The sequence below is a fragment of the Empedobacter sp. GD03739 genome, assembly GCF_029843245.1.
Lineage (GTDB): Bacteria > Bacteroidota > Bacteroidia > Flavobacteriales > Weeksellaceae > Empedobacter > Empedobacter falsenii_B.
In genome coordinates this window covers 1-57,671 of the sequence record NZ_JAOCHX010000005.1, presented here as the reverse complement: position 1 = coordinate 57,671, position 57,671 = coordinate 1, and the positions used below count along the sequence as shown (strand labels likewise).

Annotated in this window: 48 protein-coding genes (1 of these 48 running past the window's edge); 18 read left to right on the top strand and 30 right to left on the bottom strand. The window is 31.0% G+C overall.

Features of this window, described 5'->3' with window-relative positions:
- From N5E64_RS03015 to N5E64_RS03005, 3 genes are all read left to right on the top strand, one after another.
- Positions 1–3,384, top strand: the 3' portion of a protein-coding gene (locus tag N5E64_RS03015; RefSeq protein ID WP_280035643.1) for an AAA domain-containing protein. The gene continues 63 nt to the left of window position 1, outside the view; the window shows 3,384 of its 3,447 coding nt (coding positions 64–3,447); the start codon falls outside the window, past its left edge; the stop codon is at positions 3,382–3,384.
- 62 nt (positions 3,385–3,446) lie between these two features.
- A complete protein-coding gene (gene hemL, locus N5E64_RS03010; protein WP_115000606.1) occupies positions 3,447–4,730 on the top strand; it encodes a glutamate-1-semialdehyde 2,1-aminomutase in 1,284 nt (427 codons plus the stop codon).
- 240 nt (positions 4,731–4,970) lie between these two features.
- Positions 4,971–5,582: a hypothetical protein gene (locus N5E64_RS03005; protein WP_280035642.1), complete on the top strand. Its 612-nt coding sequence runs from the start codon at positions 4,971–4,973 to the stop codon at positions 5,580–5,582.
- Positions 5,583–5,613: 31 nt separating this feature from the next.
- Here N5E64_RS03005 and N5E64_RS03000 read toward each other — a convergent pair whose 3' ends face one another.
- Entirely contained in the window at positions 5,614–5,928 is a 315-nt protein-coding gene (locus N5E64_RS03000) for a DUF4286 family protein (RefSeq protein WP_125349519.1), read from the bottom strand.
- A gap of 111 nt (positions 5,929–6,039) precedes the next feature.
- Between N5E64_RS03000 and N5E64_RS02995 the strand changes: the two genes are divergently transcribed.
- Both N5E64_RS02995 and N5E64_RS02990 read left to right on the top strand, forming a co-directional pair.
- Positions 6,040–7,422: a dipeptidase gene (locus tag N5E64_RS02995; protein ID WP_038334410.1), complete on the top strand. Its 1,383-nt coding sequence runs from the start codon at positions 6,040–6,042 to the stop codon at positions 7,420–7,422.
- Positions 7,423–7,518: 96 nt separating this feature from the next.
- Positions 7,519–8,670, top strand: coding sequence for an FAD-dependent monooxygenase (locus N5E64_RS02990; protein WP_280035639.1), 1,152 nt, complete (start codon positions 7,519–7,521; stop codon positions 8,668–8,670).
- 1 nt (position 8,671) lies between these two features.
- Here N5E64_RS02990 and N5E64_RS02985 read toward each other — a convergent pair whose 3' ends face one another.
- From N5E64_RS02985 to N5E64_RS02965, 5 genes are all read right to left on the bottom strand, one after another.
- Positions 8,672–9,205, bottom strand: coding sequence for a dienelactone hydrolase family protein (locus N5E64_RS02985; RefSeq protein ID WP_260391972.1), 534 nt, complete (start codon positions 9,203–9,205; stop codon positions 8,672–8,674).
- 28 nt (positions 9,206–9,233) lie between these two features.
- Positions 9,234–9,761 (bottom strand): hypothetical protein, encoded by a 528-nt coding sequence (locus N5E64_RS02980; protein ID WP_125349515.1) that lies wholly within the window; start codon positions 9,759–9,761, stop codon positions 9,234–9,236.
- Positions 9,762–9,786: 25 nt separating this feature from the next.
- On the bottom strand, positions 9,787–11,439 hold the full coding sequence (locus tag N5E64_RS02975) for an alpha/beta hydrolase-fold protein (RefSeq protein ID WP_125349514.1): 1,653 nt from the start codon (positions 11,437–11,439) through the stop codon (positions 9,787–9,789).
- Positions 11,440–11,501: 62 nt separating this feature from the next.
- Entirely contained in the window at positions 11,502–12,305 is an 804-nt protein-coding gene (locus N5E64_RS02970; RefSeq protein ID WP_038334430.1) for an AraC family transcriptional regulator, read from the bottom strand.
- A gap of 16 nt (positions 12,306–12,321) precedes the next feature.
- A complete protein-coding gene (locus N5E64_RS02965) occupies positions 12,322–12,624 on the bottom strand; it encodes a hypothetical protein (protein WP_280035638.1) in 303 nt (100 codons plus the stop codon).
- A 169-nt stretch (positions 12,625–12,793) separates the two neighbouring features.
- Here N5E64_RS02965 and N5E64_RS02960 point away from each other — a divergent pair, with 169 nt between their 5' ends.
- The 3 genes from N5E64_RS02960 (at position 12,794) to N5E64_RS02950 (ending at position 15,100) form a co-directional block, all read left to right on the top strand.
- A complete protein-coding gene (locus N5E64_RS02960) occupies positions 12,794–13,633 on the top strand; it encodes an aldo/keto reductase (RefSeq protein WP_280035637.1) in 840 nt (279 codons plus the stop codon).
- 121 nt (positions 13,634–13,754) lie between these two features.
- A complete protein-coding gene (locus N5E64_RS02955; protein WP_280035636.1) occupies positions 13,755–14,849 on the top strand; it encodes a hypothetical protein in 1,095 nt (364 codons plus the stop codon).
- Positions 14,837–15,100 (top strand): hypothetical protein, encoded by a 264-nt coding sequence (locus tag N5E64_RS02950; protein WP_125349508.1) that lies wholly within the window; start codon positions 14,837–14,839, stop codon positions 15,098–15,100. Before N5E64_RS02955 ends, N5E64_RS02950 begins: the two co-directional genes overlap by 13 nt.
- Before the next feature lie 37 nt (positions 15,101–15,137).
- Here the strand turns inward: N5E64_RS02950 and N5E64_RS02945 are convergent, their stop codons facing one another.
- The 10 genes from N5E64_RS02945 to N5E64_RS02900 all read right to left on the bottom strand — a co-directional run bounded on the left by N5E64_RS02945 (position 15,138) and on the right by N5E64_RS02900 (position 29,680).
- The gene (locus tag N5E64_RS02945; RefSeq protein ID WP_280035634.1) at positions 15,138–15,899 is read right to left on the bottom strand and encodes a LytTR family DNA-binding domain-containing protein; all 762 of its coding nucleotides are present in this window, start codon (positions 15,897–15,899) and stop codon (positions 15,138–15,140) included.
- A gap of 56 nt (positions 15,900–15,955) precedes the next feature.
- On the bottom strand, positions 15,956–17,275 hold the full coding sequence (locus N5E64_RS02940) for a RagB/SusD family nutrient uptake outer membrane protein (protein WP_280035633.1): 1,320 nt from the start codon (positions 17,273–17,275) through the stop codon (positions 15,956–15,958).
- A 12-nt stretch (positions 17,276–17,287) separates the two neighbouring features.
- Complete coding sequence (locus tag N5E64_RS02935) at positions 17,288–20,629, bottom strand: SusC/RagA family TonB-linked outer membrane protein (RefSeq protein ID WP_280035632.1); 3,342 nt, start codon at positions 20,627–20,629, stop codon at positions 17,288–17,290.
- Between the two features lie 9 nt (positions 20,630–20,638).
- Positions 20,639–23,218: a zinc-dependent metalloprotease gene (locus tag N5E64_RS02930; protein WP_407933285.1), complete on the bottom strand. Its 2,580-nt coding sequence runs from the start codon at positions 23,216–23,218 to the stop codon at positions 20,639–20,641.
- Positions 23,219–23,297: 79 nt separating this feature from the next.
- Positions 23,298–24,767, bottom strand: coding sequence for a sensor histidine kinase (locus tag N5E64_RS02925; protein ID WP_280035630.1), 1,470 nt, complete (start codon positions 24,765–24,767; stop codon positions 23,298–23,300).
- A 325-nt stretch (positions 24,768–25,092) separates the two neighbouring features.
- Complete coding sequence (gene bioA / locus N5E64_RS02920; RefSeq protein WP_125349503.1) at positions 25,093–26,364, bottom strand: adenosylmethionine--8-amino-7-oxononanoate transaminase; 1,272 nt, start codon at positions 26,362–26,364, stop codon at positions 25,093–25,095.
- Positions 26,352–27,347, bottom strand: a complete 996-nt coding sequence (bioB, locus tag N5E64_RS02915) for a biotin synthase BioB (protein ID WP_125349502.1) — start codon at positions 27,345–27,347, stop codon at positions 26,352–26,354. Before bioB ends, bioA begins: the two co-directional genes overlap by 13 nt.
- A gap of 6 nt (positions 27,348–27,353) precedes the next feature.
- The gene (bioD, locus tag N5E64_RS02910; protein ID WP_125349501.1) at positions 27,354–27,977 is read right to left on the bottom strand and encodes a dethiobiotin synthase; all 624 of its coding nucleotides are present in this window, start codon (positions 27,975–27,977) and stop codon (positions 27,354–27,356) included.
- Entirely contained in the window at positions 27,970–29,079 is a 1,110-nt protein-coding gene (locus tag N5E64_RS02905; RefSeq protein ID WP_125349500.1) for a pyridoxal phosphate-dependent aminotransferase family protein, read from the bottom strand. Before N5E64_RS02905 ends, bioD begins: the two co-directional genes overlap by 8 nt.
- Positions 29,063–29,680: a hypothetical protein gene (locus N5E64_RS02900; RefSeq protein ID WP_125349499.1), complete on the bottom strand. Its 618-nt coding sequence runs from the start codon at positions 29,678–29,680 to the stop codon at positions 29,063–29,065. The genes N5E64_RS02905 and N5E64_RS02900 overlap by 17 nt, the downstream gene beginning before the upstream one ends.
- Before the next feature lie 254 nt (positions 29,681–29,934).
- On the opposite strand from N5E64_RS02900, the gene N5E64_RS02895 reads away from it, so the two are divergent.
- A complete protein-coding gene (locus N5E64_RS02895; RefSeq protein ID WP_280035628.1) occupies positions 29,935–31,374 on the top strand; it encodes an NAD(P)/FAD-dependent oxidoreductase in 1,440 nt (479 codons plus the stop codon).
- A 91-nt stretch (positions 31,375–31,465) separates the two neighbouring features.
- On the opposite strand, the gene N5E64_RS02890 is transcribed toward N5E64_RS02895, so the two are convergent.
- The 9 genes from N5E64_RS02890 to N5E64_RS02850 form a co-directional block, all read right to left on the bottom strand.
- On the bottom strand, positions 31,466–34,573 hold the full coding sequence (locus tag N5E64_RS02890; RefSeq protein ID WP_280035626.1) for a CusA/CzcA family heavy metal efflux RND transporter: 3,108 nt from the start codon (positions 34,571–34,573) through the stop codon (positions 31,466–31,468).
- A 3-nt stretch (positions 34,574–34,576) separates the two neighbouring features.
- Positions 34,577–35,671, bottom strand: coding sequence for an efflux RND transporter periplasmic adaptor subunit (locus tag N5E64_RS02885; protein WP_280035625.1), 1,095 nt, complete (start codon positions 35,669–35,671; stop codon positions 34,577–34,579).
- A gap of 1 nt (position 35,672) precedes the next feature.
- Positions 35,673–36,923 (bottom strand): TolC family protein, encoded by a 1,251-nt coding sequence (locus N5E64_RS02880; protein ID WP_280035624.1) that lies wholly within the window; start codon positions 36,921–36,923, stop codon positions 35,673–35,675.
- 72 nt (positions 36,924–36,995) lie between these two features.
- Entirely contained in the window at positions 36,996–38,333 is a 1,338-nt protein-coding gene (locus tag N5E64_RS02875) for a HAMP domain-containing sensor histidine kinase (protein WP_280035623.1), read from the bottom strand.
- A 3-nt stretch (positions 38,334–38,336) separates the two neighbouring features.
- Positions 38,337–39,014 carry a response regulator transcription factor gene (locus tag N5E64_RS02870; protein ID WP_038336633.1) on the bottom strand — a complete coding sequence of 226 codons (678 nt, stop codon included), beginning with the start codon at positions 39,012–39,014 and terminating at the stop codon, positions 38,337–38,339.
- 148 nt (positions 39,015–39,162) lie between these two features.
- Entirely contained in the window at positions 39,163–40,299 is a 1,137-nt protein-coding gene (locus N5E64_RS02865) for an efflux RND transporter periplasmic adaptor subunit (RefSeq protein ID WP_125349493.1), read from the bottom strand.
- Between the two features lies 1 nt (position 40,300).
- Entirely contained in the window at positions 40,301–44,629 is a 4,329-nt protein-coding gene (locus N5E64_RS02860) for a CusA/CzcA family heavy metal efflux RND transporter (RefSeq protein ID WP_280035620.1), read from the bottom strand.
- 98 nt (positions 44,630–44,727) lie between these two features.
- Complete coding sequence (locus tag N5E64_RS02855; protein WP_125349491.1) at positions 44,728–45,033, bottom strand: hypothetical protein; 306 nt, start codon at positions 45,031–45,033, stop codon at positions 44,728–44,730.
- 139 nt (positions 45,034–45,172) lie between these two features.
- Positions 45,173–45,565: a hypothetical protein gene (locus N5E64_RS02850; RefSeq protein WP_125349490.1), complete on the bottom strand. Its 393-nt coding sequence runs from the start codon at positions 45,563–45,565 to the stop codon at positions 45,173–45,175.
- Between the two features lie 89 nt (positions 45,566–45,654).
- Between N5E64_RS02850 and N5E64_RS02845 the strand changes: the two genes are divergently transcribed.
- The 4 genes from N5E64_RS02845 (at position 45,655) to N5E64_RS02830 (ending at position 48,740) form a co-directional block, all read left to right on the top strand.
- Entirely contained in the window at positions 45,655–46,188 is a 534-nt protein-coding gene (locus N5E64_RS02845; protein WP_125349489.1) for a methyltransferase, read from the top strand.
- The gene (locus tag N5E64_RS02840) at positions 46,148–47,035 is read left to right on the top strand and encodes a glycosyltransferase family 2 protein (RefSeq protein WP_280035618.1); all 888 of its coding nucleotides are present in this window, start codon (positions 46,148–46,150) and stop codon (positions 47,033–47,035) included. Before N5E64_RS02845 ends, N5E64_RS02840 begins: the two co-directional genes overlap by 41 nt.
- Before the next feature lie 7 nt (positions 47,036–47,042).
- The gene (locus N5E64_RS02835; RefSeq protein ID WP_280035617.1) at positions 47,043–47,807 is read left to right on the top strand and encodes a hypothetical protein; all 765 of its coding nucleotides are present in this window, start codon (positions 47,043–47,045) and stop codon (positions 47,805–47,807) included.
- A gap of 138 nt (positions 47,808–47,945) precedes the next feature.
- On the top strand, positions 47,946–48,740 hold the full coding sequence (locus tag N5E64_RS02830) for a hypothetical protein (protein WP_260392525.1): 795 nt from the start codon (positions 47,946–47,948) through the stop codon (positions 48,738–48,740).
- A gap of 51 nt (positions 48,741–48,791) precedes the next feature.
- On the opposite strand, the gene N5E64_RS02825 is transcribed toward N5E64_RS02830, so the two are convergent.
- From N5E64_RS02825 to N5E64_RS02815, 3 genes are read right to left on the bottom strand one after another with little or no spacing between them, the layout of a single operon-like run.
- Complete coding sequence (locus N5E64_RS02825) at positions 48,792–50,111, bottom strand: ABC transporter permease (protein WP_280035615.1); 1,320 nt, start codon at positions 50,109–50,111, stop codon at positions 48,792–48,794.
- A 12-nt stretch (positions 50,112–50,123) separates the two neighbouring features.
- Complete coding sequence (locus N5E64_RS02820; protein WP_280035614.1) at positions 50,124–51,056, bottom strand: ABC transporter ATP-binding protein; 933 nt, start codon at positions 51,054–51,056, stop codon at positions 50,124–50,126.
- 58 nt (positions 51,057–51,114) lie between these two features.
- Positions 51,115–51,447, bottom strand: a complete 333-nt coding sequence (locus N5E64_RS02815) for an MGMT family protein (protein ID WP_280035613.1) — start codon at positions 51,445–51,447, stop codon at positions 51,115–51,117.
- Between the two features lie 41 nt (positions 51,448–51,488).
- Here N5E64_RS02815 and N5E64_RS02810 point away from each other — a divergent pair, with 41 nt between their 5' ends.
- Positions 51,489–52,034: a hypothetical protein gene (locus tag N5E64_RS02810; RefSeq protein WP_115000395.1), complete on the top strand. Its 546-nt coding sequence runs from the start codon at positions 51,489–51,491 to the stop codon at positions 52,032–52,034.
- A 54-nt stretch (positions 52,035–52,088) separates the two neighbouring features.
- On the opposite strand, the gene N5E64_RS02805 is transcribed toward N5E64_RS02810, so the two are convergent.
- Positions 52,089–52,280 (bottom strand): cold-shock protein, encoded by a 192-nt coding sequence (locus N5E64_RS02805; RefSeq protein ID WP_038330556.1) that lies wholly within the window; start codon positions 52,278–52,280, stop codon positions 52,089–52,091.
- 126 nt (positions 52,281–52,406) lie between these two features.
- On the opposite strand from N5E64_RS02805, the gene hemW reads away from it, so the two are divergent.
- The 4 genes from hemW to N5E64_RS02785 all read left to right on the top strand — a co-directional run bounded on the left by hemW (position 52,407) and on the right by N5E64_RS02785 (position 56,313).
- Positions 52,407–53,534 carry a radical SAM family heme chaperone HemW gene (hemW, locus tag N5E64_RS02800; protein ID WP_280035611.1) on the top strand — a complete coding sequence of 376 codons (1,128 nt, stop codon included), beginning with the start codon at positions 52,407–52,409 and terminating at the stop codon, positions 53,532–53,534.
- Between the two features lie 17 nt (positions 53,535–53,551).
- Positions 53,552–54,361, top strand: coding sequence for a glutamate racemase (murI, locus tag N5E64_RS02795; RefSeq protein ID WP_125349482.1), 810 nt, complete (start codon positions 53,552–53,554; stop codon positions 54,359–54,361).
- Positions 54,362–54,424: 63 nt separating this feature from the next.
- Positions 54,425–55,657 (top strand): ornithine--oxo-acid transaminase, encoded by a 1,233-nt coding sequence (gene rocD, locus N5E64_RS02790; RefSeq protein ID WP_125349481.1) that lies wholly within the window; start codon positions 54,425–54,427, stop codon positions 55,655–55,657.
- A gap of 77 nt (positions 55,658–55,734) precedes the next feature.
- Entirely contained in the window at positions 55,735–56,313 is a 579-nt protein-coding gene (locus N5E64_RS02785) for a hypothetical protein (protein WP_280035608.1), read from the top strand.
- A gap of 497 nt (positions 56,314–56,810) precedes the next feature.
- Here N5E64_RS02785 and N5E64_RS02780 read toward each other — a convergent pair.
- A partial coding sequence (locus N5E64_RS02780) for a zinc ribbon domain-containing protein (RefSeq protein ID WP_407933284.1) occupies positions 56,811–57,671 on the bottom strand: 861 nt, incomplete at its 5' end.

Here is a 57,671-nt window from a genome sequence, read left to right as displayed (position 1 = left end):
AAACCAATCAATTCTAAATATTTAGATTTAAAACGTTTGGTTGAAAATATTGCATTTGAGTTAACAAAAAACGAAGCTTTACAGTTTTCTAACTTTTTCTCGAAGCTATCTTTTATTTGTAATCAATACCAAGTTTCTACTAAAATTCATTCGTTTCGTAAAACTGCTCAACGAATTCTGAGCGAGAAATACGAACCGACAGAACACGAATATTTTACACATTATAAATATATTGCAGATTTTATTTCTTCGATTTATGAAGTAATGATTCCAGCAGAAATTATCTACTATTTTCCTGAAAAAGAATTTTATACAAACAAAATTCTTACTCGAAATCGGGTTAAAAAATTGCGTGTTCAAGTGATTGAAATTAAACGAGATTGTTTGATTTGCGATCATGAAGATAATGAAACAGAAGAAAATATTACAGTTCAAATTGATGAGGATGGCGTAAATGAAAACTTTACTTCTATTGAGGATTTTTGGGTTGGTGCACAATTAAATTTAGTCAATTCGACGATTGATGAAGAAGGAATTTATCATCCACGTTTTATCATTCTCGAACCAGATTATTTGGTTGATATTTCGGCAATTGCTGAATGTTTTCAGGATTATGGAACTTCTGAATTGCATTATATTCAGAAAAAATTTGAAGAAGCGCCAAATAGTAAACACATTCGTTTAGGGAATTTTGCCAATTCAGTAGTCGATCATTTTTCAACGGAAAACATTGAAAACACAGATTTTAATGATATTTTCAAGAATGATTTCAAAAATTATCCATTAGAATATACGGCTTGCAACGATCTAGCGAATCCACAAGACTTGAAAGATTATTATCTGGAAGCTAAAGGTCATTTTGACCGTATTCAAAAAGTGTTGACGGAGGATTTTCCTCAATATGATATTTCGTTGGATCGTGCATTAATAGAGCCTTCATTTTTGTGCGAACAATATGGTATTCAGGGTCGTTTGGATTTATTAGACATTAATCCCGAAGGAAAAAATAAAATTATCGAGCTGAAATCTGGTGGTGCACCTTTTCCTGATGATGGAAAAAGTGTCAAGCCAAATCATGCGACGCAGCTCTTTTTATATTACCAAATTATTGGTGTTTTGTATGATTTAGAATTTAAAGATGTCACAAAAAACACCGAAGGTTATATCTTCTATTCGAAAGTATATCAAGGAAATTTACGTTTTGATGTGCCAACTTTAGCGCGAGTTCAACGTATTTTTGATTTACGAAATCGAATAATTATCAATGAAAATCGGTTAGCAAATCATACATTAACCGATATTGAATCAACTATTTATTCGATTAAACCTGCCAATTTTATCAAACGAAAAATTAATCCTCGTTTCAAAGAAATTTTAGAAGAACAGTTGGATAAATTTATCTATCCGATCAAAAATAGTTCACCGTTAGAAAAAGCTTATTTTTATTCGTTTACGAATTTCATTGCGAAAGAGCAATATATGGCGAAACTTGGTTTGGGACAATCAACTTCTAACAACGGTTTGGCGAGTTTGTGGCTGAATACTTTCGAAGAAAAAAATAATAATTTCGAGATTATTTATGATTTAGAAATTGTAGAAAATCATATTTCTGATCCAAAACGTGAAATCAAGTTAAAAAGAACTAATCCTGCGAATGATTTTATTTCGATTCGCGAAGGTGATATTTGCATTCTTTATCCAAGAAATAATTTCAAAGATTCGGTTTTAACAAATCAGGTTTTTAAATGTACCATCAAAAGTATTTCGAGAGAATTTATTGTATTGCGTTTTCGTTATCAGCAACCTAACACACGCTTTTTTGATTCGTTTGATTCATCAGGAAAATGGGCTTTGGAGCGCGATTTTATGGATTCTTCTTTTGTTTCGATGTACCGAAATCTGTATGGATTAATTCATTCTTCGAAAGCAAAGAAAGATTTGATTTTAACGCAATCTATTCCAAGAAATCAAATGGATTATGCGTATTTTAACTCAAATCTTTCGGATGAACAAAATCGAATTCTGAAAAAAGCACTTTCCGCAAAAGATTATTTCTTGTTGAATGGACCTCCAGGAACAGGAAAAACATCGATTATCATCAAAGAGTTGGTAAAAGAAATCTACGAGAAACAAGATTGTAATATTTTGCTTTTGGCGTATACAAATCGTGCGGTTGATGAATTATGTGAATCGATAAATTCGGCTATTTCTGATCAAATTGAACAAAAATTTATTCGAATTGGAAACGAATTATCTACTTCTCCTGAATTCCATTCAAATTTATTGAATAAAATTATCGAGCAAAAAGATGCTGATTTAGAGCAAAAAGGAGAAAAATTTTCGAGAAAAACGATTCAAGATATTATTCGTAAACAACGCATTTTTGTTTCGACGGTTGCTTCAATTTCGAGTAAAAATGATATTCTGAAATTAAAGAAATTTGATACAATTATTATTGATGAAGCTTCACAAATTTTAGAACCACAAATTGTTGGAATTCTACCAAAAGCAGAACGTTTTATCATGATTGGTGATCACAAACAGTTGCCTGCAATTGTTTTGCAAAATCCTGAATTAGCAAAAACGAACAACGAATTATTAGAAAATATTGGTTTAATCAATCGTAAAAACTCAATTTTCGAACGTTTGTACGAATTTTGTGAACGAAATAATTACGAAAATGCATTTGATCAATTAACTTATCAAGGAAGAATGCATGCAGAAATCGCGGATTTTCCGAACAATTATTTTTATGATGGAAAATTAAATGTTGCTTATGATATTCCTAATTTGAATGATGAGGTTAAGCAAAGTTTAAATCGTCAACGTGCAGATTTACATTTCGAAAACTACAATCAATCAAATGATTTACAGAATTTTATCACCAATCATCGTTTTGCGTTTATCAATGTGGACGAAAATCCTTATTTGCCTTCAACAAATGAGCAAGAAGCCGATTTCATTGTCAAATTTGTACAAGAAATTATTCATTTATACGAAATCAATAAAAAAGAATTTGATCCGAAGAAAACGATTGGAATTATTGCACCTTTCCGTAATCAAATTGCATTAATTAAACAGAAATTAGAATTAGCAAATATTCCAAATCATGAACAAATTACAGTTGATACTGTTGAGCGTTACCAAGGAAGTCAGCGCGATATTATTTTGTATAGTTTTGCGGTAACATATCATTCACAATTGAATGCGTTGGTGAATATGAATGACCAAGGAAATGTTGACCGAAAACTAAATGTGGCGTTAACACGTGCAAAAGAGCAATTATTTTTGATTGGAAATCAAACGATTTTGAAAGAAAATCAATTGATTAAAACATTAATTGAGTATTTAGAAAATAAATCTTCACATAAACTTATAATCTAATCAAAATCACTTCATAATTCATTTAAGATTCAGTAAATTTGTGCAACTATTTTTGTAAAATTATGTTGTATCAAAGAAGTAGCGCATTATTCAAAGACGCGCAAGAATATATTCCAGGAGGTGTAAATTCTCCTGTTCGTGCATTTAAATCTGTTGGAGGAACGCCAATTTTTATCAAAAAAGCCGAAGGTGCTTATATTTATGATGAAGATGGACGTGCTTACGTAGATTACATCAATTCTTGGGGACCAATGATTATTGGACACACAGATCCGCGTGTTTTGAATGCGACTGTTGAGCAGATGAAAAATGGTTTTTCTTTTGGTACACCAACTGAATTGGAAACTGAAATTGCGAAATTAATTACTTCTGTTGTACCAAACATCGATATGGTTCGTATGGTAAACTCTGGTACAGAAGCTTGTATGTCTGCAATTCGTTTAGCAAGAGGTTATACAAATCGTGATAAAATTGTAAAGTTTGAAGGTTGTTACCACGGACATTCAGATTCATTTTTGATTAAAGCTGGTTCTGGTGCTGCAACTTTCGGAAATCCAAATTCGCCAGGTGTAACGCAAGGAACTGCAAAAGATACATTGTTAGCCGAATACAATAATTTGGAAGATGTAAAAGCTTTATTCGAACAAAATAAAGACGAGATTGCTGCTATTATTGTTGAGCCAATTGCAGGAAACATGGGATGTATTGTTCCTGAAAAAGGTTTCTTAGAAGGATTAAGACAAATTTGTGATGAAAATGGAGCTTTATTAATTTTTGATGAAGTAATGACTGGTTTCCGTCAAGCGATGGGTGGTTCTCAAGAACGTTTAAACATCAATGCAGATATCGTAACATTTGGTAAAGTAATTGGTGGTGGTTTTCCAGTAGGAGCTTTTGCTGCTCGTCGCGAAATTATGAATCACCTTGCTCCTCTTGGTCCTGTTTATCAAGCGGGAACTTTATCTGGAAATCCAATTGCGATGCGTGCTGGTATCACAACTTTGAATATTATTAATAATGATAGAGCATTATTTAATCGTATTGATAATGCAACAGAAACTTTAGATAACGAGATTTCTAAAATATTTGCTGAGAAAGGAATTCCTGCACATATTAATCGTTTAGGTTCGATGATGTCTGTGTTCTTTACTGAACAAACAGAAATCAAAAACTTTACAGATGTAACGAAATGTAACCATGAAAGATTCAATAAATTTTTCCATCATTTGTTGACAAACGAAGTTTACATTGCACCTTCAGGATACGAAACTTGGTTTATTTCTGATGCGATTAAAGACGCTGAAATCAATAAAACGTTAGATGCTGTAAGAAGCTTCGAAGGTTAAACATAAACAAAAAATGCAGTAGAAAAACTACTGCATTTTTTTATTCTATTTTGGAACTACATTTTTGCGTCCATCAATTTTTCTGTTTTATCAGGTGATTTGCCCATTTTCATTTTAATAACAAACGCTTTGTTTGAATTATAATTTTTCGGAAGTAAAATATCGTAATAGGTATTTTTATCTAAATCGAAACCAATTCTGAAATAATTCAACTAAAGTCAAAAAAACATAAATCAAAAATTGATAACTAAACAAATCAATGAAATTATTATATTTACTAAAATTCATAATGATATGATTACAAATTACTTTAAACTACTACTTGCATCTAGTATAATTCTTATTAATTTTGGATGTAAAGATGATGATGGTTTTTCGGAAGAAGATGTAGTTGATACTTATAATATTGTATCCTATATAGCTAATATCCCAGTCGATTTAAACAATGATAAAAAAACATCAACTAATTTGATGGATGAAATTGAAATTCTTAATAAACAAGAGAACTTTTTAGAAGTTAGACCTAAAGTAAAAATAATATCCTTTAATTTTCCTCTAACTTTATTAAATTATGATTATCCAAGTATACCAGACGGTTATGCGAATTTTGTAAAATATGGTTTTGCAACATCTACAACATTATCGGATAAAGTAATGGTTATAAAAGATAGTAGTTATACAGAAAGCAACTATACTGGTAACAAGGAAAATAAAAAAAATGTTTCTATTGAAAATTTAAAAATTATAGACAACAACCATCTGTCTACAAATATTACAAAGTCCTATTATGATTTTAGCACCAAACAATGGATTGAATTGAATATTGAAGTTATTTTTCAAAAAAGAATATAAAAAAAGCTCGAGAAAATTCTCGAGCTTTTGTTTAATTATAATCCCCTATATGTTCCATTTCACTTTCGAAACTTAGTACTTTAGTCGCGTATTTTTGCAAACTTTTTTGTTTAATTTCTGATAAAAAATTATTCTTGAATTTATCTAAAGTCAATTCATCATTCACAAATAATTGCAAAGAATAAGAAACCGCCCCAGGTTCTATATGAGAAGTTATTTTTCCTAAACGAGCACCGATAAAACAATTTGATTTCAAATAATCATTAATATGCTCTTTATGAATCCACGCAAACCAATCATCATGCACTTCTTGTTCAACAATAAAAGTTGTATTATATAATATCATTCTCTAATTTTTTGCAAAGATACAAAGGTTTTCGCATTATATTTTTCTTGAAAAAGAAAGTCTAATCAAGATTTTATTTTTAAATTTACCTATTATTCATAACAAACAAAAATGAACAATACGCAACAATTTATACAAGAGAATAAACAACGTTTTCTTGATGAATTAATCGAATTACTTAAAATTCCTTCAGTTAGTGCTGATCCAGCCTACACACAAGACGTAAATGATGCTGCCGAAATGGTGGCAAAATATTTAAAAGAAGCAGGTGCTGATAATGTTGAAGTATGCGAAACAGAAGGTTTTCCTGTTGTTTACGGAGAAAAAATAGTTGACGCTTCAAAACCTACTGTTTTAGTTTACGGACATTACGATGTACAACCAGCTGATCCTTTAGAATTATGGGAATCTGGACCATACGAACCAGTAATCAAAAAGACAGAAATTCATCCTGATGGAGCAATTTTCGCTCGTGGTTCTGCTGATGATAAAGGTCAAATGTTTATGCACGTTAAAGCTTTTGAGGCGTTAAACAAATCAAACGAATTACCTTGTAACGTTAAATTTATGATCGAAGGTGAAGAAGAAGTTGGTTCTCCTTCATTAGTAAATTTCGTTAAAAACAATAAAGAGAAATTAAAAAATGATGTGATTTTGATTTCTGATACTTCTATGATTTCAAACGAACAACCTTCTATTTCAGTTGGTTTACGTGGTTTATCTTATGTAGAAGTTGAGGTAAAAGGAGCTAATCGCGATATGCACTCTGGTGTTTATGGTGGGGCTGTTCCTAATCCGATTAATGTTTTAGCAACAATGATTGGAAAATTAATCAATGAAAAAGGTCACATTACAATTCCAGGTTTTTACGAGCCAATTCTTGAATTAACTGAAGATGAAAGAGCTGATTTAGCAAAAATTCCATTTGATGTTGAAGAGTATAAAAAATCTATTGGTATCGCTGATATTCAAGGAGAAGAAGGTTTTTCTACAATCGAGAGAGCATCTATTCGTCCTACATTAGATGTAAACGGAATTTGGGGAGGATACATTGGCGAAGGTGCTAAAACAGTTATTCCTTCTCATGCATATGCTAAAATTTCAATGCGTTTAGTTCCAGGACAAGATCCAGAAGTTGTAACAAAACAATTTGCAGATTATTTCCCAACTTTAGCGCCTTCTTCTGTAGAAGTTAAAGTAAAACCACATCATGGAGGTAAACCTTATATTTTACCAACAAATCATCCTGGTTTTATCGCTGCTAAAAAAGCGTTAGCTGAAACTTTTGAGAAAGAAGCGTTAGCCGAAAGAGCTGGTGGATCTATTCCAATTGTTGCTTTATTCGAAGAAGAATTAGGAACAAAATCTGTTTTAATGGGATTCGGATTAAACTCTGACGTTATCCACTCTCCAAACGAACATTATGGTTTATTCAATTTCTACAAAGGAATCGAAACTATTCCATATTTCTACAAATATTTTAACGAACAATAATTTTCGACAAAATAACTTCTGAAAAGCGAATCAAATTGATTCGCTTTTCTTTTTGGTTTATAGTAGAATGATTAATTTTGAACTTTATTTTTATCAATGAGTAAAAAATTCTTAATTGCGGGTGCAGGAATTGCGGGTTTAACTTTAGCAAAAGCTTTGCAAGACTTAAATTATGATTACGAAATCTTCGAGGCTTCGTCAGAAGTTCGTGGATTTGGGGCTGGTTTTGGTTTGGCTTCTAATGCAATGAAAGCATTTGAAATTCTAGGTTTAGCAGAAGAAGTTGCTCCTTTGGGGCATATGTTAGAAGATTTTGAAATTCAAGATTGGAAAGAAAAAACGATTCTGAAAGCCGATACAGAACGATTAAGAAAAAATTACAACAACGAAAATTTTGCCATTCATCGTGCAGATTTACATCATTATCTAGTCTCGAAAATTGATTCGAATAAAATTAAAACGTCAAAAAAAATAAAATTATTTGAACAAAGTTTTGAGAAAGTTGTCCTTCATTTTGAAGATGGAACTTCTACAGAAGGTGATTATTTAATTGGTGCTGATGGGATAAATTCTACAATTCGTCAACAATTGTTAAAACAGTCGACACCTCGCTATGCGGGATATATTTGTTGGCGTGCCATTGTGGAAGATAAATCGTATAACTCAAAGAAAAGTATCGAAACATGGGGACCAAATGGTCGATTTGGTTTGACTCCTCTTATCAATCATCAAATATATTGGTACGCTTGTGTCAATACAAAACTAAATTCTGAAGTTTACAACTACGCTTTAAGTGATATTAAAAATCAGTTCAAAGATTATTCGGGACAAATCAGAAATACTTTACAAAAAACGAATCCAGAAAGTATAATTGCTACGCCAATTATGGATATAAAACCGATTAATAATTATGCATTTAATCGTGTTTTATTAATTGGAGATGCAGCACATGCAACCACACCAAACATGGGGCAAGGCGCATGCATGGCGGTTGAAGATGTTTGCGTTTTGTATGATGAATTAATCAAAAAAGATACTGATATTTTGTTAGCTTTTGAACATTATAATTTACGTCGTTTGAAACGAACACATTATATTATCGATACTTCTCGTTTGGCTGGAAAAGTTGCTCAAGTAGACAATAAATTTTTGATGAATATACGAAATTTTGCTTTCCGAAATTTACCACAATCTTTGATGCAAAGTCCTTTAGAAGACTTATTGGAAGAAGATTTTATGAAGATTTAGTTTATTCCATTATTAATTTATCTAATAAGTTTTTCATTATTTCTGTTCCGTTTTCTTGGTAAACAAAACCATGATTACCCTTTTCTAATGATTCTAAATGCCAATTTTTGTTATGTTTTTTTAAATAAATTGATTCCACTTCCTCAAATTTAAAAACGTTGTCATCTTTAGCATTCAACATATAAAAAGGTTTTTTGATTTTAGAAAAGTCAATCTCTTCAATTTTTAATTTTGGATCTGCAGAAAAAGCATAAAAACCTTTAAACAAATTCGAATGATTTGTTGCAAACCAAAAAGTTGCTGAACCGCCATTTGACATTCCTCCAAGATAAATTTCTTTCTTGTTTATAGAATATTTTTTTTCAACTTCTTTTACAATCGATAAGACATTTTCAAAAGCTTTTTTTCCAAATGGATACAGAATAATAGCATTGTATTCATCTGCCAAAGAAAATATAGATTCTTGCTCTATTTGATAATTATTATGAGTAAAATTTTCTGTACTCACCACTCCTCCATGCAAATAAACAATCATTCTTGAAGGCTTTTTAGACGAATAACTTTTAGGAATTAAAACCAAATAAGGAACTTTGATAGAATCTACATTGTTTGTATATAAAGCAAATCCTGCATTTGGCTGATCTGTTTTTATTTTTTACTCTATTGTTACTTATACTTTTTAACCAATCTACATTTAATTTTTCTTCACGAAGTTCTTTTTCTTTTAACTTCTCTTTCATCACAGAAACTAAATTATTCCATTTAGGATCAGAATAAATCTTAGAAAAATTTTCATCATTAGAAAGATAATCAACTTCTTCTTTGGTAGAACCTAAACCTTTTTGAACTCCCATTTCTAACCAATCTAATGCTTGATTTGGTTTATTACAATTTACTGACGAGATTGCTCCATAATAAAAATCATAAGGGTTTCGATTTTCATTATTCAGAATTTGTTCAAAAATTTTATGTGCTTCACAATATTTTTTATCTTTTAACAATTCTTGAAGTATAATTGTTTTTTCCTCATAAGATTGAGCATTAATAAAAGTAAACAAAAAGAATATAATTAGTAAGAATATTTTTTTCATAATCATGTTTTTTTAGTGATGTTAATTATAATTCAAAATCAATATAATTAATCCAAACTTGTACTTTATCCATATTTTTATTGAAATTTTCTTTCATAAAAGATGGATTGTAATCTACTTTTTGACTGTATATCAATTTATTATTAGCATAGACTTTTAATTTTTTGTTCAGATTAATCATTTCAGGAGAAATATATAATCGAAATGATTTTACAGAAGATGTTTCAATATCAAATCTATTTTTGGAATAATTTACTTTGATTAAACCTGATTCACGAGGAAAATTAAAAGCCATTTTATCCACATCTTTTATTTGTAGACTATCATTATCATCATATTCTAACCATTTAGTTATTTTGAAATTATAGTTTTTTTGCCACTCTTTTTTAGATGAAATTGTATCCAGTTTTGTGATTTCTATCCAATCAACTTTTCCGTATTTCACATCATCTGTTTCCCAAATTAATTTATTCGGAAATGGATTTCTTTTTCTATTCAACAAATCATCAAACAAAATTTTATACGCAGGCTCTGAACCATTAAATTCTGGAAACCAATGCGGATAACCATTGTATCGATAATCTTTATAATCAATATGTAATGATTGCATCAATGCAGTTAAATCATCATTAGCTTGTGGTGGAAAATAATAATCTAAATCAGTAGAGAAATTTATATAAGAACGATTCAATGCATTTTGAATAAATGTTCCTCCTGTTCTTACAATTGGCTGCGTATTAAAGCCATAAAAACCTGCAAAATAAGTTGGTTGTTTTACTAAATAATTAAACGAACCAGTTGCTCCATTAGAATGTCCCGTTAAAAACATTTTATTATCATCTACATTAATTGTTGATTTTATTTGTCGAACAATTTCTGGAACCATATAAAATCCTTTTTCTGTCATCCAATTATAACGTTTATCAGCTTTAGGAAAAACTAAAATAAAATCATTCTGATCCGCATATTTAGTATAAAATCTATTCCAACCTTTCAAATCTTCATCAGTAGAAAATTTTTCAAATTCACTGAAAAATACAGCTCCATGAAGGAAGATAAGCATAGGATATTTTCTTTCTGGGTTATAATTTTTAGGTAAATGAATAAAATAAGATGACTTTAAAGTATCATTAATTGGAAAGAAAATAGAATAATTTTGTTCTTTTTTCGGTAAATAAGATGAAGAATTTTTCAAACTTTTATAAAGTTTTTTCTTATCTTTAATCTCTAAATTTGTTGATTTCTTAATTCTAAAAAACTCATCATTTGTCAATTGAATACTGTCATAAAATCTTTTAGATTTTTTATTTGAGGTTACTTCTAAATTCTGCCAACGTTTATCATTTAATAGATTTTTGAATTTCACTTTCGAATCTTTATCTAAAATAAAATACCAACCTGGGTATAGTTTCGGATTTCTCTGAATTAACTTTTCTAAAAAATAAAATGTTTGATTTGCTTGACCAATTATGTTAGAAAGTTCAGCCGCATCATATAAATCAAAATTATTGATACTGTCTTTATGTAGATTGAATGCTTTTGTATAATAATCTAAAGCTAATTCCTTCTTGTCTTCTTCAACTAACTTTTCAGCTTTTGAAATTAAACTAGAATATGTTTCTTGACTAAAAATTTGTGTGGATAGAAATAAGATAAGTATAAAGATATAATTTTTCATGGGTTGAATTTTGTGTAAAAATACCATCAACACCCCTAATAAACTTGTAAAATTGGGACATTTTAATCTTTATAAAATCTCCAAAAAGTATCTTCCTCTCCTATTAATTCTCCATTTTTATAAAATTGATTGGGTGATTCAGAAACAAATTTTTTATACAACCGATTAAAATGAGATTGATCCGTAAAATTTAATTTATGCGCAATCGACGTAAATGTTTCATCAGGATTATGTAATAATTTCTCTTCAACTGTTTTTCTAAATAAAACGATTTCATGAAAGTTTTTAATAGAAACTCCAATATTTTCTTTGAAAACCCTATTGATATGTTTTCGACTAAAACCTAAATATTCAGCAAGTTGATTAACTGTAAAATTATCATAATGTTTGAAAATGTAATCTATTGAATTTTCTATAATTACATTTTCAATTCTATTCATTTTGTTCAATAAAATAGACTCAATTATCGAAACAAATTCCTCAGATTTTATATGATTAAACAAATGATTACACTCTTCTTCATCAAAAAAGTTTAAATCATCTATAATACTTGAAAAATCAATATTAATCAGAAATTGATTGATTCCAAAAGGTTTAAAAACAATTACAAAACGTTCAACAGAACCAATTTGTTGAATCTGTAAAACATCTGATCTTAATGGAGTAAAAATTTGAAGAGGAATTCCATTTTGTTTGTAAACAGAATTCCCCTTTATATATTGATGCGATTTATAAACTGAAATCGTATTGTTATAATGAGGAAAGCAATCGTATACAGTTAAATTATTATCATGTTTAATATCAACGTAATAATAATCAATATACTTTTTTAAAACTTCATTAGTAGATTTAAATGTTGTAAACATTACTCTAAATAATCATCTACTTCAACAGCACGTTATCTTCTAATTCTTGCTTCGAAATTTGAAAATGTTTATCAAATTCTTGTTCAAAAGATTCTAAATCCATTGTAATTTCCCAATCACCAAATTCATTTTCGAACAAATCTGTTAGATATTCTTTTAAATCATCTAATTTTTGTTGAATAAATTTATTTTGCTGAATTTCTTTCTCTTCTTTTTTATCTAATACAACTTGTTGATTGATTTTTTTCAGAATCAAAGCATTGATAAATTCTTCATGCGTATTCATAAAATCCTCAATCGTACCTGTAAATTGTGTCATTTTTTTATATTTTTTCCATTCACATTTCGAGAATAAATATAGAACTATTTTATTAAGAAACAATTAAATTTAAGATTTCTATAAATGAGTTTTAACATAAGAATTAACGTCTACTAATTATTGAAATTAGTTGTTTTAAGATAAATTTGAATATATAAATATTGAAAAAATGGAAAACTTTAAACTATCAAACGGAATCGAAATTCCTGCAATCGGATTTGGAACATGGTTATTAGAAGGTGAAAAAGTTACAGAACCTCTAAAAATAGCGCTAGAAAAAGGATATACTCATATTGACACAGCAGCAATCTACAAAAATGAAAAAGAAATTGGCGCTGTTCTCAAAGCTGAAAATGTAGATCGTAGCAAATTATTTATAACGTCTAAATGTTGGAATACTGAGCGTGGTTACGAAAAAGCAATGGCTGCATTTGAGCAAACTTTAACAGATTTACAGACTGATTATTTGGATTTATATTTGATTCATTGGCCTGCAAATGAAACGCAATTTCCTGATACTTGGGCAGAATTGAATGCTGGAACTTGGCGAGCTTTTGAGGAAATTTACAAATCTGGAAAAGCAAAGTCAATTGGTGTAAGTAATTTTAATATCAATCATTTGGAAGCTTTATTTGAAACGGCTGAAATCAAACCAATGGTTAATCAAATTGAGATTCATCCAGGGCATTCGCAACCAGAATTAGTCGATTTTTGTAAACAACACAATTTATTGGTTGAAGCATGGAGTCCACTTGGTTCGGGAAGAATTTTGGAGAACGAATTAATTGTTTCTTTGGCGGATAAATACAATGTTTCAGTTGGTCAAATTTGTATTAATTATTGTTTAGCGAAAGAAATTTTACCACTTCCTCGCTCCTCTTCAGAAAAAAATATTGAAGCGAATTTCACTTCAAATAATTTTAAATTGAGCACAGAAGATGTAAAAGCGATTGATGAAATGCCTGCTGATGGTTTTTCTGGATTGAATCCTTCAATGGTTGAATTTTAACAAGTTAAACGAATTCACTAAAATAAATTTTAAAAACCTCTGTTTTACAGAGGTTTTTTCGTTTTAAATCTTCAAAAAATCAATACTTTTACTTTTTAAATGATAAATAAAATTATTCGATATGAGCCAAAATCCTGAAAATCTATTCAAAACTTATTTTGATCAAACCCTTGAAAGATGTGGTTTTGATGAAGATTTGAAAGCTGGTATTTTATTTTTTTTAGGTGAAAGTATTATTGCTGCGAACACTAATCAATTGATGAATATGTTTGCGGAAGAAGAAAAGATTCAACAAGAATTTCGTCGTTTGTTTACGTTGTATGCTACGCCAAATGCTGACATCAATCCGTTTGAAGCTTTGGATACAGAACCAATAAAGCAAATTATTTATACATACAACGAAATATATGTCAATGTAATTAGAAATAAATCATTTGATTTTGATAAAGTTATCAATGATAATTTAAAGTCTGAGTTTAAGTTAGATTTTATTAAAGAATTTGAAAATAAACAATATAAATTAGTTACAAATCATAACTTAAATACTTCTTTTTTCAAACAGATTGGAGCGTATCTTAATCAGTTTGAATTGAGTTATGAGGATATTTATTTGGCTGGAATTAATTATTATCAAACGAATCAGAAAGTAGATTTTGAAGGAATAAATGTATTGAATCTAAACATTATTGATAGTTTTTCGCCTTTGTACACAACATTGTTTCATTATCCATTATTGTACACATATTATCCAGCGAATCTGAACGCAAATCATTTGTTTAGTTCGATTTTGCAATTCCTTTATTTACATACCAACACGGATATTGCGAAACATATTCACGCTTTTCACAACCATATTTTCTATGAAAATAATCCAAGAAGAGTTCGTAAAGGTTGGGAATTCGAAGAATTGGAACGTGGCGTTTTGATTTCGCAAACTTTTCATAATGCGTTAAATATTCGTAAGTCTCCTATTTTCGGAACTCGTCCTGATTTTTTAGCTTCGAATAATTATTTATTAAATGAATTGAAAGATCAAAATATTCCGTTGGAGAATTTTAAGGCCTTGATGACCAAAACAATTGAAGAATATTACGAAGCAGATATTGAAGAAGTAGTTGCTGGAAAGCTAAATCATGCTGAATTTTTACAACTTTTAGCAATTATTTTCTACGAAACTTCTGCTAATGCAATGATTATTAAATCATGGAAAAACTAACAATTAATCAAGAAAATCGAATCAAATTAGAAGAACATTTTGGCGAAATTTTGCCAAGATTACCTTTTGAAATGGTTTCATTTTACGAATCGAGTAATTCGTGGGAAGGACAAATTGAATATAATTTGAATTTGAACACGGGAGAATTGACGTACAATACCATCGAAAATGTAAAACATCAAATCGAAATTTTGCCTGAAATGATGCAACGCATCGAAAGTGAAATTATCTTGATGTTAGAAAATTTATAAACTAATATTTTAAAATCTCACAAATGTGAGATTTTTTTTATCTATTCATCCAATCCATCCAACTATTAATCTGTGTTTTACTGATAAAAATAGCGTGTTCAGCTTCTGATTTTGGTTGAAGATGAATTTCAATTTTTTGACTTGAATGTTTTATTATTTCAGTAATTGCATCAATGTGAACAATAAACTTTCGATTGATTTTGAAGAAAATAGTCTCATCCAATTTATTTATAATATCCTTTATTGTGTCATCATAAATATAGGTTTGCTCATCTTTCGTTTTTATAAAAAGATGTTTCCCCGAAGCAAAAAAATAAGCAATCTCGTGTTCTTCGACAGAACGTAATTTATTTCCGTTAGTTACCAAAAAACGATGCATTATCTCGGACGGAGAATTTTCTAAAACAGCAATAGATTGTAATGTTGGCGAAATATCAAAACTTGTACGAATTGTTTCAAATTTTTGCAAAGCAATATGCAACTCCTCTACTTCAAAGGGTTTCAGAATATAATCAATTGTAAAATGTTTGAAAACTTTCATCGCATATTCATCATAAGCAGTGATAAAAATAATTGGCGTTAGAATCTCAACTTCCTGAAAAATCTCAAAACTTTTACCATCACCCAAATGAATATCCATGAAGATTAAATCAACCGAATTTTCTCTAAAAAACTCCGTTGCTTGCTTTGTTGAACGCAAAATTGTAATCGAAGAAATAGCAACAATCGATTGCTTCTCTAACAGATTTTTTAGATAAGTAACCGCCAATAATTCGTCCTCTACAATTGCAATTTTCATGAATGCAAAAGTATAAAAAAACCGTCTAAATGATGAATAAAGACGGTCTAAAAATGTTATAAATGAGGATTATTGAGCTTAGCTGCTTGTGGAATTTCTATTGTATAACGAACATCATTTTCTTGTAAAATATACTCTTTACCTGAAATTTGATGTATAATTTGTTTTTGATTTGCTCGACGTAAATCATACCAACGCTGTCCTTCCAATGCAAATTCTCTGAAACGTTCATCTAAAATAAACTTCATCAATTCAGTAGAATTCATCGCAGAAATTTCAGTTTGTAATTTTGCAAAACCAGTTGTTGTATAACGATTTTGTAAAACCGAAAACAAAGTTGCTTTTGCTTGATCTATCTTGTTTAATTTCAAATATGATTCAGCTTTGATAAAATATAATTCAGCTACACGGAAAGATGTTTTGAACTCTGAACTTCCACCTTTAATCACTTTATATTTTGATCCACTTTTCTCAAAATAAAGCGGAAAACGTAAATCATTTTGAGTATCATAACTGTTTAATAATTCTGGCGAGACATACGCCATATATTGCACAGCGGGATTTAATGTATTGTCTAAAGCTAAAATAGATTCGGCAGATGTGTAGTGATTTGGAACTTGTTTTGTTGTGTTCAAATTCACTAAATCACCTTTGATTTTTAGTGTTGAATCAGAAAAATCAATTGCTTTTTGCCATTCATTTTTATACAAAGCGATTCTTGCTTCTAAAGCATTTAAAGCTGCATTTGAGAATCTATAATTTAATCCAGCTAATTGCTGATCCATTTTCATCAACTTTGTTGCTTGCGCTAAATCAGACTCAATATGATTATAAACTTCTTGAACAGATGAAGGTTTAAGCGTTGCTTCTAAATCTACTTTTAAATTTAAAGGAACACCTTTGTCTGTACTTGCTGTTGCCGAATTATATGGTTTTCCGTATAAATTCACCAAATCAAAATACGCATAAGCACGTAACGCATAAGCTTCTGCTAATAATTGATCTTTTTCAGCAGAATTTTCCATTGTTTTTGGTCCTTCATTGATGATTTGATTGGCATAAAAAATCACTGTATAAAAACTAACCCAAGGAAATTGAATTGAGATCTGATCTGGATTTGTATCCTTCCATTGTGCAATTTCACGGTAAGAAATAAAGTCATTCGAATATTCATTCAATGTAACCTCATCCGTGCGTAAAGCTGTCAACGACTTGTGTGTTGGATATTTTGAATAAGCATTTGTTAATACCATTCGATAATCTTCTACCGTTTTTGGAATTACTTTTCCATCTGGTTCAATATCCAAATAATTATCACAACTAACTGCTGTAAAGCTAACTGCAACTATGCTTAATAATAAAAATATTTTTTTCATTTGATTTAAAATTTAGAAAGAAACATTAAGGCCTACTGTTACAGATTTAGCAATTGGTTGTGCATAAATATTTCCGTAAGTTTCTGGATCAAAATAACCTTTGTATCCATTACTAAATACAAATAAATTACGTCCTTCTAAGCTAAAACGAGCGCTTTTGAAACCGACAACCTCAGCATATTTATTTGGTAAAGTATAACCTACACGAATACTACTGATTCGCATATAACTAATTTCTTTCGCCCAAATGTCTAATAAATTGTACGCGTTTGCATTGTTTCCTGCAAACCATTTATTCGCCATCCAACTATCGTTATCTCCTTTAATTGGGCTTGTAATTCCTGGAAGTGTAGAACCTGCCTCGAAAATATCTTGCGTATAATTACGACCTGGATCCAATTCCATTCCACGATAAGAAGGTGTTTTCATCACCGTTTGTTTTAAATTGAATGCTGCAGAAATCGTTAAATCAAAATTGTGAATTTTGAAATTATTGATAATACCTCCTGTAAATTTAGGATCGCGATCTCCGATATAAGTAAATAATTTACGTTTTTCTTCGCTTGTTAATTTAGAATCCACAATTTCTCCTGGTAAAAAATCTTCATATAAGTCATATAAAGCAAAGAATTCTTTTGCAGAAACTTTTTCATCTCCTTTCCAAAACATTGGATTTCCGTGTTCATCAAATCCAGCTGTTTTTAAAGCAAAAATTGCATTTACAGGTAAACCTTCTCGAGATGGAATTAAACTATTTTCACGTTGTTGCTCTTTAAGAACTTTACTTTTGTTGTGCGCAAAATTAATTGTTGTCGACCATTTAAAGTTTTTCTTATCAATGTTGCGTGTTGTTAAAGCAATCTCAAAACCTTTGTTTGTCAATTCTCCCCAATTCACCATTGTATATTCAAAACCTGTTTCTAATGGTGTTTCGCGCATACTAATCATATCTGTTCCTTTACGATTATACACATCAACAGCAAGGTTGATACGATTTTTGAAAAGACCTAAATCTAACCCAACATTTGTATTCGTTGTTTTTTCCCAACGTAACAAATCATTCGGTAAATTAATCGCATTGATAATATCTTCTTTATTACCTGGTAAAATTGTTGCATCATTATATTCACCAATAAAGAAAGGTGAAGTATTACGATCAATATTTCCTTGTAAACCATAAGAAGCACGTAAACGAAGATTCGAAATAAAATCGATGTTCTCCATAAACGATTCTTTTGAAACTAACCAAGAAGCAGAAACTGCCCAAATTGGTAAGTATTTATATTTTTTATTAACTCCGAATAAATTTGTTCCATCATAACGAACACTACCAAAAACTGTATATTTTCTGTCTAATGTATACGAAGCTGTTGCAAATGTAGATACATAAGCATTTTCTTCCGTTGGCATCTCTCTGTACGTTTCGTAACGTTTATCTGCAGCAAAACTTGAATTTGGGAAAACGATTGGCGTTCCTGTTTTCGTCGTTTTATTGTAACCAAAAGCACGTGTTAAAGTCGTTTCATTTTGTGTATGACGAATTTCTGTCCCAGCCATCAAATCAATTTCGTGACGATTGTTAATCGTAGTACTATATGTTCCTTGTAACTTCCAGTTATATTGAAAAAATTCGTTATCCCAATTTTGTTTAACTCCTCCGTCAGGTAAGAAATACAAATATTGTCCAGATTTATAATAACGCGTTCCTTCTTTCATTTTACGCGTAAAATAAGTTTCTTGCTCAGCGTATTTTTCTGTTTTGTTACTATCGTACTGAATTCCGAATTGAGATGTTAGTTTTAAACCTTTTGCTAATTGATAATTAAGATCAATAATACCTTTTAACGAACGGTTTTTTAATGTATAATTTGTGTTTTCTCTTTCTTCGATAAAATTAAATGGAACAGAACGATCTTCAAATCCATCAATATCGTTGTCATAACGATAAGAACCATCTGCATTAAATGGAGATAGATATGGATTAGCATTTCGTGAATAATTAATCGGATTGATAGACGCATCTGCATCTGTTACAAAAGATTTTTTATCACTTGAAGTTGCAAAAATAGAAATCCCTACATCTAATTTATCATTAAGTTTATAATTGTTTTTTAAAGTAAGATTATAACGCTCAAAACCTGTTCCGATCGTAGTTCCTTGCTCATCATAATATCCTAATGAGAAGTAATAATCAGAACGATCATTTCCTCCAGAAATACTTAAACCATATTGTGTATTAATTGCATTACGATACAATAATTTTCCCCAATCGGTTGTGTTATTTCGTAAAGAATTAATTTGATTTTGCGTGATAAGATCTAAAGAATTAAAACCTCCATTTCGTAAAGCATTTAATTGACCATTCTTTTGCAAAATTCGCATTACTTCGCCTTTATCAGTACGATACGTTAAATCATCGCGACTAGCAAGCATTAATTCAAGATCAACTTTCTGTGAAGCATTTAATAAATTTAAACGACCAAAATCTGGACGAGCTGTCACAAATGTATTCGCAGAAAAATTAACCGTCATAGCGCCTTTTTTACCACGTTTTGTTGTAATCGAAATTACACCATTTGCAGCTCTTGCTCCATAAATAGCCGTTGCAGCAGCATCTTTAAGGATTGTAATATCTTCGATATCGTTTGGATTTAAACCAGCGATAGAAAAGTTTTGCAATTGATCGATGTTATCTTTATCACTAAAGTTTGGTACATCATTTCCTTCTAATGGTAAACCATCAATCACCCATAACGGATCTTGTGGACCTGAAAGAGAAGCAGTACCGCGAATCCTAATTTTACTTGGCGAACCAGGCGAACCAGTTTCTGTAGAAACAGCTACACCAGCAATTTGTCCGCTTAACAATTGGTCAACACTAGCAACACCAGCTTGTTGAATGTCATCCATTTTTACAGTTGATACTGCCGATGTTAGTTTACGTTTTTCAATTTTTTGATAACCTGTAACAACAACTTCTTTTAGATCATTATTTTCTGGAAGAACTTCACCTGAAGTTGATTTTAAGCTTACATGATATGTTGCTAAATCTGTAGAAAGTTCAACTAATTTAGAATCATAGCCTAAATAACTAATCAATACAGATTTTGTACCTGCAGGAACTTCTAATGAAAAGAAACCATCTTCATCTGTAACAGTACCAACCGTTACACTTTCTATAATTCCTTTTTGATCTGTTTTTGTCGAAATTGATTGAGCTTCAATTTTAACAGACGCACCAGCAATTCCAACCAACGATTTTTCGTCTTGAACCGAACCTGTAATCACTCTCTTTTCTTGAGAAAACGCAATACTTGCCGCAAAAAGTGGCAAAAGAATGAGTGTCTTTTTCATTTCTATATCTTACTTTAAAGCTTCTTTAATACGGATGATTAAATCAGCATAATGCGCTTTTGTAGACGCATCTCCATTATTCTTTTTCTTGTTTAACAAAGTCAACACGCGTTGTAATTCTGCTCTTTTATAGGTTGTCACTTCCGACACTCTTTTCATAGAAGAATAGTTGATATTACGCGCCATTTTTTCTTCGTCTAAATAATTACAGATAGTTGGTACTTGTAGGTTTTGGTCAATTGTAAGTCCCGCAACAGTTGTTTTCTCAAATAATTTGTTTGTTGAAACAATTAATGCATCAACATAATTTTTTTGAGTCATTTTTTCAAGAATTGTTAAGTTTGACTTTTTATCAAAAGCTGCACTTCTTACTTGATCAAATAAATTTTCAACTGTATAAATTTTTTCATTAGATTTTAATTCTTGGTGTTTCAATTCATTTTCTAACATGCGCAATAAGCGATCGTCAGTAAATAAATTATAAATCAATCCATATTGCATTTCTCTCGCTAATGTATACGGCGTTTGCTCGTAAGGTCCCATTGGCGAATTTTTGATTGCATACGTTTTATCTAAAATATCATTAAAGAATAACCATTTTGGTAATTGAATCACATTTTCGTTTAAATAATTAACCGCTTTGCGTTGCATATCCGCAGGAACTGGTTCGTATGCCTTTTTATCAATTCCGAAATATGTATTATTCAAATAAATTCCACCAACATTTGCTAAAACATGATTTGAATATAAATCCCATTGTCCGATAGTTTGGTAATATAATTTTCCTGTATTGATATAGCTTTTCCCATCTTCGTACGTCCATTTCAAAATATTTTCTGAAACACGTTTAAGATTTTTCATACCATATTCACTAGCCAAAACAGCATCATCACCTAAATCTTCTGATTGAGAACGCGGATCAATTGTACTTAAATAGCTTTGTTGTTCACCATAGAAATACATTGGATCATCTTCGTGTTTTTCAATCATTTTACGAAGTGAAGCTTTCTCCGTTTCTTGATTTGGAAACCAACGATATCCCCATTCGATTGCATATTTATCATACAAACCGATTTTTGGTGTAATCGCTGTAACACCATCTTCTGGCTGTGCCACATAATTGTAACGCGCATAATCCATAATAGATGGTGCAGTTCCACCCATTTTATCCGTAAATTCTCTCGAACGTAAAGATTCTACTGGATAAGAAAAAGATGCACCCATATTATGTTTCAGACCAAATGTATGACCAACTTCGTGAGAAGATACAAATCGAATTGCTTCTCCCATATGTTCGTCACTAAATTTATTTCCTCTTGCTTTTGGATCAATTGGACCTGTTTGAATACGCATCCAATCATGCAAAGAAGTCATTACATTGTGCCACCAAATAATATCCGCCTCTAAAATTTCACCACTACGCGGATCAACCACAGAAGGTCCCATTGCATTTGACTTTGGTGAAGCTGCATACGTAATTACTGAGTAACGTACATCATCAATATCAAAATCTTTGTCATCAGCAGTTGGTTCTTTTGCTATAATCGCATTTTTGAAACCAGCTTGCTCAAAAGCAACTTGCCAATCGTGTACACCAGCAATAATTTTTTGGCGCCATTGTTTTGGTGTCGAAGGATCGATGTAATAAATAATTGGTTTCTTAGGTTCTACTAATTCACCTTTTAGATATTTTTCCTTATCCTCGTCTTTTGGTTCCAAACGCCATTTTGTAATAAAGCGTTGATCTTCCATTTTGTGTTGAGCATCATTAAAAAACCAATGTTTTTCTGTGAAATATCCCACACGATTATCTGCTAACCTAGGTTGCATAGGAGTTGTCGAAAGTAAAACAATATTACTTGTAACACCTAAGGTAACAGCCAAATCTACCCCTCCTTCATTTACACTTGTCGTTAACTGAGACTTAACCACAATGTTTTCTGGAAATGTTTTCACATTTTCCACATACGATAGATTTGCCTTTACCGAACCTCCTAAACCTATGTTCGTTAATACATCATTAAAACTTTTTTGATTTCCATCAAAAATTTTGTTCACTTTAATCGCAACAGCTGTAGAATCATTATTTTGAGCTTCTATATCAAAAACCTCAATAATCGATTCTGAGAAATTATCCTTTACAGAAGCTGTGATTGCGTCATTTTTAGGTGAAGAAACTTGTGGAACAATTGTTTTGACCCACACTTTTTTAGCTACTTTATCATGATAAAAAGAAATCACTTTGTTTTCGTAATTCATTCCTTTGTTCAAGCCCGCTTCGTTAACTTCCATTGGAACTTGAGACAATTTATTCACAACCAAAAATTGGCGTCCAAATAAACTATCTGGAATTTCGAAATAGATATCAGTTTTTACTTGAATGGTATTAAACAAACCTTTCTTGTAGCTTCCTTTCTTGATTAATTCATCTATTTTTTTAACTTTCGTTACAGTAGAATCCTTTTTCTCTGTTTTATCTTTTTCAGCTTTTTTATCCTCTTTCTTTTGTCCATAAACAACAGCCGAAGACATTGCCAAACCAAGATATAGTGCTAATTTATAATTCTTTCTTTCCTTATTATGACTCATTCGAACATTAAATTATCATTAATTATGGCATAAACTTAAGCGCAGTTTTCTTATAATAATAGTTTTTTGGAGTGAGTGGTTAGTTTTTTGGAGTGAATGGATATTTTGGTTCGATATAAGGTAAAAAACAAATAAATTCTTCATTTTCTACTTTTGTTGAGAAATTATCAATTTGATAAAAATGATAGATTTTTTGTAAATAGTTTAAACCAAATTTCTCATTTTCTGTCGCTTTATTTTTTTTCTGAAAAGTATTTTTGACGATAATCAAATCAGATTTTACAACATTATTTATAGTCAAAGGTTGATCAATTGTAGCAATATTATGTTTTATTGCATTTTCTACAACAATCTGTAATGCCAAATATGGAATGTTTTTTTCTAAGCTTTTCGAATCTTCGATTTGTAAATCAAAAATCAATTCTTCCGAAAATCTACTTTTATGCAAATCCATGTATTGTGCAATAAAATCTAATTCCTTTTTTACAAGCACTATATTTTCCTTTGGCGGAACAATAAGATATCGGTAAATTTTAGAAAGATTCATCGTGAATTTCTGCGCATTCTCTTTGTTCAAACCAATTAACATATAAAGTGAATTCAACGAATTGAATAAAAAATGTGGATTAATTTGATTCTTTAATTGTTGTAATTGCGTTAGAGTATTCGCGTTTTTAATCTTTTCGTTTTCAATTAACAACCTATTTTTTTCTTCGATTACAAACGCTTTTTCCTTGTATGTTTTAGATGTTATTTTATTGAATAACAAAAAGATAATGATAATTAAAAAAACAGTCCCTAAGAAAATAAAACCTATATAAAATTTAGTTCGTTCTACATTTTCATCAATGATATAACTCAAATGATTCACGACAATATATCCATCAAAATTTTTGGTGTGTAAAGGTTTTATATAACGCTTAATATCCGTATCCTTTATAAATTCGGACGAAGCATCATTCAACGTATATAAATCTTGTGAAAAATTAGAATTAATTGTGCTCGTTATCGTATCGTTTGACTGGATATCTGTAAAATCGAAAACATTTTTCCCAATAAATTTTTCATCAGGATGCGTAATACAAATTCCATCTTTATTGAAAACATACATATAATTGGACGAAGTTGCATCAACTGTCGTAAAAAAATTATACAAATCAAACAGATTAATCGTCGAACCGTAATACATATTTTGTCCATTAGACAACTTAATAGAATCGTAATTTACCCAATACAACGTGTCTTTATAATCCAATAAAAAATTATCAATCTGTTGATTTTTTGTAGTATATATCGATTGAAATTCTTTAATATTTGGTTGATTGATAGCTTTTGAAAGGATTGATTCATCAGGAAAATAATTTGTTTCTGGAGAATGAATAGAAAACCAATCATGGCGAATTAACTTTCGATTTGAATTTAATTCATTCAAAACCAAAAAATGATCTGCTACATTTTTTTCATTTGTCTTTTTAACAACTTTTTTTAAAACTTCTTGATATTCTTCGATGTTTTTAAACTCAAATTCAACTGCTTCATATTTCCTCAAAAAACTTTTTTTGACAAACTCATCATTATTTTTTTGACTTTCTTTATTAATTAAAAAACTCAATATAACAAGAGCAAAAACAGCAATAACACTTACAATAAGCGCTATAACATAAATGGATTTATTAGATAAATGGACTCGAAATCGAAAAGACAAACTATTTTTTTTGCAAAACTAAGGGAAGCTTTTTAATCAAAAAAATAAGAGAACATTTATCATAAAATGATAATTTTCAAATATTTGACAATATTATATAAACTAAAATCTCCCAAAAGGGAGATTTTTTTATCTTTTTAATCTTATAAGCGTCATTTAGAACTTAACATTAAAACAATTCGATTAAAGCTTGACGAATCGTATCATAAATATAATTTAGATCATCAGTCGAAATACAATAAGGAGGAACTAAATAAATAATATTCCCTAAAGGACGCAATAATATACCTTTCTCTAAAAAGTAAGGATATAGCTTTTCGTGTATATCACTAAAATAAGATGTTTCTTCATTTGTATTCCATTCCAACGCCAAAATAGTGCCGCATTGTCTTATCACTTTTACTTTAGGATGATCTTGAATAGACACAACAAAATGTTGATGTTGATGTACAATATTTGCTATTTGCTGTTGTATAGAAGTCTGTAATAACAAATCAAGACTTGCTAACGCAGCGGTACACGCTAATGGACTTGCCGTAAAAGAATGCCCGTGAAATAACGTCTTATTCAAATCATCAGCATAAAAGGCTTGGTAAATTCTATCTGTACAAGTTGTAACGCCCAAAGGCAAAGTACCACCTGTTAAACCTTTCGAAAAACACATAATATCTGGAACTTCTGTCAAATGATTTACTGCAAATAATTTACCTGTACGACCAAATCCTACAAAAATCTCATCTTGAATCATTAAAATATGATATGCTCTACAGCAACTCATCAATTGATCTAAATATTCAGCCTCATGCATCAACATCCCCGAAGCTCCTTGAACCAAAGGTTCGTAAATAAAACACGCTACTTTAGTTGCAACTTCTTTTATTTGCGATTTAATCGCTTCTATATTTTCTGCATTCGGCGTATCAATAAATATAACATCAAAAAGCTTTTCACTAAAAGGTTCTGTCCAAATTCCTCTTCCACTTACAGACATCGCGCCAAAAGTATCACCATGATAGGCATTTTTGAACGCTAAAATCACAGGTCTATCTTCTTTTTTATTGAAATGATATTGTAAACACATTTTTAATGCTACCTCAATCGCTGTTGATCCATTGTCGCTATAAAATGCTTTCTTTTGATTTTGAGGTAAAAGAGCCAACAAACGTTCAGACAATTCAATTGCAGGTCGATGCGTAAATCCTGCAAAAATAACATGTTCCAAAGTTGTTAGCTGTTCGTGCATTTTTTGTGCAATATACGGATGCGCATGTCCATGCAGCGTTACCCACCACGATGAAACAGCGTCAATATATTGTTTGTTATTTTCATCGTAAATATAACTTCCTTCTCCTCTTACAATTGGAATAATATTATTGGCTTTTTTCATCTGCGTATAAGGATGCCAATTCACCAACTGATCGCGTTCTTTTAATGTGTACATGTCTGAGTTGTTTCTTGTTTAACCATTGGTATTAAACCTAAATTTTCAAACATTTTCATATCCTCTGTTACCCCAGGATTAGGCGTTACCAGTAAGGTTTCACGCTCTCCTGTAAAAATCGAATTCGCTCCAGCCATAAAACACCAAGCTTGCTCAACTTCTGTCATTTCTATTCGACCAGCACTTAAACGCACAATCGAAGAAGGCATCACAATACGAGCTGTAGCAATCATACGAACCATATCCCAAATATCTACTTTCGGATTATTTTCTAAAGGTGTTCCTTTTACTCTTGCTAAAGCATTTACAGGTACAGATTCTGGATGTTTTGACATTGTTGCCAAAGTTAATAGCATAGAAATTCGATCTTGATGCGTTTCTCCTAAGCCAATAATTCCACCCGAACAAACTGTAATCCCAGCCTTTCGCACATTTTGTATCGTATTGATTCGATTATCAAATTTACGAGTAGAAATAATCTCATCGTAATAAGCTTCGGAAGTATCTAAATTATGATTATAAGCATGTAAACCTGCTTCTTGCAAACGAATTGCCTGCTCTTCTGTCAACATTCCTAATGTACAACATACTTCTAATCCCAATTCATTTACACCTTTAACCATTTGGATTATTCGATCAAAATCTCGATTATTTCGTACTTCTCGCCAAGCAGCTGCCATGCAAAAACGTGATGAGCCCGCTTCTTTTGCTTTCTTTGCATGTGCTAATACTGTTGCAGTTGGCAACAAAGCTTCTACTTTAATATCGGTATGATAACGCGCTGCTTGTCCGCAATATGAGCAATCTTCGGGACAACCACCTGTTTTTACAGATAACAAGGTGCATACTTGTACTTCTCTTGCATTGTGCCATTCTCGATGTTTTTTGGATGCGTGATATACTAAATCTAATAATGGTTGATGATAGATTTTTTCGATTTCTTCTTTCGTCCAATCATGGCGTGTTTCGTTTGATACTTTCATTGTATTTTAAATATTAAATTGATGCTTAATTGTTTCTGCTATATTTCTCACTTCGCTTGAATTTATTGAATTGAGTTTTGGTATAATGATGATAGAAATATCCGGAGACAAATGATTTTTTATAACACGAGAAGTGTCTTCATCAAACTCTCCATTAAACACAAAATATTCGATAGCGATATTTCTTAATTTCAGTATTTCAATCGTTAATAATGTATGATTAATACAACCCAAATAATTCGTTGCAACCATAACTACTGGAAGATTAAACTGCTGAATAAGATCAATCATAAAATCTTCTTCATTAATAGGAACAAATAATCCTCCTGCTCCTTCAACAATAAGAGAATTGGTTGTTTTGGGAAATTCAAAATCATTTAAATTGATTTCAATTGCTTCTTCCTTTGCAGATTGATGTGGCGAAGCGGCTTTTTGCAAACAATAACGTTCTTGATGAATTTTCAGTTCTGGAGAAGTTAACGATTTTACCAACAAACTATCTGATGAATCTAAATCTCCCGATTGTATTGGTTTCCAATAATCAGCTTGTAAAGCTTCAGTTAATATTGCTGAAACCATCGTTTTCCCAACTCCTGTTCCTATTCCTGTAACAAATAATTGTTTAGACATTTTCTTTTATCTTTTCTATTAATTGATTAATTTCTTCTTGTGTGTTAAAAGCATGCAAACAGATTCTTAAGCGCTCTCCTCCTTCTACTACTGTAGGTGGAAAAACTGCAAAAGTGTTTATTTCAACCTCTTCTAATTGATTTTGGATTTTGGTTAATTGACTCCTAGACTCAAACTTTAGAATTTGAATTGGACTATTTTTATTTGAAGAACTCGTTAAGCCACTATTTCTAAAATGTGAGATATTATATTGTAAACTTTCTTGAAGCGATTTATTTTCTTTGATAAACTGATAACCTTTTCGTAAACCTGTCACATGAAAATCAGCAATAGCTGTGGTGTAAATAAAAGGTGAAGCATAATTAATGAGATAATCAATCACTAACTGATTAGCTAAAATCGTGGCACCGCTCATTCCCATCGCTTTTCCATAAGTTACAACCGTTGCAAACACTTTGCATTGTAAACCGAATTGATGAACCAATCCGTAACCAAAAACACCAAAAGCATGAGCTTCATCTACCACTAATGCTGCATTGTATTTATTGGCTAATTCAACCAGTTCAATTAATGGAGCACAATCACCATCCATCGAATACAAACTTTCTACCGCGATAAAACAACGCTCTTTTACTCTTTGCAATAGTTTCTCTAAATGATCTAAATCGTTATGTTTAAACTTTGTTTTTTTTGCGTTGGATAATTTAATCCCGTCATGTACTGATCGATGTATATTTTCATCAACTAAAACAATATCATGTCGAGTTAAAAGTGCAGAAAAAAGTGCTAAATTGGCATTATATCCAGATGAAAAAAGTAATGCAGCTTCCACTTTATGTTCATTTGCTATTATCTGTTCCGTTTCTCTTAGGTAATTGGAATTCCCACTAATCAAACGTGCTCCAGTAGAACCATAAAGTAAAGATGGTTGTGCTATAAACTCATTTAAAATCTGCTGATGTAAGATTTCATTTTTAGCTAATCCCAAATAATCATTACTATAAAAATCAATTCCAGAAGAACGAACTTTTAATGTTCTTTTAATTCCTTTTTGTTCTCTTTCGAATAGAGATAATTGCAATGAATTAAAAAATTTCGACATTATTCAATTCATTTTCAATTGCAGAAATCCAATTCATAAATAACACTTCTTCTAGTTGTTTCACTTGATTTGCATAGATATTCCATTCACTATGAAATTCTTTTAATTGTGAAATCATTTCTTCAAGATGACCTTCTTCTTCAACAATAATAGATTTTACCATCACTTTTTGTTGATGCGCCGTCAAAATATCTTGATATATTGGATACAATTCATCTGCCCTCACTTCTATAGCGTAAGTCACAAACAAATAAGCTGCGTATTTTAAATCTTCCCCATCAAGATTAAATTCTTTCTTCAATAAACGACAAACCTGAATATCTAATTGATGTAAATAATACATTGTTGCTTTTGGTGCTAAAAGATAAATAGGCTCATAATTGACACAAGCATCTGGAATTAATTTTATAATTTGCTTTTTCAAATAATAAGCATGGCGATGTTCCTCAGCTGCATGTTTCAATTGGATAAGATTGACAAAAGTTTTGTGTTCACATGCCGAAATTTTTCTTGCTCCTGCATTTTCCATATACGAAAGTGTATTAAGCCACTTTACATGTAATTTTGGTTCTAAAACAATATGATTTAATAATTTTTTCAATTGATTTTATTTTTGACCAAAATTATAAGTCCAACGGATCATATATACACTCCACTTTTATAATAAATAATAGTCCGGTTATATTAAACCTATTTTAGAATCTCTGCAAAAAGTTTTAAATCATCACTATAAAGAAGTTGAATGATGAAAACTATTATTACAGAAAAATTCATTATTCATCTATTAATTCTATCTTTTACGATTAGATTTTTCTAAATAGCTACTTTAATCTTATTTTTGCAAAAATTTTTAAATTGAGTACTCGAGAAAATTGGATAAGTTGCAAGAATTGTAATGGACTTGGAAAAAAAAGTCAAGGAGTTTCGAAAAGGAAACTATCGCGTTATGAATTAGCTGTTGCTCAATCTAAAAAGAATGAAAATTTTATTACTCCAAATAAACCAAAAAGTTCGATGCAGATCTGTACTGTCTGCTCAGGAACCGGTTTGACAACTACAAATGAACATCCATCACCCAACGAAAAAAAATATCCTCATATTGCAATTGTCGGAGCTGGAATTGGTGGAATTGCATTGGCATTAGCGTGTTTACATCGTCAAATTCCTTTTACACTTTTTGAACGTGATCGAGCTTTCAACGATCGTTCCCAAGGTTATGGACTAACGTTACAGCAAGCTAGTAAAGAATTAAAAAAATTTGGAATCCAAACTTTAGAGGAAGGAATCGTTTCTACATTGCATTTAGCACATACTATAGAAGGAAATGTGATTGGCGAATGGGGAATAAGAAAATTGCAAGATAAAGAAGCGATTGAAGCTAAAAACAAGAATAAACATACCAATATTCACATTGCGAGGCAATCTTTACGCTTAGCTTTTTTAAATCAATTAGGTGGCAATAATCAAGTTTTATGGAATCATCAATTAGTCGATTTTAAAGTTGATGATAAAATAGAATTAACATTTGATGTTGATGGAATTCAAAAACACTTTAAAGCTGATTTACTTATTGGTGCAGATGGCATACGAAGTACAGTTCGTCGATTGGTTATAAATGAGGAAAATAGTCCATTACGTTATTTGGGTTGTATTGTTATTTTAGGCATTTGTAAACTGGATGCTTTAGCAAATTTAGAAAATCATTTATTGGATGGTGCAACGGTATTTCAAACAGCAAATGGAACTGAACGGATGTATATGATGCCTTATGACAAAGATTCGGTTATGTGGCAATTTAGTTTTCCAATGTTAGAAAATGAAGCGATAGCTTTGAGTAAAAAAGGTTCAGAGGCTTTAAAGATAGAAGTCGCTAAAAGAACGCATTGGCACTCTCCTATTCCTGAAATTATTGCAGCTACAGAACCCAAACAAATCACTGGATACCCCGTTTATGATCGAGATTTATTAAAGTCAAACTTATTAGAAAAAGCTGGTCCAGTTACTTTAATAGGCGATGCGGCTCATCCTATGAGTCCTTTTAAAGGACAAGGTGCAAATCAAGCTTTATTAGATGCTTTATTGTTAGCACAAAAAATAACATCAGCTTATAATAATATTCAAAATAAACAGATTAATTTACGTGAAGAAGTTTTACAACAATATGAAAAAGAGATGATGGAACGAAGTAGCGTTAAAGTGAAAAAGTCAGCAGATGCCGCAAAATTTTTACATTCAGATATTGTACTTCAAGAAGGTAACGTAACGTTTGGTTCTAAGTGGTCTTCTACTTTATAATTAATTATTCTAGATTTACTCATTCATAATCAATAAAAAAGGAGTTTTTACCTTTTGATAAAAACTCCTTTATATAAAACAACTACACAAATTATTTCAGGAATTTCTGTTGATATTCTTTTCTATATGCATAATAAAATACAACTGGAAGAATTGTAAAGGATAAGATTAAACAAATAATTAATCCTCCTACAATCATAATTGCCAAAGGCTTTTGAATTTCTGATCCCATTCCGGTAGAAAGTGCTGCTGGTAATAATCCCATCGATCCCATAAGCGCAATCATCACAACAGGGCGTATTCTACTTTTAACACCATTGACTATTGCTTCTTTTAATTGCATTTTATGCTTTAAATTATCTCGAATAACACCAATTAGAACAATTCCATCAATCGTTGCTACTCCAAAAAGAATAATAAAACCTATTCCCGCAGATATACCAAAAATGGTTCCTGTTACCCAAAGCGAAATAAATCCTCCTATAAAAGCAAAAGGCAGTGTTAATGCAGCTATCGCTGTGTCTTTTACATTTCCGAAATTAGTATACAATAATAATAAAATCAAAACTAACGAAATCGGAACGACCATTGCTAATTGTTTTGCTGCGCGCTCTTTACTTTCGAATTCACCAGCCCATTCCATGTAATTTTCTTTCGGTAATTTAACTTCTTTCGTCACTACTTTCTTCGCTTCATCGATTGTACTTCCTAAATCACGACCTTCTATACTGAATCCTACACCGATATATCGACTATTTCCTTCTCGATAAATAAAAGCAGGTCCTGTTTGATAACCAATTGTAGCTATTTCCTGCAAAGGAACATTGTTCCCATTACTTGTTGGAATCAAAATATTTCCAATTTTCTCAGGAGTATCTCTATAAGCTTCCTGAAAACGAAGAATAACATCAAACTGTCGATCATTTTCATAAAACTTAGTAGCTGCTTGTCCACCAATTGTCATTTCAATTACTGCCTGAACATCCGCTGTACTAATACCATATTTCGCCATTTTTGAATCACTCAATTCTATTCTAAGTTCGGGTAATCCAATATTTTTGTAAACATTGATATCTGTTATTCCATTTACTTTTTCGATAGATGATGCTACCTTATTTGCATATTTTTCTAAATCATACAAATCATCACCAAAAATCTTAATAACTAATGAACTTTTTACACCAGCTACATATTCTTCAACATTATCTTGAATGGGTTGCGAAAATCCAAATACAATTCCTGGATAATGATTCAGTTTATCTCGCATCTCTTGAATAATCTCTTCTTTTGAAATCTTGCGCTTCCAATCTTTTTCATCTTTTAATTGAACATTAAACTCAATATTAAAGAATCCTGTTGGATCTGTTCCATCATTTGGACGACCTGTTTGTGTTAAAATAAAATCAATTTCATCACAATCTTTCTGCATCAACTCTTTCATCTCTTTTGTTAATCGAGTTGATTCTTGTAAATTGACACTATTTGGTAAAGTTGCACGAATGTAAATTGCTCCTTCATTCAGTTTTGGAAGAAATTCTGATCCATAATGCGAGAACTTAAACAAACAAAGAGCTAAAATTCCTAAAAAGATTCCTATTGTTGCCTTTTTATAACGAAATGCAGTTTCATATAATCCAAAAATAGTTTTCTGAAAAAATCGAGTAATAAAGTTCTCTTTCTCCTCCATATTTTTCTTAAAAAGCAACTTACACATTGCAGGAACATAAGTTAGACTTAATATTAAAGATCCTAATAATGCGTATCCTAATGTAAATGCTAAAGGAGAGAACATTTTACCTTCCACTTTTTGGAATGAAAATATCGGTAATAAAGCAACAATAAGAATAAGTAAGGCAAAGAAAATATAAGAAGCTACACTTCCTGCACTTTTCTTTATAACACCCATTTTACTCATTTTTGCGAAACGTTCTGCTCCTACTTTATGTTGCATTGTAGCTAAAGCAACAAAAACTGTTTCTACAATTACCAAAGTTCCTTCTAACAACAATCCAAAATCCAGTGACCCCATTGAAATTAAATTCGCTGGTAATCCTTGTATTTTCAACATAATAATTGCGAACAAAAATGAAAGCGGAATAACCGAAGCTACAATAAATGTTGATTTCCAATTATATAAAAAAACAAAAACAATTAATGATACCAATAAAATACCTTCAATAATATTTTTAGAAACCGTATGTACTGTATTATCCACCAATTTGGTACGATCTACAACTGTTTCAATTTTCACATTATCTGGTAAAGTTCTTGTATTCAATTCTTCAATCTTCGCTTTCAGATTTTCAATGACTTCTGATGGATTTTCTCCTCGTAGCATAATAACGATACCTTGAACCATATCATCATTTTCATTATAACCAACTTGTCCCAATCTAGGTTTATTCGAAACAACAACATCCGCTACATTTTTAATCAGAATTGGTGTAGAACCATTCAATTTCACTGTAATATTTCCGATATCTTCAATCTTATCTAGTAAACCAACACCACGAACTACATAAGCTTGATCTCCTTGCTGAATCACATCTCCACCAACATTTATATTTGATTTAGAAACTGCTTCATAAACATCTAAAGGCGATAAATTATAATTCTTTAATTCTGTTGGATTAATTTTAATTTCATACGTTTTTTCTTCTCCACCAAAACTTACAACATCTGCAACTCCTGATACAGAAAGCAATTCACGTTCTATTACCCAATCTTGTATCGCGGTAACTTCCTTGATCGGTAAATCACTTTTGATCACATAACGAAAAATCTCTCCTGTAGCACCAGAAGGCGGTTCAATATCTGCATCAGCTCCTTCTGGTAAATCAACTCCACTCAATTTATTCGATACATATTGTTGTGCATAAAAATCATCTACTCCATCTTCAAACTGAACCGTTACAACAGATAATCCGAAAAGAGAAATTGAACGAATATTAGATTTATGCGGAATACTATTCATTACTTTTGAAACTGGTAGAGTCACCAATTTTTCCATTTCCTCAGCACTTCTTCCTGGCCATTGTGTTATAATACGAGCTCTAGTATTTGTTACATCCGGAAATGCCTCTATTGGTGTATGTTTTAAAGAAAATATACCTGCAAAGAGTAATGCAAATACAGCAAATAAAACAAAGGTTGTATTTCGTAACGAAAAAGTTACGACTGATTGTACTAACTTTTTCATTTATTATTTATTTAATTCCTCAAATATCATTAGAGCGTTTCGAGAAATAACTTTCTCATTTGGAGCAAACTTTTCGCTAACAAATGTGAATTCTTCATTCTGACCAATCGTCGTAATTTTTCGAATATCCATTGTACAATCATTTTTATATACCACCACATATTCCTTGTTGTTCTCAAAAACTTTGGCTTTGTTTGGTATCGCAAATGCATTTCCTACAATATTTTGTTTATCGATAATAATATCTGCACTCAAACCTGGCATCAAGTTCAAATCTTGATTTTCTAACACAACACGCGCTTTCAAAACGTGTTCATTTTCATCAAACACATTGTATATTTTATCAATTTTTCCAACATAAATTCGATCAGGATACGCCATAGATTTCACTTTTACAGCATCTCCTTTTTTTACATATTGCAGATTATTGGCGTAAATATTTACCATTACCCAAACTTGTTTCAAATTAGAAATAGAAAATAAATTATCTTCTGAATCTGAAATAATAGATTGACCAACGCTCATGTTTTTCTGAACGATATAACCATTTTTAGGTGATAAAATCTGGAATTGACCATTGCCAACCGCACGATACATTCTCAAGGTTGCATTGATTTTATCAATTTCAATTTGCGTTGATTGTAATTCGTGTTCTGCCTCTGTAACTTCGGGTTGAGAAGCCATTCCATCATTCAACAATTCTTTTTTCGACTTGATTTGTTTTCGAATCAAATCCATTTGATTTTGATGATAACGCTTTTGCTGTACCAAATCCAACACTTCGTTCGATTTTACAACTGCCAAAACTTGACCTTGACGCACATAATCACCTAATTCAAAATTCACTTTATCTACCACTCCTTGCAGCAAACTTTTAAAACCAACCAAGTCATTTTCGTTGTATTCAATTTTTCCTGACAAGGTTAATTGTTCGTGAATCGGCTGCTCTAAAACAGCTACAATTTCAGTTGACTTTTTCAATTGTTCGTTCAAACAAAATTTGTCTTCTTTTACCGCTTCTTTCGGGGCTTCTTGCTTGTTACAACTACTTAAAACCAAAGTAAAAGCAGCTAAAAAATAAAAACTTTTTTTCATCATTTTATAAATCTTGTCCAACGATATAATTTAGTTCTTCGAATGTGTTTTGATAATTTTCCAATAAATCCAAATAAGCTTTTTGAGATTCGCGATAAGCCTGCGTAAAATCAATAAATTCTAATAAAGTGATTTGTTTATTTTGGAGATGTTTTTTATAATTGTCAATCATAGTTAATTGCTCTTGATTGTTCAATTTTTTCCATTGAATAAGAGCTTTATCCAATTGACTAATTTGATTTTGAAGTCGATCGATCGAAATATCTAACTCAGAATGTAGCGCATTTTTCGTAATTTGTTGTTGATTCAGTACAATTTCTGAAGCTTTGATGTTTCCTTTATTCGTATTGAAAATCGGTAAATCAATGCTTACTCCAACACCAACAAAATCGCGCATAATATTTCCACCTCGATCATAAATTACTTGAAAAGCCAAATCTGGTGTACGTTGTGCTTTTTCTAAAATCAATTGTTTTTCAGCTAAATTGATTTCATTCTCTTGTTTTTTTAACGCTATATTTTGCTCTTTTGCTAATTGTTTAGCATTAAATGGAATTGATTTGGAGTGAGAATTGAATCTTGAAAAATCGATTTCATTTACATTTAAATCTGAGTTTTGCGTTAACAATCGAAGTTTATTGATGTATTCAATTTCTTGATTTTCTAGCTCAATTTGATCTTTTTGTAAACCGATTAATTCTGTTTGAAGTCTGTAAAAATCTGCTTTCGGAACATTTTTTAAATCAGCTTGTCGCTGATATTGTGTCATCATCTGTTCAAATAAATCAACGCTATTTTGTAATTCTTTCTTTTCAGATTGAATACGCGCCAACGAAAAATATGTTTGTCTCAATTCTTTTTTCAGCTCACGCAACAATTCCTCATACTCAAAAAGTGCTGAATTCTTCTCTAATTCTTTAATTGCAACACGCTTTTTTCGTTTACCAGCGGTTTCAATTAATTGCTCTAATTCGACAGAAATTTGTTGATTTTTCCCGTATTTACCGAATAAATAAGGCTGTTCTTCTACATTATAAGTTTTCCAAAGATTAACCTCAGAAATACTCAACGTTGGATTTTGCCATAATTTCTCCTGAATAATTTCAGCATCAATTCTGTCAACATTGAATTTATTCGCAATGAGCGCATAATTTTTTTGTAAAAACGCGGCTTCTAAATTGTCCAACGTTACATTCTGCGCCTGTGTTTGTATCGCAAGAACAATTGGAATTGCTGTATAATAGATCTTCTTCACTTCTACTCTTTTTGAAAATTCAAAAGTAAAAGTGTAAGATTAAGGTGAGTTTTAAGTTAGATTAAAAGTAGATTAGAAAATGAGTTTAACAATTGTTCCTTTAGGTTTATTCGGAACAATTTCGATATCAATTTGATGAAGTGTAAAAATAATATTCGCCATCGAAAGTCCAATACCTTTTCCTTGAAAATCTTGCGTGTTTTTTCCTCGAAAAAAGTTTTGTTTAATTTGTTTGATATCGGTTTCTAAAATACCAATTCCCAAATCGGAAATATGAATTTGTAAACGGTGATTGATTTCCAAAAACTGTACTAAAATCGGTTGATTGTTCGAATATTTTATCGCGTTACTTACTAAATTATTCAACGCAACTTCTAATAATTTTTCGTTTCCTTGAATGGTTAACAATTGATTATTTTCGACTTGTAAATCCACATTTATACGTGCTTGATGATACAAAATTGCATTTTCAATCACTTGCCAAACTACTTCATCAATTCGAATTTGACTAAATTCAAAACTCGTTTTTGCTCCCGAAAGTAACATCATTTGGTCTAACGTTTCTTGCAAATCATTGGTATATTGTTTCAGTTGCACAATCACGTTTTCGTATTCTTCGAGCGTTCTTTTTTTATGATTTGTAACCTCTAAAGTTCCTAATAATGCAGTAATTGGTGTTCGTAACTCGTGCGAAACATAATCAATAAAATTCTTTTGTACATTAAAAGTTTGCGCTATTCGATCAATAAAATGATTGTAAGTTTTAATTAAATCCTCAATCTCAGCATACGACTTATTAAGCTTTAAAGGTTCAGTAAAATTCTTCGCATCACGCTCTTTTATTTGCTCAATAATTTTTGTAATCGGTTCATAAGCAATTACTCCTAAAAAATTAGAACATAGATAAATAAAAATCAACCCGACCAATGAAACCGAAATCAAAATTTGAAGTAACGATTGCATTTGTTCGTTGAATTCTTGTTTAGATTCGCGCGTAATTACTACAAAATCTCCTTGGTTATCGTGATAAAAAATTCCGTTATAAAAGAAATCTTTACTTGTAAAAAAATCTGATTTATTGGCACGAATATTTTCTATAAAATTGGTTGAAATATCTTTATTAGACGACATATTTCCATTGTATTTTTTGTTGTTATGATCAACAATTAAAATATTTTTTCGGGAAATCGTCTTCTCTAATTGACTTTTGATATTATTATGCTCTAAAACAGGCAATTCGTCCTTTTCCAAATAATAAATAGAAGCCAAAAGCGTCTTATTCTGCAATGATTTGATCTCTTTTTTCTCCATTTCGGTATAAAAAGAAAAGTAAATAATTGTAGAAACAATCAGAATAATGATACTGAAAATAACGACTGAATAAAGCTCTAATCGGTGTTTTAATTTCATAATTTAGGCTTTAAACATATAACCAACGCCTTTTACCGTGTGAATATATTTCGTCCCGTTTTTCTCGATTTTGTTGCGCAAATACGAAATGTAAACATCCACTACATTAGTGTGATTATCGAATGTTATTCCCCAAACAGCATTTAAAATTTGGATACGAGTAACGGTTTTATCTATATTTTCGATTAAATAATTCAACAACTTAAATTCACGAGGAGAAAGCTCTGTTTCTTCTTGATTGACAAAAACTTTGTATTGATCCAAATCGATTTCTAAGTCATCAAAAATCAATTTATTTTCAGGGATTTCTTGTGAACGAAACTGATTACGACGCGTTAAAGCTTTGATTCGCGATAATAATTCGTCGAAATGAAATGGTTTTGTAATGTAATCATCTGCACCATAGTCCAAAGCTGAAACTTTATCTTGAACTGTATTTAATGCACTTAACATCAAAATTGGAGTGAATATTTTTTTGTAACGAAGTGTCTGTACAAGCTGAATTCCATCCATTTTTGGTAACATAATATCGCAAATAATCAAATCAAACTGAATCGTAAGAAATTCATCTAAAACAGTTTCCGCATCTTTACAAAGCGTAACCAAATGTCCATTTTCTTCTAATCCTTTGATTAAAAAATCGCTAATTCGCTTATCATCTTCGATTACTAAAATTTGCATATACTTTCCATTTTTTCAAAATTAATGAAATTGATCAAGATGAGATGAATATAGCAAATTTTCTAATTGGATTTTAATTTAAAAAGAACAAAATTCAATAAAAAACGAGCAATAAATTGCTCGTTTTTTATATTCAATAATTCGAAGTCTAATCTCCTTCTCCACTATTTTTCATCGCAGTCAAAAGATTATATGCTCCTTTCGAAACATAGACTTTTCCTGAATTTTGAGGAGATTTTATTTCAATCATTTTATTCGCAGAACCTCCTATTTCTACAAGAACTAATCGAAACTGATTTTTAGTTTGTCTTTCGAACACATAGTCTTTTCCTTCAAACTGAATTACAGCTTCTTCTGGTAAAACATTCGCGTCAAGCGAATTCACTTGCAATTCGATATTGAAATACATATTCGCTGTTAATCGCGTACCATTCGCATTCGTAATTCGTGCAAAAACATCAACCGTTCCATCTTCATTCACTTGATTTGAAATTGAAGTGATTTGCGCATCTAACTTTTGATCTGGTTTTGCATTGGTATAAGCTTTCAAAAATTGACCAATCTGAATGTTACTCAGATCCTTTTCAAATACTTTTACATTCAACAAAGAACGATCTGGATTAATAATTTCTAACATCGCATCTGCTGGCGAAATATATTGTCCTGTATTCGCAAAAACCTGACTCACCATTCCGCTAATCGGTGCATAAACATTGATGGTACGTCGGATATTACTCAACGAAACTGAGGAAGGATTGATATTCATTAATCTTAGTTTCTGTTCCAAGGAACTTTTCTTTACCATCAACGATTGACGTGTTGCTTTCGCTTGTTGCATCACTTTGTCACTTGCTGCTTGCTCTGCATTCAAATCCTTTTGACGAACATAATCTGCACTAGCCTGCTCTAACAAAGCTTTTGTTGTGAGATAATCTTCTTGCATTTGGATATACTGCGGATCTTCTAAAACCACCAAAACTTGTCCTTTATTGACATAATTTCCTGGAATTAGTGCAATTCGTTTCACATAACCACCAAAGGCATTGGTGATAGAAATAGTATTTTCTGGGGTTACTGCCGTCTTTGCATTTAGCCGAATAGTTGTAGGTAAATTCTGATGACGTAAAGAGGTTGTATCAATTTCAAAATTCTTTAATTGAGCATCTGTCAACTTTAAAATTGAAGTAGAAATAGTTGCTTTTTGCTCTACTTCAGGTTTTGTTTCTTCTTTGTTACAACTCATCACAACAAAAGATGTACAAAGCATTAAGATATATTTTTTCATATTATTGTGCAGTATAAAAAGTCATTGCGGCATAAGCCTGATTACGTAGATTCTTTGCTTCTAGAAACTTTGTTTTCACTTCGATGATTTGATTATTCAGAATCACCCAATCCAAAAAATTAATCTCTCCTTCTAGTAATTGACGATTAATTGTTTTTTGTAAATCATTCGCAGCAGGAAGTTGAGTTTGCTCAAAATCTCCTACTATTTCTTCGTAAGCGTTTACTTTATTTTTTAAAACATCAAAATCTTGTTGCAACTTCGATTGTTGTAAAGTATACGCTTGTTTTGCAAGATCAGTTTTAACTTTTGAGGCTTCAATTGACGAATTAATTCCTCTATTAAACAAAGGTAAGCCAACTCCTACTTGAAAAGAATTGTATCGATTTTGATCCAAGTCAGAAAAGCTTTGATTTGAATATCCAACTGTTAAAACTGGAACTTTTTTCGATTTTTCAACTTCAGTTTCTAAAGTAGAAGTCTGAATATTTTCTTCAGCTAATTTTAACATTGGATGTACATTTGAAACAGATAATCCTGCAATTTCACTCCAATTTACACCATCTTTTGTTGGATAAATTTTGAATGATGAATTGGTTAAAAATTGAATTTGTCTTGATTCATTTTCTAATTCATTTTCGACTAATTTCAATTGATTTTGAATCGATTTCAACTGAATAATAGCCGTTGAAACCTCACTTCGGTTTGATTCACCTTTCTTCAAACGTAAATTTGCTTTCTTCAAAAACTCTTGGTAAATCAATTCATTTTCTTTCAATAAATCTTGTTGATATTCTGTATTTTGCATATTGACATACAGATTAGCTAATCGTTGTTTAATTTCAACTTTCGTCAATTGTTCATTTGCTTTAGAAGTACTGATCATTTGTTCGTTCAAAGCTTTTTGACGTTTAAAAACCACAGGAAATTGAAACGATTGCGAAATAGTAAACTTGTTATCAAATTCACCTGAATTCACTTGTCCAAATTCCGCAGCTATATCTAAAGGTGAAAGCGAACGATTGGCAAACACATTTTTCTCGTGATAAACAGTAGTCAATTCTGCTTGTTTAATTTCGAGGTTATTCGCGTCAGCTAACTTGACAACTTCATCAAAACTCATACGTTCTTGCGCATTAGCAGTTGTTCCAAACAAAGCTAGAACTAATAAAATAGCTGTAGGAATTGATTTATGACGAGTTGATTTCTTTTTAAAATGAATATTTTCGAACATAACATATAAAATTGGTAAAACAAATAAAGTAAGGAAAGTCGCGCCCATTAATCCTCCAATAACAACAGTTGCTAATGGACGTTGAACTTCTGCGCCCGAACCATTACTAAGAGCCATTGGTAAGAAACCTAAAGAGGCTACGGCAGCTGTCATTAGAACGGGACGAAGACGAGTTCGTGTTCCCATAATAACAATTCGAGTTGTATTTTTAATTCCGTTATCACGTAGACGATTGTATTCTGATATTAATACAATTCCGTTTAGAACGGCAATTCCAAAAAGTGCGATAAATCCAACTCCAGCACTAATACTAAAAGGCATATCTCGCGCAGCTAAGAATAGTATTCCACCGATTGAAGAAAGCGGAATGGCTGTATAAATTAATAAACTTTCTTTGATTGATTTGAATGCAAAAAATAACAAGACAAAAATCAAAACCAAGGCGACTGGAACAGCGATACCTAAACGAGCTTTAGCATGATTCAAATTTTCGAAAGCTCCACCATAGGTTGTATAATAACCTGTAGGAAGTTTTATTTGAGCATCAACTTTTTGTTGTAATTCTTGTACAACACTTTCTATGTCGCGTCCTTTTACGTTAAATCCAACAACAATTCTACGTTTTGCATCTTCGCGCTGAATTTGATTTGGCGTATTTTTATAATCTACTTTTGCTAATTGATTCAATGGAATCTGAATTCCAGAAGCAGTAGGAATCAATAAATTTCGAATATCTTCGATATTCTCGCGTTTGTCTTCTGCTAAACGAACCACCATATCAAAACGTTTTTCACCTTCGAAAACCATTCCAGTAGATTGTCCTGCAAAAGCCATATTAATAATTCGATTTGCTTCTCCAATACTCAATCCATATTGCGCTAATAAAGCACGATCAAATTCAATCACAACTTGTGGAATTCCATTAATTGGTTCGATATACAAATCTTGCGCTCCTTTTACAGTATTGATTATTTTTCCTAATTTCTCTGCATTATTGGCTAAACTATCTAAATTTTCACCAAATATTTTCACCACCACATCTTGTCGTGCTCCTGTCATTAATTCATTAAAACGCATCTGAACAGGAAATTGAAATCCCGTTGAAAGTCCTGGAACATCTTCCAAAGCTTTACTCATTTTATCCGATAATTCTGGAAAAGTTGTGGCAGAAGTCCATTCTTTTTTAGGTTTCAAAACAATAATCATATCTCCTGCATCCATTGGCATTGGCTCGGTAGGAATCTCTCCACTCCCAATTTTCGTGACAACCATTTCAACTTCAGGGAAACGATCTTTCAGTATTTTAGCTGCCTTATTTGTGTATTCTATTGTTGTCGTAATATTACTTCCTGGTAAAATACGCGCTTCTACAGCAAAATCTCCTTCTTCTAAGGCAGGAATAAATTCTCCACCTAAACGAGACATCACAAAAACAGCAATAGTGAAAAGTGAAAGTACAACAGCTAGAATAATAGTACGAACTTTTAAGGCTTTGATTAAATATTTCTGATGGAAAATCTCAATTTTAGCCATTACACGATCCGATAAATTTGGTTTGACTTTCTTCTTTTTACTTAAGAATAAAGTAGTCATCATCGGAACATAAGTCAACGAAAGAATAAATGCACCAATCAGAGCAAAAGCAACTGTTTGCGCCATTGGTTTGAACATCTTTCCTTCTATTCCTTGTAAAGTAAAAATTGGTAAATAAACGATTAGAATAATAATTTGACCAAAAACAGCCGAATTCACCATTTTTTTAGCTGAAGAACCAACTGTTTGATCCATTTCAGTTTGCGTTAATTTATTCTTCAACCCAAATTTTTTGTTGTGTGCTAACTGATGCATCGCCGCTTCTACAATAATCACAGCACCATCGACAATCAATCCAAAATCTAATGCGCCTAAACTCATCAAGTTTCCACCTACACCAAAAATATTCATCATAATAATCGCGAATAATAAGGCCAGAGGAATGACAGAAGCTACAATAAAACCAGCACGTAAATTACCTAAGAAAAGTACCAAAATAAAGACAACGATTAAGGCTCCTTCAAGTAAATTCGTTTCAACCGTATGAATAGTATTGTCAACCATTTTTTTACGGTCTAAGAAAGGTTCAATAACAACTCCATCAGGTAATGTCTTTTTGATTTCTTCGATACGTTGTTGTACATTCTTAACCACTTCGTTACTATTTGCTCCTTTCAACATCATAACAATTGCACCAGAAACTTCACCTGTATCGTTATATGTCATTGCACCATAGCGCGTAGCAAAGCCAGTTTTTACGTCTGCAACATCTCTCAATAAAATAGGTGTTCCACTTTGCGAACGTTTGACCAAAATATTTTCGATATCTTCGATGTTACCAATTAAACCTTCAGAACGGATGAATAAAGAAGTAGGACCTTTTTCGATATAAGCTCCACCTGTATTTTGATTATTCTCACTCAGTGCATCAAATAAATCATTAATTGTCAGACTAAAAGATTGTAAACGTTGCGGATCAATTGCAATTTCGTATTGCTTCAATTTTCCTCCGAAACTACTCACATCTGCCACACCAGGAACGCCTAAAAGTTGACGACGAACAATCCAGTCTTGAATTGTTCTTAATTCAGTTTCATCATATTGATCTTCGTAACCTTCGGCGGGACGAACAACATATTGATAGATTTCGCCCAAACCTGTCGAAATTGGACCAAGTTGTGGTTCTCCAATACCTTCGGGAATCTCATTTTGAACCTGAATCAATCGTTCACTTACTTGTTGTCGCGCCCAATAAACATCTGTATTGTCATCAAAAACAATGGTTACCAATGATAATCCAAAACGAGAAAAACTACGAATTTCGGTAATCCCACCAATATTAGAATTAGCTTGTTCGATAGGAAAAGTCACTAAACGCTCAATATCTTCTGCACTAAAAGAAGGCGCTACAGTAATAATTTGAACCTGATTAGATGTAATATCAGGTTGTGCATCAATGGGTAATTTTGTCGCATCGTAAATACCAAATATCAACAAAGCCAACGTAAACAAACCCACGATAAATTTATTCTTGATTGAAAAATCAATAATTTTATTTAACATCGTAAAATTGTATAGATTAAAAATGTGCTAAATACAAGTTGTAAATAGCTGAAATTGGATAAATTGAAAGAATCAATCTATCATAAATCTAAAAAAAATCACGCTTGTTTTGGCGGTTGCCAGATAGAATCTAAATAATAAGTATGTAAAAAATCTTCATCAAATATTTTGATTGAAGTGGTAGAAATTTCTTTATCTAAGTGTAAAATATCAAAGAGTTTTATAGGAGAGAAAAAAAAGTCGATATGAACAAACTCAACTTTCATGAAAGGTAATTTTTGGTCAGTTTCCCAATCCGCATCAACCTCATGTCCTCCATAATGATGAACTAAAAAAGTTTTCATTTCATCCAAAAAATCTCCTCCTTTATCATGTTCAATAAAATGAGAAATAAACACAGGCAATTTATATAACTGACAAAATTGAGTTGAAGTCGTTATATAAAAAAAAATAAAAATTTTAGTTGCCCATAGTTTCACGACCCAAATGTACAGTCAATTTTGCTTTCTTTCAAATTTAATTAATGGAAAAATCTCGTTAAACTTACTTAGAAACCTCTTTCTTCGTAAATAAATGAGAAATTACTTCGAGTTTATCATGATCGAATAAACACAAACCTTCAACATAGAAAGGTGTAAAATGAAAACTTTGTTGATCTACGATTCCAAATTCTTTCAGTTTTGGTTCGTAAACGACAAAACCTGTACGCAAGAATGGTTTTTTAGAGACTTTATACAACACAATATCATTGGTAAATAATCGTCGATTTCGTTTATCCAATATATCTATTCCAATATCTATGGTATCAAATTGTAAAGCATTTTCGTGCCAAGAAAACTCGTTATAACCTTTAAAATAGGTCACTCCATCTATCTCCTTCGCAAAACCTTCTACTTTATTTTTGTTTCGTAATCGATAATATCCAATCGTTTTCATCTGGCAAATTTGCAATAAAAAAATTTAAAATAGAAACGAGCAATATTAAAATAGATGATTAAATTTATCATCCGAAAACAACTAACACAATGTACAAAATATATCCACAAAAAAGATACAATGAAACCTTAGCTTTGCTGAAACAATTTGCTCAACCTACTGATAAAATTCTTGATTTAGGAATCAAAAATCCTTTTACAGATGTGATGTTGGAAAATGGTTTTGATGTAAAAAATACAAATGGCGACGATTTGGACTATTATTATAAGGATTTGCAAAATTATGATGCTAACTTTGTAACGGCTTTAGAAATTTTAGAACATTTGGTAAATCCAATGGAAGTGCTAAGAAATTTGCCTGGAGATAAATTATTAGCTTCAATTCCGATGCGTTTGTGGTTTTCGCCTGCTTATCGTAATCAAAATGATGCGCGAGATGTACATTATCACGAATTTGAAGATTGGCAATTTGACATGTTAATGGAAAAAGCTGGATGGAATGTAATACATCGTCACAAATGGACGCATCCATCAAACAAACTGGGAATAAGACCCTTATTAAGAAGAATTACACCAAGATATTATGCTGTCTACGCAGAACGAAAAAAAGACTTTACTTACTAAATACTCTATTGTTATACCTGCACATAACGAAGAAGATTTTATTGCGATTACGCTAAATTCTCTCGTTAATCAAACTGTTTTACCATATGAAGTGATTGTTGTAAATGATCATTCAACCGATAAAACACAACAAATTGTAGAAGAACTTACAGCTAAATATCCGTTCATCAAATTAAGAAATATCTTATCAAAAGGTGAACATCAGCCAGGAAGCAAAGTGATACAAGCTTTCTTGAAAGGTTACGAAATCATTGATCCTAATTATGATATTATTGTTAAATTGGATGCTGATTTAGATATTCCTTTCAATTATTTTGAGACTATTTTAACTCATTTTAATCATGAGGAAGATATTGCAATGGTTGGTGGTTTTGCGTATATTGATAAGGACGGAAAATGGATTCTTGAAAATCTGACAGATAAAGACCATATTCGTGGCGCATTTAAGGCGTATAGAAAAAATTGTTACGAAAAAATTGGTGGATTACGCGCACATATGGGTTGGGATACAGTAGACGAATTGTTGTGTAAATATTATGGTTGGAAAGTTGTTACAGACGAATCTTTACACATCAAACATCTAAAACCAACTGGCGCGAGTTACAATAAATCGGCGCTTTACAAACAAGGTGCGGCTTATTATGCATTAGGTTATGGATTTTGGATTACATTAATTGCTGGCACAAAATTGGCTTTACGTAAAAAGAAACCCACATATATTTTGTATTATTTGAAAGGTTTTTTTGAAGCTAAAATTAATGGTACAAAAAAAATGGTAAATCGAGATCAAGAAAAATTCATCCGAAATTATCGTTGGTCGAAAATGAAACAAAAAATAAAAGGTTAAATCTAACATGCGATATTGGTTAACATACACACTATTTATATTTCCATTCATCAGCTTTGCACAAAATAAGTTGATTACTGGTTCTGTGGTTGTAGACGAAGGAAACGATTATATTTCCTCAGTTTCTGGTGCTCGTATAGAAAATCTGACGTCAGAAAGTAAGACATGTACAAGCTCTTCGGGTTATTATTCTATCCAAGCAAATGTTGGCGATACAATTTTGTTTGAAGCAGATTTTTTGATTCCAAGAAAAATTGTAGTCAATCAAAATATTTACAACAAAGGTTTTTTACAAGCACATTTGGATATTGAAACAATTGAATTGAGTGGTGCTACAATTGGTAAAGGCCCTTTACAACCTAAATATCACAAGGATAATAAAACAGATTTGTACGATAAAATGGGACTTGATCAACGTTTACGAGATTTAGAACCTAAAAGAGATATTGCAAAATTCAAGCCAATGGATGTTTTAAATCCTGTTCGATTGATTGGTCATATGAATGGATTTTATCGTGAGCAACGTCGTGTACGTAATTACGAAACAAAACTTTCTCTCGTTCAAGAAGTTAAACATTATTATCCTACAGATTTTTATACAAATCAATTACAAATTCCTGAATATAAAATAGAAGAATTTTTATATTATGTTAATGCGCGTTATCCGCTTCAAGAAAAAGTTTTGAGCAGACAATTTGGTACGATAATGATTGATTTAGAATCTTATGCGAAAGATTATTTGAATGAATTAAATCAAAACAAAAATCAATAATTCTTAATAGATTTTTAAAATTTAGCCAATAAACGTTAACAAAATTGATGCTAATTTATTAAGACTTATCTTCGTACAAATAATTAAACGTATAATCACGAACAATTGAAATCACTATTTACCATTCTAATATTGCTGTTGTCGAATTTTATTTTCGCACAAGAAAAATGGATTCAGGGAAACATTATCATTGATGATTCTGACGATACAGCAGAAGGAGTTTACGTTACAAATCTGAGAACAAATCATACAACAATTTCTAATTTTACAGGAACTTTTCTTATTCAAGCAAAAGTAAATGACACGCTAAAAATACAATCTGATTGGTACGAAAATCGACTAATTATCTTAAGACCAAATTTGTTCAATAAACAAACAATTGTAGTGCATTTAGCTGTGCAGACAATTCAATTGAATACCGCATATATTGGTCAAAAATTGACAGGAATTCTTGAAAAAGATGTCAAAAATGGAAAAAAAGCTGATGTTGTAACAAAACTTTATAAAAGTCTTGGTGTTAATCCTGATATCAAACCTATAAAAGACACATCTTCGTTGAAAGCTGGATTTTTGAGTGGAGATATTACGTTGACGAGATTGGATATTGGGCGTATTTATGATGTTTTTTCTGGTAAAGCCAAACAACGAAAAGCATTGCTTGATTATGAAGATAAATACGATAAAATTACAAAAATTAAGAATTATTTTGGTGAAGATTATTTCACAAATGATTTAAAAATTCCGAAATTCAAAATCAGAGATTTCATTGAAAATGCATTAACAAATACCGAATCTAAAATAGAATTGAATGATGTAAATTATTTCAAATTACTTCAATTATTTAATTCTTACAGTAAAATATACCTCGACTTTTTATACGGAAAAGTACCAAATAATACGAAAATCATCAAAAAAGATACGATAGACGATTAAAAAAAGAGCTTGATAAATCAAGCTCTTTTTTGGTTTTATAGTTGTGTAAAATTAGTTTTTATAGGAAATCCATTTCACCATTTCTTTCACAGTTGGTTTTTTACCATAAATTAAAATTCCAATTCTATAGATTTTTCCAGCAATATAAACCATAAATATGGTGCTGATTAAAAGCAAAAATAAGGATAAAGCTAATTGCCAAATCGGAACATCGAACGGAATTCGAGTAATCATTGAGATGGGCGAAGTTAATGGAATCATTGATAACCAAAAAGCAACTGGACCATCAGGATTTTCGAAAGTTGTCATACTTCCGTAAAGTCCAATCATCATCGGAACTAAAGGAAAATATGTAAATTGTTGCGTATCTGTATCATTGTCAACCGCAGAACCAATTGCCGCGAAAACAGAGCTGTAGAACAAATATCCTAAGATAAAATAAGAAATAAAAGCAAAAATGATTAACGGATAATTAAACGTTAACAATACTTCGCTAATTTCTGTTACTTTTTGCATCATATCTGGGTTAGTTTCCGCTAATTGTGCTTGATTCATCATTTGTTGTGACATATCCATTCTCGATGCTGCAATTGCAGGAAATAAAATCAATAACCCCATTGTCATTCCAATCCATATTGCAAATTGCGTCACTGCAACCATTGTCGTTCCTAAAATTTTACCCATCATCAATTCGAAAGGTTTCACAGAAGAAATGATAATTTCTACAACACGATTATTCTTTTCTTCAACAACCGAACGCATAACTTTTACGCCATAAATCATCACAAACATGAAAATAATGTAAGTTAAAAACATCGATAATCCGATTTTCAACTCCATTCCTTTGTCTTCTTTTCCGTCTGTAACGTTGAAAACATTCAGGTTAACGCGAGCCTTAGAAGCTTCTAAAGCAGCTTTATCAATACCAGATTTTGCTTGTTTTTCTTTTTCAATCTTATCACTAATTGTTCTCGAAAGTTTTTCTCGATCAGTAATTCCAAGATTTCCATTTGTGATTAATTCTGTATTTTTCTCGATATTATCATAATTTCCATCTGTATTTTTTGGAATATGAAGAATCGCATTCAAATATTCGCTTCCTTTCAATGTATCTTTGATCGATTTCAATTCTTGAGGCGTGTAAATACTGAACATCATTTGTTTAGTCGATTTAAACGAGGTTACAAACTCTGTACTTTCATCTACAATTGCAATGTTTTTCACTTCGGAATTATTTGCAGAACTCAAAAAGAAAATCACCGCTCCTGCTCCAACAATCAGTAAAGGCGAAAGAAAAGTCATAACAATAAACGCTTTGTTTTTTACTTGAGAAAAGAACTCACGTTGTGCAACTAAAAATATATTTTTCATTTGAAAATTAGCTTAAAGATTAGGAATTGAACTTTGTTTAACGGCTTCCAAAAACACATCATTCATCGAAGGAATAATTTCTTTGAATTGATGAACTTGCCCCACTTGCATCAATTTATCTAAAATCACATTGGTTGGTGTTTCTTTATTGTACAACAAATTAAATTCAGTTCGTTGATTAACGTTTCGTACATCCGAAATCTCAAATTCATTCGCTAAATTTTGAAGAGAATCAGCGGGAATTTCATTCAATTGAATCGAAAATTTCCCTGTCTTAAATTGATTTCTAACTTCTTCAATTGTTCCATCTAATACTTTATTCGATTGATTAATCAAAGCAACATGATCACACATTTCCTCTACAGATTCCATACGATGCGTCGAAAAAATAATTGTCGTTCCTTTATCTCTTAATTCAAGAATTTCATTCGCAATAATTTGTGCATTTACAGGATCAAAACCACTAAAAGGTTCATCAAAAATCAGCAAAGAAGGATTGTGAATAACTGTAATCACAAACTGAACTTTTTGTCCCATTCCTTTCGACAACTCGCTCAATTTCTTGTTCCACCAAGACATCATATCAAGTTTCTCGAACCAATATTCGGTACGTTTTTTAGCTTCCGCAGAAGAAAGACCTTTCAGTTTTGCAAAATACAGTGCCTGTTCTCCAACCTTCATATTCTTGTACAAACCACGTTCTTCTGGCATATAACCAACTTGACCGATTGATTTTTTCGTCAAAGGTTCTCCATTCAACAAAATTGTCCCGCTATCTGGCGCTGTAATTTGATTAACAATACGAATAAAAGTCGTTTTTCCAGCACCATTTGGTCCCAAAAGTCCATAAATAGAACCTTGTGGAATATTGATACTAAAATTATTAAGCGCAACTTTATCTTTATATTTTCTTGTTAAGCCTTGAGCTTGCAATAAAAATTCCATTTTCTATATCATTTGATTTGTAAAATTAGTAAGAAGAAAGTAAATTTTGTTACAGATTTTAATGAGATTCATTCGGATCCCATACAATTTCTTTAAAATTAATCACTTTATCATTTATAATCTCCACACCTTCATTCTCTAACAATTGTTGCATCAAACTCGAAGGATTAAAATGATGTTTTCCAGTTAACAAACCATTTCTGTTTACAACACGATGCGCAGGAACATCTTCTCTATTATGTGCATGATTCATCGCATTGCCAACCACACGCGCAGAAAATTTTTCTCCTATATATTTTGCTATCAAACCATAAGTAGAAACACGTCCTTCGGGAATTTGACGAACTATTTCATAAATTTTCTCATAAGTATCAGAAATGATTTTTGTCATAATCTAAACATTTATTGTAAATTTAAAGAAAGTAATAGAATATGAGCCAAAAAGTTCCAATTAAATCTCTTTTAAGCCGACCACGTTTTAAGGTTTTTACGCATTTATCAAAACAAGAATTTATTGATTTAATCAAAAAACACCTTGAAACAAATTCTACTGAATACGGAGGTTATGCCAATCAGGAAGTTGCGATGATTCGTGTCCGCAAAGACAAAGATAAATATTGGCACCCGCAATTACAAATCAGAATTGAAGATGACGATGATCATCCTAACTATTTGGTTGTAAGAGGAATTATTGGTCCGCCTTCTAATGTTTGGACATTTTTCGCATTTTTGTATGGTTTGAGCGGAGCTATTTTTATCACCTTAGGCTCTTATGCGGTTTCCGAATATATTGTACAAGGAAATAGTGTATGGATTTGGAGTATTCCTATTGCATTATTGATTACTTTAGGAACCTATTTAGCGAGTTTATATGGTCATTATTTGGCAAAATATCAATTGGGAAGATTATATCATTTCGTGAATGAATTGCTTCGTGATGCAGAGTTTTATCAAAATAGTGACGAAATCAAAGAATAAAAAAAGCGACCTAAACAGGTCGCTTACAAGAAATATGTTGAGATAATATATTAATTAGATTACTTTCACATTAACGGCGTTGATGCCTTTTTTTCCTTGTTCTAAGTCAAAAGATACTTTATCGTTTTGAGCTACTTTGTCTGTTAAACCAGAAACGTGTACGAAGTACTCTTTTCCTGATTCGTCATCTTTAATAAATCCGTATCCTTTTTCTTCATTAAAGAATTTTACAGTTCCTTTATTCATAGTATTTTATTTTCGTTGATAAAGATATAAGATTTATTTACAAAACCAATATTAATTTTTAGTTTTTTTTATAACAATTTTTTTAGCCTATAATTTCATTATAATTTTGCTTCAAATCATAATATTTTGGCAGGAATTTATATTCATATCCCGTTTTGTAAACAAAAATGCAGCTATTGCGACTTTCATTTTTCGACAAATCTTCAACATAAATCAAATTTAATTCAAGCAATTAATAAAGAACTTGAGATCAGAAAAGATGAAATTTCAACACCTTTAGAAACGATTTATTTTGGAGGAGGAACACCTTCTATCCTGTCCGAAATTGAATTAGAAAGTATTTTCGAAACGATTTATAAAAATTATTCAACCAAAAATTTAAAGGAAATTACACTCGAAGCGAATCCTGATGATTTGAATAAAGAAAAACTTAATTTCTTAAAATCAACTCCGATTAATCGTTTTTCGATTGGTGTTCAATCATTTTTTGAAGAAGATTTGAAATTAATGAATCGAGCACATAATGCACAAGAAGCTGAGACTTCGATAAAATTGGCGCAAGATTTTGGTTTCGAAAATATCACTATTGATTTGATTTATGGTTCTACGACCACAACCAACGAAATGTGGAAGCAAAATTTGCAAAAAGCAATTGAGCTGAATGTTCCACATATTTCTTCTTATGCATTAACAGTCGAAGAAAAAACAATTTTAAATCATCAAATCAAAAAAGGAATCACAAAACCGGTTGATGAAGATCGTCAAAACGAACAATTTCAACTTTTAGTTGACACTTTAACTTCGAATGATTTTATTCAATATGAAATCTCTAATTTCGGAAAAGAAGAGTATTTTTCTTTACACAATTCTAATTATTGGAAAGGAATTCATTATTTAGGAATTGGACCTTCTGCGCATTCTTATAACGGAAAAACTCGTGCTTGGAACATTGCAAATAATTCTAAATACATACAAGCTATCAACGAAAATAATCTACCTCAAGAAATTGAAGTTTTAAATGAAGTAGAAAAATTTAATGAAATGATAATGATAGGATTGAGAACAATTTATGGAATAGATTTAAATCGAATTAATTCAGAATTTTCTCAACCTTTAGTGAATTCTTTTTATCAAGAACTCAATCAATTAATTAACGAAAATTTAGTCGAAAAGAAAGAAAATAGAATTATTTTAAAACCCGAAGCAAAATTTTTCGCAGACGGAATTGCTTCAAGATTATTTTACATCGATTAATTTGTTAAATTTGCGATATGAATGATAACAGACCAATTGGTGTTTTCGACTCTGGAGTTGGTGGTTTGACGTTTGCAAAAGAAATAAAACGTCTGCTACCAAACGAAAGTTTGATCTATTTTGGCGATACTCAAAATTTGCCTTACGGAGAAAAATCGAAAGAAGCGATTACACAATTTTCGGTAGACATTACTAATTTTTTAATAGACAATAATTGTAAAGCGATTTTAGTTGCATGTAATTCTGCAACGGCTAATTCGTTGAAAGAAATTAGAGAAGCTGCAGGAAAAGATGTTCCTGTTATCGATGTTATTTCGCCAGTTGCAGAGAAAGTTTCGTTCGAATTAAGAGAAAAGATAGGTGTTATTGCAACAAAAGCAACTGTAAATTCGGGCGCTTACAAGAAAGCAATTCGTCGTCGAAATAAACATATTACGGTTATTGAAATGGCTACTCCTCTCTTAGTACCTGTTATCGAAGAGGGTTTTACAAATTCTACGATTTCTAAAGCAGTTTTAGAAACGTATTTATTGAACAAAAAATTAGAAGGAATTGATTCGATTATTTTAGGATGTACGCATTATACACATCTGGAAAAAGAAATCAATCAAGTATTTGAAGGAAAAGTTGATATCGTAAATTCACCTTTAATTGTCGTGAATCAAGTAATTTATCAATTGGCAAAAGAAGGAAAATTGGCTGCGAAAGATACTGTTGCAAACTATACATTTTATATTTCTGACAATACAGATAATATTATAAAAGTGGCAAAAAAATTCTTTGGAAAAGATATTCAATTAATTGAGAAAAATTTAGAAACGAAATAGAACCGACCATTATTTGTCGGTTTTTTTATAAAATATTACGAACAAACAAAAACAAATCATTACATGGAAAAATCAGCAGAATTAATTGCATTAGAAGAAAAATACGGAGCGCATAACTATCACCCACTTCCAGTTGTATTGGAAAAAGGTGAAGGTGTTTACGTTTGGGATGTTGATGGAAAAAAATATTTCGACTTTTTATCAGCTTATTCAGCTGTTAATCAAGGTCACTGTCATCCTAGAATTATTAAAGCGTTGAAAGATCAAGCCGAAAAATTAACGTTAACTTCTCGTGCTTTTTATAATGCGGAATTAGGAAAATACGAAAAATTTATCACAGAATTATTCGGTTTCGATCAAGTATTGCCAATGAATACGGGTGCAGAAGCTGTAGAAACAGCGCTAAAAATTGCTCGTAAATGGGGTTACGAAAAGAAAGGAATTCCAACTGGTGAAGCGATTATTGTAGTATGTAAAGACAATTTCCATGGTCGTACAACTACTATTATTTCTTTCTCGAATGATGAAGATGCACGTAAAAATTTCAATCCTTACACAAGCGGTTTCGAAGCCGTAGAATACAATGATGTTGAAGCTTTGAAACAAATTTTAGAAGAAAAAGCAGATAAAATTTGTGGATTCTTAGTAGAACCAATTCAAGGAGAAGCTGGTGTTAATGTACCTTCTGAAGGATATTTGAAAGCTTGTGAAGAATTATGTAAACAACATAATGTTTTATTTATCGCGGACGAAATTCAAACAGGAATCGCACGTACAGGAAAAATGTTAGCAATCGATCACGAAAATATTGATGCTGATGTTTTAATCTTAGGTAAAGCCGTTTCAGGTGGAGCTTATCCAGTATCTGCAGTTTTAGCAAATGATGAAATAATGAATGTCATCAAACCAGGACAACACGGTTCTACTTATGGAGGTAATCCATTAGCTGCGGCTGTTGCTACAGAAGCTTTGCAAGTTGTTTTGGACGAAAAATTAGCTGAAAATTCTGAAAAATTAGGACAAATTTTTAGAACAGAAATCACGAAAATGGCTGAAGAATTTCCATTATTCAAATCAGTTCGTGGAAAAGGTTTATTAAATGCAATTTTAATCAACGATACACCAGAATCTGAAACAGCATGGAATTTCTGTGTTGCAATGAAAGACAACGGATTATTAGCCAAACCTACACACGGAAACATCATTCGTTTCGCTCCTCCTTTAGTGATGAACGAAGAACAATTACACGAATGTTTAGCGATTATTCGTAAAACTGCACAAGAGTTTAATAAATAATCAACAATAAAATGATATAGAAAAAACCTGATGAAATTTCATCAGGTTTTTTTATATTCGAAACTTTAATTAACACTATGAATTCTTTTAAAATAAACGTTTCCGAAACGTACAAAAAGGCGCAAAAAAAATCGGCAGTATGGATTGCTCTTTTCTTGATTACTCTCTTCTTTTCTACAATTTTGAGCATCATCATTTTCATAATTTGTGTTTGTGGAGGAATCGCTATCGTCATTGCTAAACCAATGTGGATTACCATTTTTTTAGGTTTGGGACTGTTGGCTTTAGGAGGTTTAATCGTTTACTATAATATTAAATTTATTCTAAATATTTTCAAAAAAACAGCTACAAATGGAATTGAAATTTTTGAAACGGATCAACCAGAATTATTCAAATTAATAAAAGCAACCGCAGATAAAGTTGGCACAAAACATCCCAAAAAAGTATTTATTATTGATGATGTAAATGCATATGTTTCCTATTCGAACAATTTGCAAAGTTTAGTTTTTCCAACAAGAAAAAACTTATCCATTGGCGTTGGTTTGTGTGAAGGTATTTATTCAAAACGGCACTACTTTAAAATCAATAATTTAACCCGAATTGTTTTGGTGTATAATTTTGTTTATGTTAAGTATTCTATTCCGACTATAATTTAAATATTATTTTTTCAGCTACACCTCCAGAACCAGCAAAAAAATCTATAACTTTGGTAAAATAAAACCGAGTTACTTATAATAACTCGGTTCATTCCATTACTTACAATCTTTACAAGATTTGGTAGTTCTAATGATAGTACAAATCACTTTTACTAACCCAAATCCTATCATAATTAGAAAGTAATATTCCTCTAAAAAAGGTAGTACATGTTTCATAATTTTGAAATTTTAGAAAAGTGTTGGAACGTTTGCCGACAGATCAACACTTTTTTTGTTAAACAATATTTTATACCCAGCGTTACTATTTTTTACGCTTTGCCTATTTTCTTTTCTATTATTATACTTCATTTGTACCCAAAATAAAATACATAAAAAAAGCCCCTCGAGAAATACTTCTCAAAGAGCTTTACTCAAAGCTAAAGCTTTTTTTTTATATAAACAAAAATATTAATTTGCTATTAATGTTTTGAAAAACAAAATCTTAAGTTTTCAGTTGATTATTCTATATATTTTTTATTTATAATAAAATTATAGATTATTAAATTGATAATATCATTATCTTGAATGGTATCCAATTTAAAACTATGTCCAGACTGAAATAAACCAAATAATATATTTACCTGAGGAAGTCCGTTAAGTATTTTAAATTCGTACGGATTTTCTTGAGAAGATTTTAAACCAGACCATTCACTAGAAAAACTTACATCATCTAAACTTATAGTTGATAAATCAGCTACTAATTTATTCTTATTGTTATAAACTTTACCATCAACCTGAAATCTAAAACCTAAATAAGCAAAATATTGTTTATCTAATAATTGTTTATTATAAAAATTTAATCGGTTTTTAAAAGTGATTTTAGCAATATGATGATATATTAAAATAACTGTTTCAAATGCCTTTTTATCAAGTTTATGAAATTCGAATTTTCTACTGATTAAAGGTACTTCTATTACCTCATTAGTCTTATTATCTTGTTCGTCAATAGCATAAATAATAACCCCGAAAAATATATTTCTATCAGTTATAAAATTTCTTGTAGTAGATTCTGCTTTAAAATAAACTGAAATTATTTCATCATATTTTAACTCGCCTACATTTTTAATAGATAAATCATTTAAAAAAAAATAAGTATCTCCTATAAGCCAATATTCTTCATCTGTAGGTAACACTAAATGGCTCATCTTGTTTTCTTTGTATTCTGAATACTTTTTAAACAATTTATCTTTAGAAGAATTAAGAATATTTAATAAAGATTTATTCATTGAATCGTCAAACTTCTCTTGACAATATCTACATTTTATAGCTTCATCATTTATTAATTCAGCACAATACGGACATTTTTTCATAATTAACTC

Bases quoted from the DNA above. Each gene is read 5' to 3' on its own strand.
- hemL (WP_115000606.1), top strand. From the start codon at position 3,447: ATGTTGTATCAAAGAAGTAGCGCATTATTCAAAGACGCGCAAGAATAT.
- N5E64_RS03000 (WP_125349519.1), bottom strand. From the start codon at position 5,928: ATGATATTATATAATACAACTTTTATTGTTGAACAAGAAGTGCATGAT.
- N5E64_RS02995 (WP_038334410.1), top strand. From the start codon at position 6,040: ATGAACAATACGCAACAATTTATACAAGAGAATAAACAACGTTTTCTT.
- N5E64_RS02990 (WP_280035639.1), top strand. From the start codon at position 7,519: ATGAGTAAAAAATTCTTAATTGCGGGTGCAGGAATTGCGGGTTTAACT.
- N5E64_RS02985 (WP_260391972.1), bottom strand. From the start codon at position 9,205: ATGATTGTTTATTTGCATGGAGGAGTGGTGAGTACAGAAAATTTTACT.
- N5E64_RS02980 (WP_125349515.1), bottom strand. From the start codon at position 9,761: ATGAAAAAAATATTCTTACTAATTATATTCTTTTTGTTTACTTTTATT.
- N5E64_RS02975 (WP_125349514.1), bottom strand. From the start codon at position 11,439: ATGAAAAATTATATCTTTATACTTATCTTATTTCTATCCACACAAATT.
- N5E64_RS02970 (WP_038334430.1), bottom strand. From the start codon at position 12,305: ATGTTTACAACATTTAAATCTACTAATGAAGTTTTAAAAAAGTATATT.
- N5E64_RS02965 (WP_280035638.1), bottom strand. From the start codon at position 12,624: ATGACACAATTTACAGGTACGATTGAGGATTTTATGAATACGCATGAA.
- N5E64_RS02960 (WP_280035637.1), top strand. From the start codon at position 12,794: ATGGAAAACTTTAAACTATCAAACGGAATCGAAATTCCTGCAATCGGA.
- N5E64_RS02955 (WP_280035636.1), top strand. From the start codon at position 13,755: ATGAGCCAAAATCCTGAAAATCTATTCAAAACTTATTTTGATCAAACC.
- N5E64_RS02950 (WP_125349508.1), top strand. From the start codon at position 14,837: ATGGAAAAACTAACAATTAATCAAGAAAATCGAATCAAATTAGAAGAA.
- N5E64_RS02945 (WP_280035634.1), bottom strand. From the start codon at position 15,899: ATGAAAATTGCAATTGTAGAGGACGAATTATTGGCGGTTACTTATCTA.
- N5E64_RS02940 (WP_280035633.1), bottom strand. From the start codon at position 17,275: ATGAAAAAAATATTTTTATTATTAAGCATAGTTGCAGTTAGCTTTACA.
- N5E64_RS02935 (WP_280035632.1), bottom strand. From the start codon at position 20,629: ATGAAAAAGACACTCATTCTTTTGCCACTTTTTGCGGCAAGTATTGCG.
- N5E64_RS02930 (WP_407933285.1), bottom strand. From the start codon at position 23,218: ATGAGTCATAATAAGGAAAGAAAGAATTATAAATTAGCACTATATCTT.
- bioA (WP_125349503.1), bottom strand. From the start codon at position 26,364: ATGTACACATTAAAAGAACGCGATCAGTTGGTGAATTGGCATCCTTAT.
- bioB (WP_125349502.1), bottom strand. From the start codon at position 27,347: ATGAAAGTATCAAACGAAACACGCCATGATTGGACGAAAGAAGAAATC.
- bioD (WP_125349501.1), bottom strand. From the start codon at position 27,977: ATGTCTAAACAATTATTTGTTACAGGAATAGGAACAGGAGTTGGGAAA.
- N5E64_RS02905 (WP_125349500.1), bottom strand. From the start codon at position 29,079: ATGTCGAAATTTTTTAATTCATTGCAATTATCTCTATTCGAAAGAGAA.
- N5E64_RS02890 (WP_280035626.1), bottom strand. From the start codon at position 34,573: ATGAAAAAGTTAGTACAATCAGTCGTAACTTTTTCGTTACGAAATACA.
- N5E64_RS02885 (WP_280035625.1), bottom strand. From the start codon at position 35,671: ATGATGAAAAAAAGTTTTTATTTTTTAGCTGCTTTTACTTTGGTTTTA.
- N5E64_RS02875 (WP_280035623.1), bottom strand. From the start codon at position 38,333: ATGAAATTAAAACACCGATTAGAGCTTTATTCAGTCGTTATTTTCAGT.
- N5E64_RS02870 (WP_038336633.1), bottom strand. From the start codon at position 39,014: ATGCAAATTTTAGTAATCGAAGATGATAAGCGAATTAGCGATTTTTTA.
- N5E64_RS02865 (WP_125349493.1), bottom strand. From the start codon at position 40,299: ATGAAAAAATATATCTTAATGCTTTGTACATCTTTTGTTGTGATGAGT.
- N5E64_RS02860 (WP_280035620.1), bottom strand. From the start codon at position 44,629: ATGTTAAATAAAATTATTGATTTTTCAATCAAGAATAAATTTATCGTG.
- N5E64_RS02850 (WP_125349490.1), bottom strand. From the start codon at position 45,565: ATGAAAACGATTGGATATTATCGATTACGAAACAAAAATAAAGTAGAA.
- N5E64_RS02845 (WP_125349489.1), top strand. From the start codon at position 45,655: ATGTACAAAATATATCCACAAAAAAGATACAATGAAACCTTAGCTTTG.
- N5E64_RS02840 (WP_280035618.1), top strand. From the start codon at position 46,148: ATGCTGTCTACGCAGAACGAAAAAAAGACTTTACTTACTAAATACTCT.
- N5E64_RS02835 (WP_280035617.1), top strand. From the start codon at position 47,043: ATGCGATATTGGTTAACATACACACTATTTATATTTCCATTCATCAGC.
- N5E64_RS02825 (WP_280035615.1), bottom strand. From the start codon at position 50,111: ATGAAAAATATATTTTTAGTTGCACAACGTGAGTTCTTTTCTCAAGTA.
- N5E64_RS02820 (WP_280035614.1), bottom strand. From the start codon at position 51,056: ATGGAATTTTTATTGCAAGCTCAAGGCTTAACAAGAAAATATAAAGAT.
- N5E64_RS02815 (WP_280035613.1), bottom strand. From the start codon at position 51,447: ATGACAAAAATCATTTCTGATACTTATGAGAAAATTTATGAAATAGTT.
- N5E64_RS02810 (WP_115000395.1), top strand. From the start codon at position 51,489: ATGAGCCAAAAAGTTCCAATTAAATCTCTTTTAAGCCGACCACGTTTT.
- N5E64_RS02805 (WP_038330556.1), bottom strand. From the start codon at position 52,280: ATGAATAAAGGAACTGTAAAATTCTTTAATGAAGAAAAAGGATACGGA.
- murI (WP_125349482.1), top strand. From the start codon at position 53,552: ATGAATGATAACAGACCAATTGGTGTTTTCGACTCTGGAGTTGGTGGT.
- rocD (WP_125349481.1), top strand. From the start codon at position 54,425: ATGGAAAAATCAGCAGAATTAATTGCATTAGAAGAAAAATACGGAGCG.
- N5E64_RS02785 (WP_280035608.1), top strand. From the start codon at position 55,735: ATGAATTCTTTTAAAATAAACGTTTCCGAAACGTACAAAAAGGCGCAA.